At 47.9% G+C, this 57,671-nt stretch carries 47 protein-coding genes and 1 pseudogene; 18 read left to right on the top strand and 30 right to left on the bottom strand.

The features are described 5' to 3' along the window. Window positions 1-161 precede the first annotated feature (161 nt). Together thrS and ACR6Z4_RS08275 are read right to left on the bottom strand one after the other, a co-directional pair. Window positions 162-1,994, bottom strand: coding sequence for a threonine--tRNA ligase (gene thrS / locus ACR6Z4_RS08270; RefSeq protein ID WP_479716776.1), 1,833 nt, complete (start codon window positions 1,992-1,994; stop codon window positions 162-164). A gap of 79 nt (window positions 1,995-2,073) precedes the next feature. Beyond that, window positions 2,074-2,223 carry a hypothetical protein gene (locus ACR6Z4_RS08275; RefSeq protein ID WP_479716777.1) on the bottom strand — a complete coding sequence of 50 codons (150 nt, stop codon included), beginning with the start codon at window positions 2,221-2,223 and terminating at the stop codon, window positions 2,074-2,076. A 133-nt stretch (window positions 2,224-2,356) separates the two neighbouring features. Between ACR6Z4_RS08275 and ACR6Z4_RS08280 the strand changes: the two genes are divergently transcribed. Next, a complete protein-coding gene (locus tag ACR6Z4_RS08280) occupies window positions 2,357-2,677 on the top strand; it encodes a DUF2605 domain-containing protein (protein ID WP_479716778.1) in 321 nt (106 codons plus the stop codon). A gap of 574 nt (window positions 2,678-3,251) precedes the next feature. Next, on the top strand, window positions 3,252-3,572 hold the full coding sequence (locus tag ACR6Z4_RS08285) for a DUF2973 domain-containing protein (protein ID WP_479716779.1): 321 nt from the start codon (window positions 3,252-3,254) through the stop codon (window positions 3,570-3,572). Window positions 3,573-3,985: 413 nt separating this feature from the next. Here the strand turns inward: ACR6Z4_RS08285 and ACR6Z4_RS08290 are convergent, their stop codons facing one another. Beyond that, entirely contained in the window at window positions 3,986-4,327 is a 342-nt protein-coding gene (locus tag ACR6Z4_RS08290) for a hypothetical protein (RefSeq protein WP_479716780.1), read from the bottom strand. Between the two features lie 601 nt (window positions 4,328-4,928). Further along, window positions 4,929-5,771, bottom strand: a complete 843-nt coding sequence (locus ACR6Z4_RS08295) for a prephenate/arogenate dehydrogenase (protein ID WP_479716781.1) — start codon at window positions 5,769-5,771, stop codon at window positions 4,929-4,931. A 362-nt stretch (window positions 5,772-6,133) separates the two neighbouring features. Between ACR6Z4_RS08295 and ACR6Z4_RS08300 the strand changes: the two genes are divergently transcribed. The 4 genes from ACR6Z4_RS08300 (at window position 6,134) to ACR6Z4_RS08315 (ending at window position 9,950) form a co-directional block, all read left to right on the top strand. Next, complete coding sequence (locus tag ACR6Z4_RS08300) at window positions 6,134-7,723, top strand: ATP-dependent DNA helicase (RefSeq protein ID WP_479716782.1); 1,590 nt, start codon at window positions 6,134-6,136, stop codon at window positions 7,721-7,723. A gap of 94 nt (window positions 7,724-7,817) precedes the next feature. Further along, window positions 7,818-8,033, top strand: a complete 216-nt coding sequence (locus ACR6Z4_RS08305; RefSeq protein ID WP_479716783.1) for a hypothetical protein — start codon at window positions 7,818-7,820, stop codon at window positions 8,031-8,033. Between the two features lie 107 nt (window positions 8,034-8,140). Then, on the top strand, window positions 8,141-8,941 hold the full coding sequence (locus ACR6Z4_RS08310) for an RMD1 family protein (RefSeq protein WP_479716784.1): 801 nt from the start codon (window positions 8,141-8,143) through the stop codon (window positions 8,939-8,941). Window positions 8,942-9,041: 100 nt separating this feature from the next. Continuing rightward, window positions 9,042-9,950, top strand: coding sequence for an alpha/beta hydrolase (locus tag ACR6Z4_RS08315; RefSeq protein ID WP_479716785.1), 909 nt, complete (start codon window positions 9,042-9,044; stop codon window positions 9,948-9,950). A gap of 110 nt (window positions 9,951-10,060) precedes the next feature. Here ACR6Z4_RS08315 and ACR6Z4_RS08320 read toward each other — a convergent pair whose 3' ends face one another. Then, window positions 10,061-10,819, bottom strand: coding sequence for a phosphoadenylyl-sulfate reductase (locus ACR6Z4_RS08320; RefSeq protein WP_479716786.1), 759 nt, complete (start codon window positions 10,817-10,819; stop codon window positions 10,061-10,063). Window positions 10,820-11,022: 203 nt separating this feature from the next. On the opposite strand from ACR6Z4_RS08320, the gene ACR6Z4_RS08325 reads away from it, so the two are divergent. After that, window positions 11,023-11,199 (top strand): DUF2256 domain-containing protein, encoded by a 177-nt coding sequence (locus ACR6Z4_RS08325; protein WP_479716787.1) that lies wholly within the window; start codon window positions 11,023-11,025, stop codon window positions 11,197-11,199. A gap of 89 nt (window positions 11,200-11,288) precedes the next feature. On the opposite strand, the gene ACR6Z4_RS08330 is transcribed toward ACR6Z4_RS08325, so the two are convergent. From ACR6Z4_RS08330 to ACR6Z4_RS08350, 5 genes are all read right to left on the bottom strand, one after another. Next, window positions 11,289-12,356, bottom strand: coding sequence for an anthranilate phosphoribosyltransferase family protein (locus ACR6Z4_RS08330; protein WP_479716788.1), 1,068 nt, complete (start codon window positions 12,354-12,356; stop codon window positions 11,289-11,291). A gap of 75 nt (window positions 12,357-12,431) precedes the next feature. Then, on the bottom strand, window positions 12,432-13,400 hold the full coding sequence (locus ACR6Z4_RS08335; RefSeq protein ID WP_479716789.1) for a LysR family transcriptional regulator: 969 nt from the start codon (window positions 13,398-13,400) through the stop codon (window positions 12,432-12,434). A gap of 382 nt (window positions 13,401-13,782) precedes the next feature. Beyond that, complete coding sequence (locus ACR6Z4_RS08340) at window positions 13,783-15,180, bottom strand: HEAT repeat domain-containing protein (protein WP_479716790.1); 1,398 nt, start codon at window positions 15,178-15,180, stop codon at window positions 13,783-13,785. A gap of 370 nt (window positions 15,181-15,550) precedes the next feature. Next, entirely contained in the window at window positions 15,551-15,958 is a 408-nt protein-coding gene (locus ACR6Z4_RS08345; RefSeq protein WP_479716791.1) for a hypothetical protein, read from the bottom strand. 119 nt (window positions 15,959-16,077) lie between these two features. After that, on the bottom strand, window positions 16,078-16,980 hold the full coding sequence (locus ACR6Z4_RS08350; RefSeq protein WP_479716792.1) for an ABC transporter permease: 903 nt from the start codon (window positions 16,978-16,980) through the stop codon (window positions 16,078-16,080). A gap of 246 nt (window positions 16,981-17,226) precedes the next feature. On the opposite strand from ACR6Z4_RS08350, the gene ACR6Z4_RS08355 reads away from it, so the two are divergent. Beyond that, a complete protein-coding gene (locus ACR6Z4_RS08355) occupies window positions 17,227-17,547 on the top strand; it encodes a hypothetical protein (protein WP_479716793.1) in 321 nt (106 codons plus the stop codon). Between the two features lie 25 nt (window positions 17,548-17,572). Here the strand turns inward: ACR6Z4_RS08355 and ACR6Z4_RS08360 are convergent, their stop codons facing one another. Next, window positions 17,573-18,013 carry a hypothetical protein gene (locus tag ACR6Z4_RS08360; protein ID WP_479716794.1) on the bottom strand — a complete coding sequence of 147 codons (441 nt, stop codon included), beginning with the start codon at window positions 18,011-18,013 and terminating at the stop codon, window positions 17,573-17,575. A 23-nt stretch (window positions 18,014-18,036) separates the two neighbouring features. Continuing rightward, complete coding sequence (locus ACR6Z4_RS08365; RefSeq protein ID WP_479716795.1) at window positions 18,037-18,642, bottom strand: hypothetical protein; 606 nt, start codon at window positions 18,640-18,642, stop codon at window positions 18,037-18,039. A 234-nt stretch (window positions 18,643-18,876) separates the two neighbouring features. Between ACR6Z4_RS08365 and ACR6Z4_RS08370 the strand changes: the two genes are divergently transcribed. Then, entirely contained in the window at window positions 18,877-19,158 is a 282-nt protein-coding gene (locus ACR6Z4_RS08370; protein ID WP_479716796.1) for a hypothetical protein, read from the top strand. A gap of 27 nt (window positions 19,159-19,185) precedes the next feature. Here the strand turns inward: ACR6Z4_RS08370 and ACR6Z4_RS08375 are convergent, their stop codons facing one another. Then, complete coding sequence (locus ACR6Z4_RS08375; protein ID WP_479716797.1) at window positions 19,186-19,527, bottom strand: hypothetical protein; 342 nt, start codon at window positions 19,525-19,527, stop codon at window positions 19,186-19,188. Between the two features lie 418 nt (window positions 19,528-19,945). Between ACR6Z4_RS08375 and ACR6Z4_RS08380 the strand changes: the two genes are divergently transcribed. Both ACR6Z4_RS08380 and ACR6Z4_RS08385 read left to right on the top strand, forming a co-directional pair. Continuing rightward, complete coding sequence (locus tag ACR6Z4_RS08380) at window positions 19,946-21,301, top strand: FAD-binding oxidoreductase (RefSeq protein ID WP_479716798.1); 1,356 nt, start codon at window positions 19,946-19,948, stop codon at window positions 21,299-21,301. Window positions 21,302-21,341: 40 nt separating this feature from the next. After that, window positions 21,342-21,866, top strand: a complete 525-nt coding sequence (locus ACR6Z4_RS08385; protein ID WP_479716799.1) for a pyroglutamyl-peptidase I family protein — start codon at window positions 21,342-21,344, stop codon at window positions 21,864-21,866. A 113-nt stretch (window positions 21,867-21,979) separates the two neighbouring features. On the opposite strand, the gene ACR6Z4_RS08390 is transcribed toward ACR6Z4_RS08385, so the two are convergent. The 6 genes from ACR6Z4_RS08390 to ACR6Z4_RS08415 form a co-directional block, all read right to left on the bottom strand. Beyond that, on the bottom strand, window positions 21,980-23,245 hold the full coding sequence (locus ACR6Z4_RS08390) for a glutamate-5-semialdehyde dehydrogenase (protein ID WP_479716800.1): 1,266 nt from the start codon (window positions 23,243-23,245) through the stop codon (window positions 21,980-21,982). Between the two features lie 3 nt (window positions 23,246-23,248). After that, complete coding sequence (locus ACR6Z4_RS08395) at window positions 23,249-23,638, bottom strand: hypothetical protein (RefSeq protein ID WP_479716801.1); 390 nt, start codon at window positions 23,636-23,638, stop codon at window positions 23,249-23,251. Between the two features lie 869 nt (window positions 23,639-24,507). Beyond that, window positions 24,508-24,897, bottom strand: coding sequence for a Mo-dependent nitrogenase C-terminal domain-containing protein (locus ACR6Z4_RS08400; RefSeq protein WP_479716916.1), 390 nt, complete (start codon window positions 24,895-24,897; stop codon window positions 24,508-24,510). 518 nt (window positions 24,898-25,415) lie between these two features. Further along, entirely contained in the window at window positions 25,416-27,176 is a 1,761-nt protein-coding gene (locus ACR6Z4_RS08405; protein WP_479716802.1) for a ribonuclease J, read from the bottom strand. Window positions 27,177-27,414: 238 nt separating this feature from the next. Next, window positions 27,415-28,311 carry a 4-hydroxy-tetrahydrodipicolinate synthase gene (gene dapA / locus ACR6Z4_RS08410; protein WP_479716803.1) on the bottom strand — a complete coding sequence of 299 codons (897 nt, stop codon included), beginning with the start codon at window positions 28,309-28,311 and terminating at the stop codon, window positions 27,415-27,417. Between the two features lie 115 nt (window positions 28,312-28,426). Further along, a complete protein-coding gene (locus tag ACR6Z4_RS08415) occupies window positions 28,427-29,473 on the bottom strand; it encodes an aspartate-semialdehyde dehydrogenase (protein WP_479716804.1) in 1,047 nt (348 codons plus the stop codon). A gap of 441 nt (window positions 29,474-29,914) precedes the next feature. On the opposite strand from ACR6Z4_RS08415, the gene ACR6Z4_RS08420 reads away from it, so the two are divergent. The 5 genes and pseudogenes from ACR6Z4_RS08420 (at window position 29,915) to ACR6Z4_RS08440 (ending at window position 35,884) form a co-directional block, all read left to right on the top strand. Continuing rightward, entirely contained in the window at window positions 29,915-30,037 is a 123-nt protein-coding gene (locus ACR6Z4_RS08420; RefSeq protein ID WP_479716805.1) for a hypothetical protein, read from the top strand. Between the two features lie 557 nt (window positions 30,038-30,594). Next, window positions 30,595-31,992, top strand: a pseudogene (tig, locus tag ACR6Z4_RS08425) (trigger factor); the annotation flags it as partial. A gap of 382 nt (window positions 31,993-32,374) precedes the next feature. Continuing rightward, on the top strand, window positions 32,375-33,076 hold the full coding sequence (gene clpP / locus ACR6Z4_RS08430; RefSeq protein ID WP_479716806.1) for an ATP-dependent Clp endopeptidase proteolytic subunit ClpP: 702 nt from the start codon (window positions 32,375-32,377) through the stop codon (window positions 33,074-33,076). Window positions 33,077-33,086: 10 nt separating this feature from the next. Beyond that, window positions 33,087-34,445, top strand: coding sequence for an ATP-dependent protease ATP-binding subunit ClpX (gene clpX, locus ACR6Z4_RS08435; RefSeq protein WP_479716807.1), 1,359 nt, complete (start codon window positions 33,087-33,089; stop codon window positions 34,443-34,445). Window positions 34,446-35,029: 584 nt separating this feature from the next. After that, entirely contained in the window at window positions 35,030-35,884 is an 855-nt protein-coding gene (locus ACR6Z4_RS08440) for an alpha/beta fold hydrolase (protein WP_479716808.1), read from the top strand. A gap of 151 nt (window positions 35,885-36,035) precedes the next feature. On the opposite strand, the gene bioD is transcribed toward ACR6Z4_RS08440, so the two are convergent. Further along, window positions 36,036-36,743 (bottom strand): dethiobiotin synthase, encoded by a 708-nt coding sequence (bioD, locus tag ACR6Z4_RS08445; RefSeq protein ID WP_479716809.1) that lies wholly within the window; start codon window positions 36,741-36,743, stop codon window positions 36,036-36,038. 28 nt (window positions 36,744-36,771) lie between these two features. Continuing rightward, on the bottom strand, window positions 36,772-38,697 hold the full coding sequence (locus ACR6Z4_RS08450) for a protein kinase domain-containing protein (RefSeq protein WP_479716810.1): 1,926 nt from the start codon (window positions 38,695-38,697) through the stop codon (window positions 36,772-36,774). A 750-nt stretch (window positions 38,698-39,447) separates the two neighbouring features. Here ACR6Z4_RS08450 and ACR6Z4_RS08455 point away from each other — a divergent pair. Next, window positions 39,448-39,798: a hypothetical protein gene (locus tag ACR6Z4_RS08455; protein WP_479716811.1), complete on the top strand. Its 351-nt coding sequence runs from the start codon at window positions 39,448-39,450 to the stop codon at window positions 39,796-39,798. A gap of 146 nt (window positions 39,799-39,944) precedes the next feature. On the opposite strand, the gene ACR6Z4_RS08460 is transcribed toward ACR6Z4_RS08455, so the two are convergent. The 6 genes from ACR6Z4_RS08460 to ACR6Z4_RS08485 form a co-directional block, all read right to left on the bottom strand. Then, window positions 39,945-42,332, bottom strand: a complete 2,388-nt coding sequence (locus ACR6Z4_RS08460) for a Calx-beta domain-containing protein (protein ID WP_479716812.1) — start codon at window positions 42,330-42,332, stop codon at window positions 39,945-39,947. A 591-nt stretch (window positions 42,333-42,923) separates the two neighbouring features. Next, entirely contained in the window at window positions 42,924-43,991 is a 1,068-nt protein-coding gene (locus ACR6Z4_RS08465) for a TIGR03032 family protein (protein WP_479716813.1), read from the bottom strand. Between the two features lie 43 nt (window positions 43,992-44,034). Then, complete coding sequence (locus tag ACR6Z4_RS08470; protein ID WP_479716917.1) at window positions 44,035-45,129, bottom strand: TIGR03032 family protein; 1,095 nt, start codon at window positions 45,127-45,129, stop codon at window positions 44,035-44,037. A gap of 13 nt (window positions 45,130-45,142) precedes the next feature. Next, the gene (locus tag ACR6Z4_RS08475) at window positions 45,143-46,525 is read right to left on the bottom strand and encodes a S8 family peptidase (RefSeq protein WP_479716814.1); all 1,383 of its coding nucleotides are present in this window, start codon (window positions 46,523-46,525) and stop codon (window positions 45,143-45,145) included. A gap of 492 nt (window positions 46,526-47,017) precedes the next feature. Then, on the bottom strand, window positions 47,018-48,736 hold the full coding sequence (locus ACR6Z4_RS08480) for a cadherin-like domain-containing protein (RefSeq protein ID WP_479716815.1): 1,719 nt from the start codon (window positions 48,734-48,736) through the stop codon (window positions 47,018-47,020). A gap of 486 nt (window positions 48,737-49,222) precedes the next feature. Further along, window positions 49,223-50,413 carry a YbjN domain-containing protein gene (locus ACR6Z4_RS08485; protein WP_479716816.1) on the bottom strand — a complete coding sequence of 397 codons (1,191 nt, stop codon included), beginning with the start codon at window positions 50,411-50,413 and terminating at the stop codon, window positions 49,223-49,225. 442 nt (window positions 50,414-50,855) lie between these two features. Here ACR6Z4_RS08485 and recR point away from each other — a divergent pair, with 442 nt between their 5' ends. Beyond that, window positions 50,856-51,470 (top strand): recombination mediator RecR, encoded by a 615-nt coding sequence (gene recR / locus ACR6Z4_RS08490; protein WP_479716918.1) that lies wholly within the window; start codon window positions 50,856-50,858, stop codon window positions 51,468-51,470. A gap of 215 nt (window positions 51,471-51,685) precedes the next feature. On the opposite strand, the gene ACR6Z4_RS08495 is transcribed toward recR, so the two are convergent. The 3 genes from ACR6Z4_RS08495 to ACR6Z4_RS08505 all read right to left on the bottom strand — a co-directional run bounded on the left by ACR6Z4_RS08495 (window position 51,686) and on the right by ACR6Z4_RS08505 (window position 56,697). Continuing rightward, window positions 51,686-52,432 carry a Tat pathway signal protein gene (locus tag ACR6Z4_RS08495; protein WP_479716817.1) on the bottom strand — a complete coding sequence of 249 codons (747 nt, stop codon included), beginning with the start codon at window positions 52,430-52,432 and terminating at the stop codon, window positions 51,686-51,688. Between the two features lie 568 nt (window positions 52,433-53,000). Beyond that, on the bottom strand, window positions 53,001-55,499 hold the full coding sequence (locus tag ACR6Z4_RS08500) for a tetratricopeptide repeat protein (RefSeq protein WP_479716818.1): 2,499 nt from the start codon (window positions 55,497-55,499) through the stop codon (window positions 53,001-53,003). 646 nt (window positions 55,500-56,145) lie between these two features. Then, complete coding sequence (locus ACR6Z4_RS08505; protein ID WP_479716819.1) at window positions 56,146-56,697, bottom strand: response regulator; 552 nt, start codon at window positions 56,695-56,697, stop codon at window positions 56,146-56,148. Window positions 56,698-57,671 lie beyond the last annotated feature (974 nt).

Consider the following 57,671-nt stretch of genomic DNA (forward strand, 5'->3'; position numbering starts at 1 on the left):
ATATAGGAAGGGGTGTAGCAATTTCATCGCTACACCCCTGTTTTGTTCTTTACGGGGATACTCAGAATCATAAAGATATTACAGTCCAGTTCTTTTGGGGAGAGCGACGGCTCCGCCGTCGCTCTCCCCAAAAGGATGACAGGCTAATGAATTCGTACTTCTTAGAAGTCTGAGTAATTGGCGATCGCCTGTTTTAGACGATCGATTACGTCGGTCACAGAAATTGCACCCAATTCTCCCGCCGCTCGTGTACGCACACTTAAGGCGATCGCGTCTACCTCTTTAGCGCCGACCACTGCCATCAGAGGAATCTTCTCTTTCTCTGCATTGCGGATCATCTTGCCCAGGCGATCGCCATTGGTATCGACCTCCACCCGAATACCCACGGCTCGCATCTGCTCGGCAACTTGCTTGGCAAACGGCAACTGCTCTTCGGTAACAGGCAACAGACGAATTTGCACAGGAGCCAGCCAAATCGGAAAATCACCCACATATTCTTCGATCAAGATGCCGACCAACCGTTCTAAAGAGCCAAAAGGCGCACGGTGAATCATCACCGGACGTTTGCGGGTGCCGTCTTCAGCAACATATTCCAAAGCAAATCGTTCGGGCAAATTGTAGTCTACCTGGACGGTGCCCAACTGCCACTCTCGCTCCAACGCATCCTGGAAGATAAAGTCCAGCTTAGGACCGTAAAAGGCAGCTTCTCCAATGCCCTCAAAATGATCCATTCCTAACGTCTCGACGGCTCGCCGAATGGCACCTTCTGCCATATTCCAGGCATCATCCGACCCAATATATTTGTCAGAATCGGGATCCCGAAAACTCAAGCGGGCTTTGAAATTCTTCAGTTGCAAACTCTTAAATACGGTGAGGATCAAATCCACCACACTTAAGAATTCTGCATCCAACTGCTCTGGCGTAACAAACAGGTGAGAGTCATCTACAGTGAAGCCTCGAACCCGAGTCAACCCCCCCAATTCTCCCGACTGCTCGTATCGGTAAACGGTGCCAAATTCCGCCAGTCGCATCGGCAATTCGCGATACGATCGCAACTCACTCTTATAGATCTGGATGTGGAAGGGGCAGTTCATGGGCTTCAGCACAAAGCCTTGCTCCGCCAGGCGAGAGTCGTCATCCTCCGCCATCATGGGGAACATATCTTCTTTATATTTCTGCCAATGCCCAGACATTTTGAATAGGTCAATTCGCCCAATATGGGGCGTGACCACAGGCAGATAGCCGCGTTTTATTTGCTCTTGCTTGAGAAAATCTTCTAAAAGCGATCGCAAAATCGTGCCTTTGGGCGTCCACAACGGCAATCCAGGACCGACTGGATCGGCAAAAATAAACAAGCCTAACTCTTTACCCAGTTTGCGATGATCTCGCTTGAGTGCTTCTTCCTTGCGGCGTTTGTACTCTGCTAACTGCTCCGCCGTTTCCCAGGCAGTGCCATAAATTCGTTGAAGCTGGGCTTTCGTTTCATCCCCCCGCCAGTAAGCCCCCGCAACACTTTCTAACTCAATCGCATCGGCTTTGAGTTGCCCTGTACTGTCTACATGAGGGCCCGCGCACAAATCCCACCATTCTTCACCCAAATGGTAAATCGTGATAGGTTCTTGCAAATCAGCCAAAATTTCGAGCTTATAGGGTTCGTTAATTTGCTTAATCCGTTGCTCCGCTTCTGCACGAGTGACTTGTTCGCGGATGACAGGCAAATTTTTCTTGATGATCTTAGTCATCTCTTTTTTGATGGCTTTGAGATCCTTTTCTGTAAAAGGTTCTGGGCTATCAAAATCGTAATAAAACCCATTTTCGATCCAGGGTCCAATCGTGACCTGCGCCTTTGGAAACAGCTTTTGCACCGCCATTGCCATCACATGGGAAGTCGTATGGCGAATTTTTTTGAGCGTGTCTGACTCGCTCGTGCGGGGGAGATAAATTTTTTGGGGCTGATCTGAAACCGAGGAAGATGAAGCGTCTGAATGAGACATTGGCTAACAAAACAAATAAACAGTTGACAATGGGTATCGAGTCAAAATTTAGGGTCTAGGGCGAACGCCAACCCAGCAACTATACCAACGGACACCCACCCAATGACTCGGTATTGACCGGGCGATCGCCACACAAAAACAGAGCCAAGGTTAAGTAAACAGCATTCCATAGCTGAAGAATGAATTTGAGTCTGGGAAGAACACCCCATGCTCCAATTCGTCTATCCAATCAACTGTGCAAAAACTGACCGTCTACTAGCTTCTATCTTACCGATGGATTAGAAGTGAAGACCAACCTTTCAATTGTTACGAAACGTAAATCGCGTTAAGATTAAAGCTATTACTAAGAAACTTTAAGATCTATGTTTGATCAAAATTCATCGGATCCTGAACTGCTGAAAGCCTTACTTGAACCCCTTCTGGAAGATTTTCAATATTGGCTTGAGCGATCGCGTTCTCTACTAGAAGAAAACAATGTTGACTTCTTGGGAGATGAGCAACAAGCCAATTTATTAGCCCGAGTTCGACAAGCTCAGCAAGAAGTCGCAACCACTCAAATGATGTTTCAGGCAACGTCTGGGCAAGTTGGGGTGGAAACCAGCGTATTAGTCCCCTGGCACAACCTGATTACCGAGTGTTGGCAAGTCTCTATTCGGTTTCGGCTTGAGCACTCTCGTGAATAGCCCACCGTATAGCAATACTCAATGGCATCAAGTCCAAGGTATTGTGTGAGAGCCGCGCTCTGCGCGGCTCTCACACAATACCCGTAACCTATCAGTCGTGCAGCGCCGCAGATGAGTACTTCGGATCACAAATTCAATAAAATTTGGAAGTTTACGTTTGGAAGCGCGGCTCCACTTCGCTTCCAAACGTAAATCTTCGGTTTTATGAAATTCACGATCCTTAGATAATTACTTAGATGGGTGCGCTGATGTCAGGAGTCGCACTACATTCTTCTAGAAACCTATAGCCTGCCATTCTAAAATCTGAGAGACTGTATCTAATGGTTTGTAAATGTTGACTTAGGATCACAAATTAATTAGAACCCGGAAGTTTATGTTTGGAAGCGCGGCGAAGCCGCGCTTCCAAACATAAATCTTCGGTTTTATTAAATCCACAATCCTTAGATAGACAGTTGACTCAGATAGACACAGATAGTTTGACATGGAGATTTCTTAGAAGTCTGCTCCATATTTCATTCAGCTATTCAAAAATTTCTTAAAAGCCAGCTTATTTCTGGTTCGGGGAAAACCAATCATGTTACATCTAATTTACCTTGTTGCTTTTACGATCCTGGCATGTTTCGCAGTTACTAATTTAATTCGCAATTTGGTAACTCTAGGCATAGACTCTCAGAAAGGTTACGGCTCCCCACGACGATCGTCCCATCCTTCTGCGGCAAGTGGTTATACCCCTCAGTCTGTCCCTCATCCTGAACTGCTTGATGACGCGGGTAACGTGGTCAACGAGCCTTACCTAGTTATGCGCTCGATCAGCGTAGAGGATGCCCGCGAGCAACTGGATGCACTTTACAAGGCATCCCCCGGATCAAGCGACGAAGCACACGATGAAGCTTAATTTAAGACCTTGAGATGCAACTCAGGACAGATGGTTGGTTGAGCAGGCGTGCTCTGTGTGGCGGTTCAACCAACCATCTGTCCTGAGCTGGTTGAAGAGGGCGTTGTCCCTCTTTCTGAAAGATTTCGCCCCATACTCTCTCAAAAAGTTGCAGCTTTCCCGGATTATTAAGAGGCGCACCCTTGGGGGTGCGCCTCTTCTAATTTATTTAGAATTGCTATAGTTCTACGCAATCTAGTTAGGACATCAGGGGGGTGCCCCCACGCAGGGGTTTCACCCCTGCACCCCGTCCTAACCCTAATGCGTACCGCTATATCAGGTATGGGAAAAAAAGAGAATTCCATGCAAAAAAGCTGGTGTGAGAGATGTAATTCCGTAACAGGTCTCATATCAACTTTCTTGTGGCAGCTTGCTTAGACGGCGTTAAATCGGGGATGCGCTCTCAGGCTACTGGGTTCAAAATCTTGAGACCAGTGAATAAAGGAATCTGTGATGATAGTTCCCTGGCGAATCAGCAATGCTGTGTACCGAGATTTTTGCCGGACAACGATCGCTCTATATTCTGAACCATGCACAATGGCATGACGAAACCCTTCCAGCCGCAGGGAGGAAATAAGTAAGGATTGCAACCCCAATGCCTGGAAAATAGTTTGAACCCAACTGACATCGTTGCTTTCAATCGTTGTGAAATATTCTTTGGGCAAGCCACTTAAATCAAAAATGGCTGCGCCAATTACTGAATCGGAATAAGACACAGATGAATCCTTAGTCACTGCTGAGAGAGTCTCTAATCGAGAGTCTACATTGGAATGCATTGCAGGTTAGCTCAATATTTTTGGATGGTTGAGTGGCACAGATCCATTGATTAAGTAACTCAAAGAGAGGACTCAATCAGAGTTGTCAGGTCGTAAAAATTATTCTGTGCTGGGAAATATTGATGAAACTCTCTTGCTACAGATTTCCGTTCCGAAATTGCCAGCGAATTAGCAGGTTAAGGCGTCAACTTACAGCGTTTTCTGTTGGAACATAACCCTAATTTAAAGTATTGATTCAAACTTGAAATTTTTAGTATCAAAGTTTTAGTCAAACTTTAAATTAATAGATGATCAATGTAGCTAAGTCTAATTTTCGTTACGAATAGATGCATCTTTCATTCAATCTTAGTGTAGGCAATAACTGAGTGGACTCACGACCGTAAAATTGCTTGTTCATAGGTAGGAAATCGGCGCTATAGGGTAAATAATTTCAATTGATCAAGTAAATTTTGCTAGGGTTGTGTAAGAGGGCAGCGCCTTATTTTATTTAGAAAATATTTAATCAATAAATCTGTCTTACTTCATTCTATTGAGTGAATAGTTAATCAATAAAGCGGGATCTGGCTTTCTGATTGGTCATCAGTTGCTCTTCTATAGATGGCCAGTCTGCTTGTTCTATCTGACCAATCAATCGATCCAGTTGATGACGGTAGGCGTGAAGCGATCGCAGTAACTCTACTTGATTATACTGAGCCATCATCACTCCTAACTCAGGGTTTCCACCCCCCACACGACTGGTATCCCGAAACCCCGAACTTGCCAGGTTTTGTGCCAGTTCTAAAACATTGGGATCAGATTCTCCAAGACAGGCAGCAATCAAGCTGGCGCTGACCATCACGGGCAAATGAGAGATCCAGGCAACGGCTTGATCATGCTTTCTAGGAGCACAGTGATAAATCCGGGAACGCAGCGATCGCACGATTTCTTCGACCTGGGCTACAGCATCAGGTGGGGTCGATTCGGTTGGCGTTAACACATACGGTTTATCGACAAATAAGCCTGACAGGGCAGCATCAAGCCCACTATCGGTCGTACCTGCCATGGGGTGCCCACCTACAAAGTTTTGCCACTGAGGGGCGATCGCCTCCACAATCGGTAACTTAACCGATCCGACATCGGTGACAACGGTATCAGGTGCCAGATACGGCAGCAGTTGGCTAAAGGTTGATGTAATCGCTCCCAACGGAGTGCAGAGAAAAATCACATCTGCCTGGGTCATCAGGTGCAAATCAACGCTGGCTTCATCGACTACACCCCGCTCAACAGCTTTTTTGCACGTAATGTCTTGCCGACTAACCCCCAGAACCGTGTAATCTCCCGACTGGCGTAAATCAATTCCCATTGATGCACCAATTAACCCCAGCCCAACAATCCCAATCTTCATAACCCGTCCAACATATGGCAATTCACTTAGGGACTGATTTGGACAGTGGATGTGGCGTGCCCTGCGGGCACGCCACATCCACTGTCCAAATCAATTCCTAAAAGATGACAAATCTAATCGTAGATCGCTTCAAACACCAGAAGTCGAGTCACTGATACAGACTTCATCGTATCTGGCAAAAAGACAGCAGCATGATCTCAAACCCTGAGACGAGTTCTAAGCCTTAATATGGTGAGAGGAGTCATGCTCAAATCTGGCTTCACCACAGGTTAGCAGCCAGCTTGTGGGGCTGAGGCGGTCGAAGCTAACTCTGGGTTTGTGTAACAATGAAATTCATTCGGTAACGCGAAGAGTAAACGCTTGTGATTGAGGTAGAAGTCCACCAGCAACTCCGTGCTTTCTTGCGGGAGCAAGGCGAACCTTATTGGCCGCATCATTTGACGATGGCGCGCCTGGTCGCTCGTGCCCTGCGGTTAGGTCGGAGTGCATTGATTCAAGCGGGTGCTCCCTCTGGTGACCATGGGCGCTATCGTTTGGGCTATTTGATGCCGGCATTGATCTGGCAAGATTCTGTTGTTTTAGTCGTTTCGGAAGCATTACAACAGCGTCTGATGATGGTCGAAATTCCGCGTCTGCGGCAATGGATTCCGACCCATAAAGCAATCTGTCGAGGCGATCGCTGGCCCAGTCCTGATTTTCAAGGGCTGATGCTCACCTCACCGCAATCGTGGTTAAGCGATCGCTTGATGCAGCAAGGACGCTTTCCCGACACAATTCCAACGATTGTAGATGGCGTTGATGATCTAGAAACATGGGTGAGAGAGCAACTCACGGTGCGAATAGACGCCCGTGATTGGGACGATCTGATGCTTGCCTGCACTGACCATGCCGACGCGATTCGAGATGTCAGAGTCCAGCTGACTCGGTCTGTGTTTCAGCATCCGGCTAACCCCTATAACTGCTACTTACTCGACCCAGCAGAACAGCAACTGTTGAGCGATTTGCAAGATCTGCTACACCCTGCACCCTCGAGCGATGGCAGCCATCCATCCGACACAGAAGCTCAACACCGCTATGTCCCAGAAAGTTGGACGCGGTTTTGGCAAACCCTACACCAAGACAATCAACTGGTTTGGGTTGAGGTATCTCGACAGCAAGGGCAATTTTCACTCCACTCTAGCCCGATTGAAGTTGCCTCCAGTTTGAAACAGGTGTGGGCGCAGCAGCCAACCGTCTTAATTGGTGGCGCACTCGATTTAGAACCCGCAGCGCCGTTTTATCGAGAACGATTGGGGCTAGACGACACAACCTGCCTCAAATTTTCTCCCGATCGCCAGAATGAATTAATCCAGCTATATGTGCCGGATCGGTTTCCCCTGCCTAACACGCCTGAATTTCAAACCGCTTTGCTGCGGGAATTGCGAAGTTTGTTGAGTGCCAGTTCGGAAGGTCAGGGACTGACTGTTTTGCTGATTGGGGATGTGCCGCTAAAAGCTCAAATTGGCTCAGTCTTAGCTTCTGAATTTGGGTCTCGTGTGCAAGTTGAAAAAACCTGTCTGGATGATCAAGGCATTTTGATCACAGGCTGGGAATTTTGGCGACAACACCAAGCCGTTTTGCCATCTCCTCAGTTATTGATCATTGCAACACTGCCGATCCCATCGTTGGAAGATCCGCTGGTCGCTGGTCGGGTTGCCTATTACAAACATTTGCGGCAAGATTGGTTTCGGCTTTATCTCTTGCCGGAAACGTTAAGTCACCTGCAACGAGCTGTTGCCCCTGTGCGCGAAACTCAAGGGGTTGTGGCGTTGCTAGATAATCGTGTGAACTACCGTAGCTATGGGAAACAAGTTTTAACAGCACTGAGTCCAATGGCTCGAATTAATTATATCGACGCGAGTTTGTTTAAACAGTTGGATTACTCGGTTCTAGATGAGTTTGGGCGAATGTAGGAGGAGTATGAGAACCGGATTTGCCTTTTATATAGAGCACAAAGTAGTGAGAAATTTTTGAAAAACTGTGATTGATCCGGGAAGGTTTATTTGTATGAATCCTGTTGAAATTAACTGTGCAGAAGCGTGTATCAAGGGTTGTGTATTAGGAGAAAAATGTCCTAATCTTGAGTACAAAACACAGGCATCAAAATTTATTGAAGAGACTTCTTTAGATGATATGTTGGCGATCGCCGAAGCAGCGGTGAGAAAGAAAATGTTAGAGCGGGCTAACACACCCCCTCAGTGGATTATCCCTGACGATCTATGATCTCCAGCAATTCTCAGATCATGAGCTACTCCAGTTGATGTGTGCAGGAAGGGAGTAAGGGTAATAACCTGAACTTTTTCTATCAGGAGGAAGTAGCATAATTAGCTATGCAGAAAATATTTTTCGATGGTCAAAATACAGTTAATTCTCGCGCTCTATTTTTAGGCGAACAGTTAGATTTAGTAGCTCTACAAAACACCGAATGCCTTGCAAAATTTCCCTTAGTCGTCGCGGCGGGTGAAAACGGGTGCGCCGTTTTATTTAAATATGGTGTCGTTGTCCTTTTTGGCTTAAAGCCAGTCGAAGAAGCCTCTTTTCTTACCTATTTGAAACCATTGGTAATTCAACCATTCGCGCGTCTTGAAACCGAAGAAGCGAGTATCAATATCGAACCCAACGGGGCAGGTCGAGTCGAGAATGGCATGATTTGGCTGCGAGAATTTAGCATCGAATGCTTTCAAATCGTGGCTGATATTTTGGCGAAGAGCGTCGTTTTAGCACATTATGAAGCTGGAACTGCGAGCATTTTCGACCAGATTGAACCGTTTGCCGAAGGTCTTCAACGAACTACCAAAAATGAACGCTGGGGAAAAGAGTTGTTACGACAGCTCGGCAGTACTCTATCGATTCAACACAAGATTGTAGGGCGGGTAGAAATTATTGATAAACCCGAATTACTCTGGGATGCCCCAAATTTAGAAAGACTGTATCTGCGACTTGAAGATGAATATGAAATTAGAGAGCGTCACTTAACCCTAGAACGCAAACTTGACTTAATTTCTCGGACGGCTGAAACTGTTTTAGATTTACTGCAACACAACAGTACATTGAGAGTGGAGTGGTATGTTGTTGTTTTAATTGTGGTTGAAATTATGTTGTCGCTGTACGACTTATTTTTGCAAGTTTAAACATGAAGTCCAAGGTGTCGTGAGAGAGCCGTAAATCTAACCAGTTGCGACGCGCAATAGGGTTAAGGGTAAAAAACAGTAGGGTGAAAAGAGCACCGAGATGGCTGAAGCATTTCATAAAGGTGGGCAGACTGGGTGGTACTATGACCCCGGATTTTGGGGTGGCTTTTTCCATACCTACGATCGCTTTCACATCGGTCAGCCCTCTGATCCGCCTCGCACCCTGCATGTATTCCTACCGCGAGATTACGAAATCAGCAACACCTCCTATCCGGTGCTGTATCTCAACGATGGCGATACGGTGTTTTTTCCGGGGGGAGCTTATCAGAAAACCTGGAATCTTGCCCAGATTTTATCCAGACTCTATCTGCGGCAACAAATTCGCAAAATTATTGTGGTGGCGATCTGCCCAGTCAACCGAGACTTTGAATATACTCATGCGCCGGTATGGGGGCATGAATGGGGTGGCTTAGACGATTATGCTGCCTACATTGCTGATGCCGTCAAAGGTTTTATAGATAGCCACTATCGCACGCTGGCGGAGGCAAACCATACCGTTATCGGGGGCGCTTCTCATGGGGGGCTAGCCGCATTTTATACAGCTGCCAAGCATCCAGAACGCTTTGGTGGAGCGATCGCCATGTCGCCTTCGTTTTGGGTCGGGTTAGACTCTGGGGTCGAATTTTCAATGCCCAACTATTCAGGTCCCTTTTTTGGTGATCTCAAGACCTCGGCATTATTATTTGCAACCGAACAAGCATTACGCCAAAATCGCTTAAAGCTTTATCTCGATTGGGGTCTAGTGCGGCATGGTGGCGACCACAATGCCCTGATCGAAGCACGGGCAACCGTACGCGGTCAGGAAATGCGAGACTTGCTCATCCACGAGTTTGGGTATCGCGAACATGTGAATTTGCAAGTCGTTGAAGACCCCAACGGTCAACATACTGAGGAATCCTGGATGGGGCGAATGGAAGACTATGCCCTCAACTTCTTCTTTGGCATTTGAAAGATATAGCTCTATGTCATTGAGTTCGGACGGGGTGCAGGGGTGGAACCCCTGCACCCCGTCCGAACTCAAATGCGTCCTGCGCTTCACATATAAGGGGTAGCCGCAGCCTAGAGAGAACTGGAGTCGAGACTCTCTGATTCTGCCAGGGTTTGAGGTAGGTGGATGCCGCACTCTTGCTTGAGTCCTTTAAACCGGGTATCGCGCTCATCTTCATCGGATGCAGTTAACGGTCTGCTAGAGTGCCAGTCGCCCACAGTCACATAGCCTTCATCAAACAGTGGGTGATACGGCAGGTTATAGGTCACAAGGTAGTCGTAGACCTGCTTAGAACTCCAGGTCAAGATCGGCAGAATTTTGTAAATCGAGCCTTGGAGATTCACGAAATTAAGGGTCTTACGATGATCGGTTTGCTGACTGCGCAATCCTGCAATCCATGCAGTTGCCTGAAGATCTTTCAGCGCCCGTTGCATTGGCTCAACTTTGCGGATCTGGTCGTAGAGGTTCAGAGACTCGACATCGTTTTGTGCCCAGAGCCGACCATGGACTGCCTCCATCCGAGCAGGACTCAGGGGAGATTGGTAGGGTTTGAGATTGAGCTTTAACCGTTCAGTCAGTTCTTCAGCAAATAAATAGGTTTTAGCAGGTAGATAGCCCGTATCAATCCAAATAATCGGAATATCAGGGACAACGCTAGTGACCATGTGCAACATGACCGCAGAGTGAATGCCAAAGCTGGTCGTCATCACCAAACCTTCAGCAAATGTCTCAACTGCCCACTGGACAACTTGAGGTGCGCTGAAACCGGCTAACTGCTGGTTAATGTCATCAACGTGAATTTGGGTATGCGTTAGGCTTAAACTGGTCATTGCAATTTTCGATATGCTGCGCACTGCGTAGGTGAAGAGACTGCTCCCTTGATACTAGCAATCTTCCCATGAATGTTACTTTTGAGAAACATGACCTGATCATGACCCGATCCAGGAAACTGGGAGACGCATGGCGATCGCCATGCGTGATCAATGCTAGATGAACGATTGATATCAACCCTTTACGGATATGTCTGTTACGCATGAGACGGGCGCGTTCAAAATCTAATTTACCCAATAAAATATGTCCCGTTTGCCAGCGTCCGTTTGAGTGGCGCAAGAAATGGGAAGATTGCTGGGACGACGTGAAATATTGTTCAGAACGCTGTCGGCGGCGACGGTCTACAGCAAAATCAGATGATCAAACAGAATCAGCTTAATGGAGTTGAGTGTGAACCCACAGGGTTCACGCTCAACTCCATCCCCGAAATCAGAAATACTGTACGAATTAACCCGCGCAGCGCTTAGATTACCGCTGATGAGCGAGTTGCAGTTGATTCACAGCGTCCTGTACCTGAGTCAGTTTTTTCAGAGCCAGACCTTGAGTCAGTAAGGTTTCAGCCGTGGCGATCGCAGTTTCGATACTGTCGCAGGCACCACAACGCCAGAGATAAAAGCCACCATTCCAAATAGCAGACTGCAACATTTCGCACGGTTCACCCTTGAGGGCAGATTGCAAAGTGGCGATCGCCTGGTCATCCGATTCAAAGGGCACATTTTTGGCAGCAAAGCCATAATCACGGGGAACCAGATGCAACCGTTCAAACCCAGTTGCATCCGATCGTTGCAGACCGATGATGGCAGTACGCTCGCGGGGCAAGTCAAAACTGCCTTCTAAGCCTTTGACGGTGGAAAAGTTCGAGATACCGCGCAGGGCAAAGTTAGTTTTTGCCAGTTCTTCCGTCGGTGGATGAACAAATCCTGTGACCACATGTGCCTCTCCGGCATAGGGTTTCCACATCAGCTCGATCGTCGCAAACGGGGGACGCTTGCCAATTTGATCGCGATAGGGCACCAGTTGAGCCGCTTCAGGGAAATGCGAAGCCAGATAGACAAAGCCGATCCCTGTTTTTTCTAACACCTGTTGGACTGCCTCCAGAGAGAGGCGTCGCCAGTCCACACCCAGACCTTTCCAAACTTCGACCAGCGGCATCCCTTCTTTTGTGGGCATGCGATCGCCCCCATGCAAAATCACAGGACAATCGCAGGCTGCCAACATCAACGCCGTTAGTGGATTAATCGGAGCCGTGCGATCGCGACCATCGTAGGGCGAACACAGCACCGTCACAGGATGGGGAGCATCAAAGGGTTGTAGCTGGGGTCCCAACTCTTCATAGGCATCTAACATCCCCGCCAATTCTGCACCCGTGGGGCGTTTAATTCGGTGGGCAATCATAAATGCCCCAATTTGGGCTGGGGTTGCCTCCTGGAGCAACATCATCCGAGTGGCAACGGCGGCTTCTGCACGACTCAAATCTTCTCCGGTATGGGGTCCGCTACCAATTTTCCGGAGAAGTTCCCTGAAGGCATGACTCATAGACGTGTTGCAGTTGAACGGTTGAACTGAAAATGAAAAACAGGAGTAGAGGGTAGGATAAAGGGCTGAGGTGCCTCAGGCAACCGGAGCGGATAGCAATTGTTGGGGTGTATTGCGCTGCATCATATGTTCTGAAACCAGTTTACAAAAACGCTGAATCGGTGGAATTTGAAGGCGATCGCGGGTTGTGACTAACACCACTTGTCGAGTTAACGGCGGATCGCAAAGAACCGTAGCTTCTCCGGTCAAACTTGTGCAGGCAATCGGGCGAACAGCCAGGGTGAGATCGGCATAGGCTTCTACCAGAGCTGATTCTGGCAAAAGGGCAACCAATTCGCCCTGGCGCACCACACCTCGAAATGCATCAGGCGTGTTTAACTCTAAAGCCGCTTGCAGCTTGGAACCGCGACGCTCGAAATGCTCTTGCACAATCCGTTGCATGCCATAGCCATCTTTAAATACGACCTGGGGATAGCGCGCCAGTTCCGCCCAGGGAACAGCATCATAGATCGCGAGCGGATGTTTGCTTGCCATCAACACTTTGATAGGTTCGTCATATAGCACTTCCACTACCATTTCTGAATTGGTCGTCAAAAAGCGATTATTCATCACGATCGCCAGATCAACCAACCCATCTTTCAGCACCTTTAAAGAGCGATCGCTCCCCAATGCCGTTACCCGCAACTGCACTTCTGGATAATCTTTACAAAACTGGCGTAGGATCGGCGGCAAATAATAAGCACAGATCGAATGAATGGCAGCAACACAGAGTTCTGGCTGTTTTCCTGCTTTCAGATCGGTCAACTCTTGCAGAGCAGTGTTCCATTCCTGACAAATTTTCCGCGCCCGCAACAAAAAGCGATCGCCTGCCAAGGTTAGCTTTGCCTGAGCACTGCGATGAAACAACGGCAAACCCAGCTCCGATTCTAAACCTTGGATCTGCCGACTGATGGTAGATTGTGTGACGTTGCATCGCTGGGCAGCCTGTTGAAAGCTTCCCGTCTCAGCGATCGCCAAAAAAGCCTGAAGTTGCTCTAAGCGCATAGAACCTGCACACGATAATTTGATCCCCTTACTGCCTGAGGTGAACTTAACGGATTTACGAGGGACAAATCGTAGGATTTGATACCGACAGCGTGTTCACTTTACGTTTTGACAAGTTCATCGGGCTATCCGGACATCCAAAATGTTGAAAAATCAAGATTTATAGCAATTGCAACGGTTAATCAGGACGGGGTGCAGGGGTGAAACCCCTGTCCGGGGGCACAGCCCCCGCGCTCTTGTCCTCACCAGCCCTACGGTTACTATATTTAGAAGTTTGAGATGGGTAGATGCAGAGGTACACTCTCTAAATTCTCTGTCTATATTCTAATGGAGACGACTGACTAAATCTTGTTGATCAATGGCATCGCGTACCTTGTAACCCTTACCACTCTTGCAATGCCAACGTGATGCCTTGACACAGGTCCGTAGGCAGATCAACCTGCTGTACCAGGGTTTGCAGTCGATGATAGGCTTGCGCTGAGTCCAGTTGCTTGAGCGCTGAGACAACATGTAACCGAGTTCCCAGATCGGGATCTGCCAGCAGTTGGATCAACGGCTCTATCGCCACAGAAACATTCAGCTGCCCCAAAGCCAGGGCGATCGCCTGTTTAAATCGAGCCTGTTGTAGCGCAGGATGAGCTGATTGCAACACATCCATCAAATAGGTTGCAACCCGACTACGGTTAGACGCGTGCTCGACCCGCGACAAAATGCTGACGATTTCCTGGTAAACGACTAGCTCAAACTCCGGTTGCATCAACGCCTGATAGAGATAGTCGAGAGCTTTGGGTGTTTCCATCCAACCCAACGCCCGAATCAGATCTATCTTCAGCAGCATCGGCGTATGAGGCGATCGCAGCGTTTCAAACAATGCCGCCGCCGCGTCATCGGTTCTCAATCGCCCCAGAGCGATCGCACTTTGGCAACACACGTCCAGGTTCAAATCGTAAAGCAAAGGCTGCATCAACGGGACTAAATCGTGTTCTGGGATCAGCCCAGGATGTAATCCCAATCCCGTTACAGCTGCCCGACGCACCTTGGCAGAGGGATCGGTCAGCGCACGGGGCAAAATAGCGGCAATGCGACTATCATCAAACCCTGTTAACGCCTCGATCGCCATTTCCCGCACACTAGCATCCGGATCAGCGACCACAGCTAACAAGGATGGCACCGTTTCAGCCTGTCGAATTTGGCACAACGCTCTCACCGCAAGCAAGCGGACGGATTCGTTCCCCACTAGTTCAGTCAACGGTGCGATCGCTGCCCTACCAAAATTGGCGATCGCCGCTGCGGATAGATGGCACAGTTCTGCATCCGAAGCCGTAATCAACACCTCAATCAGCGCATCCAGCACCTGGGGATCAGGCAAATCGCCTAAAGTACGGGCAATAAACCAGCGCACTTCTAAGTCAATCTCGTCATTTTGCAATCGTTCCAGCAACGGTGCGATCGCTCGTTTGCCAAACATCGGGATCAACTTCGCCACGTCCCATCGATCTCGAAAATCCCCTGCCTCCAACACATCCAGCAGACACAGAAAAATTTGATGAAGTTGATCCTCTATATCTACAGTCTCTATATCTAAGGCAGACTGGGCAATATCATCAGCACGTCTCACTATCAACTCAGGCGATCGCTCAGCACCAATCGACTTAGTCATCGGCTGATGTTCCAGGCGCTCAAATAACTCTTGCACAACCTGAGAAAACTGCGACCAATCACCGTTTTGAGCAGCTTCCTGAGCGTGTTGCAGCGGATTAGAAGTAATCAAGGTTTGCACGTTGCGTCACAATGTGTCTTTTCTATGTTCTAGCGTACTGCCTTTGCAGAGTGAAGGTATACTTCGACCGCTATAGCAGTTGAGTAGATGGTTAAGACAGCGGAGGTGTGGGGGCTGCGCCCCCAGCCAGGGGTGAAACCCCTGCACCCCGTACAACCAGCCTCTCGGCTGCTATACCCCTCCAATGACTGGGCTACGGTGCGATCGCAAAAAACCCGTTTAGTTGAGACGTATCTTAACTAAACGGGTTTTATTAAATCCACGATCCTTAGGAATGGGAATTAAATAACTCCAATGATTTGTTGTACGGGCGAACGGCCGTTCGCCCCTCCAAACGATTCAATATTCGATCTTATTTAATCCACGATCCTTAGTTTGACTCGGCAGGTGTTTCAGTCGAACTGGAGGGTTCTGGATTGACTGCGCCCGGTTCAGCTTGTTGCTGAATGCGCTGAAGTTGAAGTGCCCGGAAATTTTCGGCTTCCGAAGAGATCGTCTGTCTCTGATTTTGCTGGAATTCGGAAACCCCCTGGAAAGACCCCAGCTGGGCACGGTGAATCAAATCAAACATAGTGTTGACCTGCCCACTCCCAGTCCCTGAGAAAGGGTCTGAACTGGTATCACCCGACTGAGGATTGTTATTCAGGTCATCTGCTGGGCTGAGTTGCGCTTTGACAGGTTGGGCAGTCCAGGTCAATGCAAGGGAAACGCCAACCGCACCCATGAGTGCCAGTGTCAAGCCCTTTAGCGGAAACGAACGTTTAATTGCTGTCTTCATAGACCTGTCCTAAAAACCAATTCAAAAGTTATGTAGTCAACCAATGCCTGACTCTTTATCCCTGTGACGTGCAGCTCACCAGCTTTGCTCCCATCATCTACCCACAGTTTACTGTAAGTTTAAGCCAGGCTGCGACGCAGCAAAGGCCGGATCAACAGCAGGGCGATCGCTGCAAAACTGGCTAAAACAGCCAATGCCCCACCCAGCGTAATCGTGGCAAACGGAGCCTGCATCACCACACTGGTTAGTGACCAATCTGGATGGAGATACAGATAACGAATTGGCTCAATTGCATAGCTGAGGGGATTGAGGCTGGCAACGACTCGCAGCCACTGGGGCATAAAACTGAGGGGAGCCAAAGCCGTGCTGGCGAATAACAACGGCAAATTAGTCACAAAAATGACGGCAATTAACTCAATATGACCCGACAGAGAAAATGCCAACCCCAGACTTAACGCGGTGACTGCCAGAACTAAGGTCAACACGATCGCGATGACCAATGCTAAACCCAATAGATCGGGCAAACCTGCGCCTAAAAAGGCACTCATGGCAATGATCACCGAGGTCTGCACCAGACTCATGGCAGCAATAAAAATGGCAGATGCCAGAACAATGGAAAATCGTGATGCCAGGGGTGCGACCAGCAATCGATTGAGAAAGCCAAATTCGCGATCAAACATCACCGGCAATCCGGCATTCAGCGCGCCACCAAAGGCAGTAAAGACAATCACACCAGCCGCTAAAAACTGACCATAGTTGTGACTTTCACCAAATAACCCTTGGGGCACATTCTGGAACAATGCACCAAACAGCACCAGCCACATTACAGGCTGAATGATTCCGGCAATCAGGGTTGAAGGACGGCGTTGCAACTGAATGAATAACCGCCGCGTCAGGGCTGACGTTTCCTGGATGAAATCGCCCAGATTAAAAGAAGCAGTCGCGATCGCCACGGGGTCTGCGGTTGGCGGCAGAGGCGATTCGCTGGGTTTGGTTGAGGGGGGTGTAACCGTCTGACTCATCTGCAACGTTCCTGACTCATCAAGACACTAAGATTTATGTTTAGCCTAGCGTACATATTGCGCCCTTTACATGAGTAAGCTGTGACATGCCAGCAATCCCAGCTATAAGTTTGACGATGAGACGGTACACTCGAATAGATCGAATTTCCGTCAGCTCAAATTTTCGTCTACTCACCTGTCTCCTAGCCCATCCCTAACCCAGCATTTATGCCGCAAGAGCGATCGCCACGACGAAAAAAACGTAGATTGTCTGTTAGTTCCTTCGTCTCGGTTTACCTGCTGCTCTTATCCAGTCTGACGATTGCGGCTTTGGCATGGACGTACCTGCAAACCGGGAAAATTGCGGCGTTAGCCTATCTGCTCTATGTGGTGTTTGACTGGGTGGCAATTCCCAGACTGACAAAAAAATCAATGATCGAGGCGATCGCCAAAAATGAAGCGGCAACCTGGTTTGGTAAATCAGCCAGCGATCGCACCAATAATTTTAATCTTTTGATCCGGGCATTGCGCGGCACCGAAGCGGTTTTCTTTGTGTGGTTGCTCTTATCGCTGGTCGCCTGGCGATAATGCCGACCCTAACGATCGATCGATATCAATGTTTTTGGGATGGGTTCTGAAGAACAATTTCAATCGTCATCCCATGCAGCCCTGGATGTGGATGTGCCGTCGTGTAGGCAGCGATCAATCCTCGAAAAGTCTCTATATAGCTAAAGGCAGCAATCAGTTGCTCCCAGCTGGGGGTTTTACTAAAGCGAATGCCCTGTGCTTTTGCAGCTCTGCGACATCCCAGGTGCGAACCATACTGCTGCACCAGATCTGCTTTGTCTAATACAGCGACGGTGTCTGCCACAGGCAGCGCAACGGGTAACGTTGGCAGGGGCGCGATCGCATTTTCCGTCTCTGAATCCAGCTGATTTTGCAACTCATTCACTGCCACCTGAGCCACCGTGTAGATGGCAGCAGAATTGTTCAGCCCTGCTTGCTGATTTTCTTTCAGTTGCTCAAGCAGTTGTGTTACCCGTTTTTTACCCATCTGAAAAATTTAGCTCAGCACAATTATTTATCTAAAAGCGATCGCCCAATAGAGGCAGAATCTTGATACATCTGCGGGTTAGCTCTGCGATCGTCTGTTTCATCTAGCGTAGAGGGTTTTTGCGTTCCATCACCCGGCAATGCCTTGATCGCAGCATCGTCTGGTTGCTCCTCTTTCCACCACACCACAATCGTCCGAACGGCTTTGATGAAATTCAGAAAGCGGCTGGGGACTGACAAAAATCCCCAATGCAACTGAGTAGAGGTTTCAATATCGGCGACGGCATCAAACGCACTGGTTAGTTGATCTAGGTGCCCCGACATTAACCCCATTTCTTGCTCTAATGCCGAAATAATCTGCCGATCTGCCTCTGCCAACGATTGCTTTTCTAACGTTAATTGCCCAATCATCGCTTGCAATTTGGCAACATCCGCTTTGAGTTGAATTGCCGATTGCTTATGTTCTTCATTCCGCCGAATTAACTGCGATCGGCTGCGATTGGTAAAGATCAGACAATCGCGCATTTCTCGATACAGAGCATTGGCTTCCGCTTGATCTAAGTGGTCAACTGCTTTCGGAAATTCCGTTGCCGATCGAAAACGCTCAGAAGACTTGCCTGACGCTGCCATAAGTGACTCCGGGGATCATTCTTTAATCATCTTGGCACAACAAACTTATGGTGGAATGCGCACCTTTATGGAAATCTTGAGAAATAACTGTCTGCGGGTAATGGATCGTGTCTGGATATTTAGGATTTGTTGTTTTATAGAATCCCAGTTTTGTGGAGGCGTGCCAGAGGCACGCCTCCACAAAACTGGGATTTTATTTGATTGCGAGTTCCTTGTGAGGGTTGAGGAAGTGCGATGGCTCGATTTAATATGCTGGGTCTTGTCTTTGTCTTAATTGCCGCTATCGTGGGCAACGTCATTGGGCGTTTGGCAGCAGCAGGCAATGTCACGGTGATTGGCACGATCGCGGGTATTGTCCTGATTCTCCTGGATGGGGTTTACCGATGGCGCACACCTGATTTATCGCACCGCGAACGATGGTTGAGTCCCCGTGCGGGTGGACATTTCATTTTTCTACCGATGTGGATCGTCGGCATCATTATGATTGTGATTTCGTTCATCGAACAGAAATCCTAAAAAGGGCGATCGCCCTCCTCCACAAATCTACTTTAAGCCCGTTTGCGTTTTTGTTAATACCTGATCATTTTGAAAGGTGACCGTCACCCCACCATTCAACCCAATCCAGGTATAAATCGTCGTGACCGGCATCCCAGGCGTTTCTGTGCGGCTTAACTCGCTGCCTTTGCCCAAAATCGCTTCGACTTGTGCCAACGTCATTCCCGTCTGCACCTGGTTATATTTCTCTAGCGAAACCACGCTTTGCGCCCCAGGGACCCCTGGTGTGGGGCTAACCGTAACGGCTGCCGGAAATAGGGAAGCAAGACATCCATTTAACAGGAAGGCGATCGCACTGATTAACGTGAACGCCCTAATTTTTGTCCACATACGCTGCACCACCAAAACGTTAGCCTTACCTTTCCCCTCAAGCTCACCCCAGCGTTCATCGGTTCATGATTTATAGCAATTCTCAATGGCGTGACGTGCAAGGGGTGGTGAGAGAGCCGCGCTCCGCGCGGTTCTCTCACCACCCGTAATCTATAGCAATTTTCAATCGAGTGGAGTCCAGATTATTTTTTGCCAGCCATGCTCCGCATGGCTGGCAAAAAATAATCTGGTTCTAACCCAGCACGAAGCGCTATGTCGTAATTCTCAGCCTCCAATGCCAGGGACAATACGCCAACGGTCTTAAAAGATCCTCATGACATCGCCATATCGACCGATTAGATGCTGTACGCTACAGAACAGAATCGTTAGAAGGTGCGTTTTACCTTGCTAAGGATACGGATTTACGGAGGCTTACAGAATGACGGCAACCACCATTAGCCCCATTGATTGGGATGCGTTTGAAGCTGCACTGGCGGGTATCGAGATCATTCGGGAGCCAGCACAAGTCGCTAAATTATCGAAAGACTACTACACCTACAGCCCAATTTTGCAAGCTCAACTCAAAGATAAAGTGGGCGATGTCGTGGTACGCCCTGCCAATGAGTCAGAGGTACGGGCGATCGCCAAAGTCTGTGTCCAACACCGGCTGCCGCTGACGGTTCGGGGGGCAGGAACGGGTAACTATGGGCAGTGTGTGCCGCTCCAGGGGGGCGTCATTTTAGACCTGACGAAAATGCAGGCGGTGAAGTGGATCAAGCCTGGTCTTGCCTGTGTTGAACCGGGGGTCAAGTTGATAGCGTTAGATAAGCAAACCCGCGACATCGGCTGGGAGATTCGCATGGCTCCTTCGACCTACCGCACCGCAACGATTGGCGGCTTCATCGGGGGTGGTAGCGGTGGCATTGGGTCGATCACCTATGGTCAGTTGCGCGATCGCGGTAATCTCCACGCCGTCCGAGTCGTAACCATGGAAGATGAACCCCAGGTAATCGAACTGCGAGGCGATGATGTGCAAAAGGTCAACCACGCCTATGGCACCAACGGCATTATTGTCGAATTAGAGATTCCGCTGGGTCCTGCCTATGCCTGGAGCGAGCTAATTGTGTCGTTTGCCGACTTTATGACGGCTGCCCGGTTTGGGCAAGCTCTGGCAGACTCCGACGGCATTATTAAAAAGTTGATTTCTATTTGTGCCGATCCCATTCCGGCATACTTTGCGGCTCTGCGGAATACCATTCCCGAAAAGAGCCATTGTGCCTTATTGATGATTGCCGAATCCTGTCTGGAACCGTTTGGTGAACTCGTCAAAGAGTTTGGTGGCACCATTTGCTATCAAAAGTCGGCTCAAGAAGCCAGCAAGGGAGTGGCGATCGCCGAATTTACCTGGAATCACACGACGCTTCACGCCCGTAGCGTTGACCCCAGCCTCACCTATCTACAAACCCTCTTTCCTGCCGATCGCCAGCTCAAACTGATCGAGCATATGTATCATCATTTTGGCGATGAAGTGATGATGCATTTAGAATTCATCCGCGTCCAGGGAACTGCAATTCCGGCAGCCTTACAAATCGTCCGCTACTCTACTGCCGAGCGGCTCTATGAGATTATCAAATATCACGAAGACATGGGGGCGTTTATTGCCAATCCCCATACCTACATTTTGGAAGATGGCGGTCGCAAAACCATTGATCCGATTCAGCTTCAGTTTAAAGAAAGAGTCGATCCTTACGGGTTGTTGAATCCCGGTAAGATGAAAGCCTGGGATCATCGCTGAGTTAGGGTGTCTCGCCTGAAACGCAATGCATCTACGCGCCATGCACAAGACCATTTTGCTGACGTCTTTTACAACCTGGAAGCCAGAGCAACCGTCTAACTCATCCGATGATGTGCTGTTGGAATTGGCTGACGGTCATTCCCATGGATCTGGGTTGCATTTTCTCAGACAACTGCCGGTCGATTTCCAACTGGCTCCCGAACAGGCGATCGCCCTAATTGAGCAACTTCATCCCGATATCATCCTGCTCTGCGGCATGGCAGAAAAGCGGGTCAAGCTCAGTCTAGAGTCGCAAGCCGTAGTTGAAGATGATCGCCTATCGACTCAGCTCAATCTTGTAGCACTCCTGGCACACCTGACCTACGCCGAAATCAGCCACGATGCCGGTCAATTTGTATGTAATTTTTTGTACTATTCCGTCTTGAAACATTGCCAGACTCAAGATTCTGTCAAGGACTGTCTCTTCGTCCATGTACCTGTTTTGACTCCCGAAAATCGACCTGCAATTTTGACGGATTTTAACAGGATCGTGCACTGGTTAAGATCTATAGATGCAGTAATCTGACATTCTTGGCAGCCTTGAAAATGTAATGATTTGTTGTGGCGCGGGCGACGCCCGCGCCACAACAAATCATTACATGGATACCACTACCCCATCCTTGTATGTGAGGCATCGCCTTAAGGTAAACCATTGCCCTGGACAATATGTTTCAGCGTCGTCAATGTCTCCATCGTAATCAGCCCCCGACGATACCCTTTCTGGTTCGACATGCCCAACGAAATCGGGCTACCCCGGTTGGGGTTCCGGTAAAACCGAGGCGAAGTATTAATGTAGGTCGTGGCGCTATGAACACCCATGGCAAACTGACGACTTTCTTGATACGACTCGGTTGCCAAACAGTCAGCATGACCACTGCTGTGTTCATTGATCCAGGCGATCGCCATTTCCAGGCTATCAACCATACGAAAGGCGATCGTGCGGTTGAGATACGCATGGTTCCATTCGGAAGTCTCTGCTGAACCCAGATCCGGAAATTTGGCAACCAGTTCTTCATCTCCTTTGAGTTCATAGCCTTTTTCTCGCAGGCTACCCCATAAGAGATTCAGCGATGTCGAATATTGATCGCGATGAACAAGAACCTTTTCGATCGCATTTACCGGATCGGGGTCACTCTGATGACTATCTAAAATCATCCACCGCACCACATCTAAATTGCCTGACGGTGCCCAATACAAACAACAGTTGCCCATGGCAGTTCGCAGCACAGGCACGGTTGCCTGACGAATCACCTGCTGTACCAGGCTGGAACGACCATAGGGAATGACGAGATTAAGATACTGGTCTTGGGTTACCAGTTCTCGCAACCAATCCCCTTGTTCCGAAGGCAGCAATTGTAGACTATCGGCAGGCAAACCTTCATCATCCATCGCGGTTTTGATAATTTCTACGATCGCCGCATTCGAATGGCTGGCTTCACTGCCCCCTTTGAGAATCAAGCTATTGCCCGTGCGGCAACACAGCCCCGCTGCGATCGCCCCCAATTCTGGAAAGGCTTCGTAGATCAGCGCAATCACGCCCAGGGGCATCAACTGGCTATAGGTCTGACATTGTTCCACCTGGTAGGGCGTATTCAACACCTGCTGAATCGGGTCTGACAATTCTGACAAGCGCTGTAAAAGACGATTCACCGCTTGCAACCGTTCTGGGGTTAATTTCAGCCAATCTAAAATTAGCTCTGGAAATGCCATTTCGCGGCTCGCTTCCAGATCCAACGTATTCGCTTCCAGAATATAGTCCTGGTTGCGTCGGAGCGCCTCAGCCATTTTTTGTAGCGCCCGACTGCGATGGGTTCCTTTGAGAACAGCCAACTCCAACGACGAGCGATGTGCATTTCGCACTGCACTGCCCAAATCAAACGATAAATCCAAAGAGTCTGTTGACATCAACTAACGTCTACAAGCCAGCCAGAAAACAAAACCGAGTAGTAATAATGCAAGCAGAGCGATCGCCCAAAAAGCAGGACTCGTCGCTTGGGTTGCAATTAAAAGGACAATAACAATTCCTAACCCAATCATGGTCAGAGGCAAATATCCTCTGCTCAAACTAGGACTAACAATGCTCCACTGATGGCCAGTCCAACGCCACGTGCGCTTATAAGAATAGGTCGTGGGCAATTCTTCAATAAAATACCCATTCTCTTGAACAACAAAGAGACGTTGACAGCGATTGCAGCCAAACGCTTCCGTTAATGCGATCGGTTTCAGACGCCCGCGCCGATGGCACGGGCAAGGATAATCAATCGTCAGATCAATTTTGTGGGCTTTCTGTGATTGCACAAGCAGCGGCAGGGCAAATTTCTGTTAGGTGGACTGAATGCATTTTGGAGTGATAGGTTAGGGGCTCAAGCTCTATTGAGAAGCTTTGTCCCTACTCTATTTAAATGGCAAAACTGACTGGACAAAGTACTAGTAGATCCAATTAAAAGGTTGACCACGGGGTGCATGGGTTCTACCCCTGTGAGGGGCGCAGTCCCCACACCCCATGTTGCAGAATTTAGTGTTCGCCACACTAGTACAGCAAAACGAAAGTTTTGTCAGGGGTGAAGGGGTGGAACCCCTTCTTGGGGGCTTCGCCCCCAACCCCCCATGTTGCAAAATTTGGTGTTTGCAACACTAGTATCTAAACGCTAAATTTTACGCACAGAGTCCAGGAGCATTGCCCCCACCAGAGGTTTTCACTGTTCAGCTGAGCGCTCACACTGAACCCCCTGCAACCCGCTGCAAAACTTTTTCTTGGTACTAGCCCTAATGTTTCAACCAAAGCCCAGACATAGGGGTGATGGTCTGCTCCAGAACTTCCGATAAAAGAGCGTGTTTAGTTCATATTTATACACTGACAAGGTATTTCAGAGAGATCTCCATTTTTTGCTTCGATTTTAGCATTCTTGCAGGAAGCGCCAACCCTCCACAGTTACATACTTTATTGACACTTCAATATAGCGCTTCACGCCTGCATCGATTGCGGCTATTGTGTGAGGGTCACGCTCCGCACGGCTCTCTCACAATAGCTTGTGCGTCACGCCACTGAGAATTGCTATAGCAAAACGCTAAATCACAAGCACAAATTAACCTATGATGCGTTTGAGGGAGCGACGGCTTCGCCGTCGCTCCCTCAAACGAAGCGGATTTTATTAAATTTACGAGCTTTAGCAATATTGCGTGACATCTTCGCCACATTCATCCGCAAGATAGCAAAGGGCGCGGAAACGTAAGCCAACAACCTCTTCATAAACTGGATTGAGCTTACACAGGGGTGGGATATGCAGAACAGTCCGACCAAAGACTTTGATATCTCGTTCAAACGGGCACTGCGCTGGAATTAATTGACAAACTTTGTGAGCAAATGCTCGTTCTTTGACGTCAAGCTGATCCAACCATTGTCGAAGGGGTTGTAAAATGTCAAGCCCGCGCTTGTGGGAAATAGAGCTTAAGGAGGGGACAGAACCATTCCTCTCATCCACAGGCGGCTTCGCAGGATTGATCCAAGCCCAGCTTGTAAGCGCCAAATTTTCTATGGTGTAGCTAGATACATTCATGCTCTCTTCCTCTCTTCCGGTGAAGGTCGAGTACGACATAGGGTTCACCTGTAGATATCTACATGGGCAGACTGAAACTTCTCGGATTGGAACCATCGCCTGATCGGGTGATCTTTCACTAAGTCACAGACGGTCTTTGTACGGCGTATCAGAGGCGCACTTGGCTTGAGTTCCTAGCCAGGCGAGGGATGTTTATATCCCTCTTACCCAGCACACTGCTATCTTGCCCGAGTTCTCAGGATTTACATTGCGTAATATCACGATAGTTTGACCCGTATTGGCGATCGCATCTCAGGATCCCTACGGGGAGGCTCAGACTCACAAGCACTCCCAAAAGCTGCCACGCCAAAAGATTGAGGGATGGGGGCAAAGCCCCCATCCCTCAATCTTTTGAAAACGTTTGGGTTGATAAATCTAACTGAGGATCGTGAACTTTATAAACCTGATTCTTTTCGGGAGAGCGATGGCGCAGCCATCACTCTCCCGAAAAGAATGACAGGTCATTATAATTCATGATCCTAAGAAGCAACTTTCGCGGTCGATCGCTGCCGTCTAGCCGATTGAATTGCAGGTCGGTCTTGACCTTGCATCAACAGCACGAGTAACGGATTGCTTTGCAGCTCCTGGCGTAACAACCGACGTAGCTCAACTTCAATCTGAGTTTGCAGTCTAACCCAATCGATCTCCACTTGATCGGTGCCCAGAGTTCGACTAAATTCACTCCAGCGATCGCTCAATACAGCATTGATGACCTTGGTAATCGATTGCTGCAACCGAACCTTATCGGTAGATGTAACCACTCCTTTCAAGTGAATTTCAGGTTTAACCAGCAATTCACCTTCCCAGCTAATCGCTGCTGCAACAGTTACAACCCCGTCTTCAGCTAGACGTTGGCGATCTTTCAACACTTGCTCATTTACCACTCCAGAACGGGAGGCATCCACCAGCTCAATGCCTGACGGAACCTTGCCCCCAATTTTAATGCTCTCCTGGGTCAGCTCCACCACATCACCATTGTTGATGATCACCATATTTTCCGCTGGAATACCCATACTTTGAGCCGTTTCGGAATGCTTCACCAGCATTCGATGCTCACCATGAACCGGCAAGAAAAATTTGGGTTGTGTCAGCCCGATCATGAGCTTTTGATCTTCTTGGGAACCGTGACCCGACACATGGATGCCTTTATCCCGACCATAGACAACTTTGGCACCCAACATCATCAGCTTATCGATCGTGTTGACCACGGCGATCGTGTTGCCAGGAATCGGATTTGCCGAAAAGACAACTGTATCACCTTGACGAATTTTGATTTGTCGGTGTTCTTGGTTGGCAAGCCGAGTCATCGCCGCCATGGGCTCACCCTGAGAACCTGTCGTCAAAATTAAGACGTTGTTGTCAGGAATCTTGTTGAGCATATTCAGCGGCACAAAGAGATTATCTTCGCACTTGATATACCCCAGAGTCCGAGCGTGGGCAATCAGGTTCAGCATCGACCGTCCCACAACAGAGACCACCCGACCGTGCTTTTGTGCCAGTTCCAGCACCATATTGATGCGGTGAACTGACGAAGCAAACGTGGTGACGAACAACCGCCCACTCGCCTGACTAAAGACCCGATCAAGATTAGGGAAAACTGACCGCTCAGACGGTGTATATCCCGGCACTTCTGAATTCGTTGAATCACTAATCAGACACAGCACACCTTTTTCGCCATGTTCTGCGAGCCGCTGAAAATCAAACTTTTCCCCATCCACAGGGGTATGGTCAATCTTAAAGTCTCCTGTGTGAATCACAACGCCCACAGGAGTATGGATCGCGACGGTAAAACTATCAGCAATAGAGTGAGTATTGCGAATGTATTCCACTAGAAATGAGGTGCCAATCCGAACCATTTCACGAGGGCGAACTTTCCGCAGTTCAGTCCGATCTGCGACTCCAGCTTCCTCTAACTTGTCTTGCAAGAGTGCCATCGCTAAGCGAGGACCATAGATCACAGGGATATCAAATTGCTTTAAGTGAAACGCAATCCCGCCGATGTGGTCTTCGTGCCCGTGGGTGACGATCATGCCCTTAATCTTGTGGCGATTGTCTCGCAAGTACGTCATGTCTGGTAGCACAATATTGACGCCGTGCATACCATCTGTCGGGAAGGCTAAACCTGCGTCTAACAGAATAATTTCATCATTGATTTCAAACACACAGGTGTTCTTACCAATTTCGTGCAGCCCTCCAAGAGGAATAATTTTAAGGGTCGGTGTCAGTTCGTTTTGACTCATGTATTTCCTTTACGATACGGTTTGCAGAAAATTTAGCGCTAACCCTTATGACGCTTCTGGCGAATAGATATCCAATCGATATAAACGCCGAAAAAGTGATGGGGGTAAGTTTGGCTAAGCGGGGTGAAGATGCAAGAAAGCTCCGCGATGAGATATTCAGTTGTAGAGAAACTTTGATTACGACCCTGCAACTAACCGATGAACTGAGGTATGTCTGGTGGCTCAGTTGATACAGGCTTTAGGCATTGGGGAGGAGATTGAGATCTGACATTACTGCTTTGAGAGATTGAAGAACATCTGGAGAAATGTCACTCAACGGTAAACGGCAAGACCCTACTTGCCAACCCTGAAGTCTCAATGCAGCCTTGATGGGGATAGGGTTGGTGCTCAAAAACAGGGCTTTGAACAATGGGAAAAGCTGGAGGTGAATCTGAACAGAGGTTTGGGGTTGACCGTTATGAAACGATTGGATCATCTGTTGCAGTTGGTCGCCGACGAGATGACTAGCCACACTTACAACCCCTTCTCCTCCGACGGAGAGTATGGGCAGTGTCAGGGAGTCGTCACCCGAATAGATTTTAAACTCTGGGGCAGTCGCTCGTCGAATTTGGCTGACCTGGTCTAAGTTACCACTCGCTTCTTTGACCGCAATAATGTTAGGAATTTCTGCTAAGCGAATAATCGTCTCAGGAAGAAGATTCTGCCCAGTTCGTCCAGGGATGTTGTAAAGCATCATCGGCAAGTCTGGACTGGCTTCTGCGATCGCCCGAAAATGCTGATATAACCCCTCTTGCGGTGGCTTATTGTAATACGGAACAACTTGCAACGTCCCGTCTACTAAACCTAGACTATCAACTTTTTGCGTCGCAGCGATCGCCTCTTGGGTTGAGTTCGATCCTGTCCCTGCAATAATCTTAGCCTTTCCATCTACTGCCTGTCGAATTACCCGGAAAAGGTCAAATTCTTCACTCCAACTGAGTGTTGGAGACTCACCCGTCGTTCCACAGACGACAATTGCATCTGTGCCATGGTCAGCCAAATGAGCCGCTAGCTCTTCGGCGACAGCATAATTTACACTGCCGTCTTCATTGAACGGCGTAATCATCGCCGTCAACAATTGTCCAAAACTACTCACACCTGACACGCTCTATTAAATAAAGTTCCGACGAACTCAGTCATCAATTCAATCATCAATGTATAGAACTCTAGCACTAGTTCAGGTGAACAACCTGCTACCTATGAGCCTATTTCTAGTTGACTGCTACAGTTTCTCGAGTGGGTTTCAATAAATCTTGAGCCACCAGCAACTCAGCAATTTGTACAGCATTTAGAGCGGCTCCTTTGCGAATTTGATCGCCACTGAGCCAAAGCTCTAATCCACACGGATGCGAGAGGTCTTGACGAATCCGCCCCACTAACACTGCATCTTGCCCTGTTGCTTCCAGCGGCATAGGGAAGTAGTTGGCATTCCAGTCTTCCACTAGCTTGACGCCAGGTGCCTGACTCAGCGCTTGCCGTGCCAATTCAACGCTGAAGGGAGCAGCGAATTCGAGATTAATGGCTTCTGAGTGGGCTCTCAGCACGGGAACCCGAATACATGTTGCTGTGATGCGGATATTAGCATCCCCAAAGATCTTACGGGTCTCATTGACCATCTTCAGCTCTTCTTCGCAGTATCCGTTCTCTTTGAGAGGAGAATTATGGGGAAACAGATTAAACGCTAATGGATACGGAAAGATGCCATGGGTCGGCTCTTGTCCTTGCAAGATCTCCAGAGCTTGCTTTTTGACTTCTTCCATTGCCATTGCCCCAGCACCACTTGCAGATTGATAGGTTGCTGCTACAATCCGCTGGACAGGCTGAATCTGGTGTAAGGGATAAACGGCAACATTCATCAAAATCGTTGTGCAGTTTGGGTTCGCAATAATGCCTCGATGGGCAGCCGCAGCTTGCGGGTTAACCTCTGGCACGATTAGGGGCACATCAGCATCCATGCGGAAGGCGCTGGAGTTGTCGATCACCACTGCACCTGCGGCGACTGCTTTGGGTGCCCACGCTTTAGAAACGGATCCACCGGCGGATGCCAGCACCAAATCTACGCCATCAAACGAGCGATCGCCAACTGGCTCAACCGTCAGTTCTACCCCTTTAAATTTCAGCTTCTGACCTGCCGAACGCGGCGATGCCAGAAGCTTCAAATCTTCTAAGGGAAAATGCCTTTCTTCTAGAAGCTGCAATAGCTCAGTGCCAACCGCTCCCGTTGCACCCAAGACAGCGACCCGATAAGACTTGGACAAACTCATTTCCTCCAACCAAAAACACTGAAACGCATGAAAATAACGATTATTTCTGATGAAACTTTGACAAAAATGATGACTGATTAAACCAACTAATCTTTAAATTAAATTACCCAAAACCTAATATTGCAGTCTCTTTATTTCGTCAAACCTATGCTGGGCAACCCTTTATTTCAACCAACCGATAATCTCTATCGTGTTCGGAGAGTAAACTCTAACCCCTTCAGGATTTATAGACAGAACGCCTGGTGACTAACCTGAACTGACGCGATCGGTAAGTCTTCAACTTTAATTTTGACACATAGTTGTGTAACTACTAGATCATAACTGACTTCTATTCGCTTCAACTAGCCAGAGAAATCTATACACCAACTTAAAAGTTTTAGAGGGGGGGGTGGAGAGGGTTTTACCCCCTCTTGGGGGCGCAGCCCCCAAACCCCTATGTTGCAAAATTTCGTGTTTGCAACATGGGGGCAACTTGATGTAGACGTCAAGCATGGCTCATCCAATGATTTGTCTAGCAATCCCCAAAGCGATTTAGAAGCGGCACTCTCAAAATCTTGACAATGCCCAGGTTCGTAGAAAATTAATTACCCCGCCGAGAAAATACGGCTCGTGCTGATTGAAATTTTCAAGCCCAGATATAAATGTAAATTTTTACAACAAATTTGCGTTTATATTTCTTCATGTTACCCAGCCCATATCCCAAAAAACCAGGCTCCAAAGGCAGTTTTTCTTCCTTAAAAATCGATAGAGCGAGGGCTCTGCCGTCGTTCTCTCAAACAGAATGCCAGGTTATTTGCTCTGCGATCCTTAAGCTCATGGATTTAATAAAACCGAAGATTTATTTTTGGCAGCGCGGCTCCGCCGCGCTGCCAAAAATAAACGTCCGGGTTTTAATTAATTTGCGATCCTTACGTACCCAGGTGGGATCCAAACGCCAGTTTGTCTGGATTGACGAGATCGACCCTTTTAATCAGGATTTAAGCACTGGGTATTTCTCTCAAATCATGAGATTTCGTTTGAATTACCTTGGGTTTAGTCAGGATCGGTTACTATAGCTAATTGCGGCAATGCTGAAATTTGTCAGCAGCTACAGCGACTGTGCTAAGAGAAAGCCAATGAAAGTTACCCAGGAAAAGCTTCCCGCTAGCCAAGTTGGGCTAGAGATTGAGATCACTCCAGAAATGTCGAAAGAGGCATACGAAAAAACTCTTAGGGAGTTCACTCGCAATGCCAACATCCCTGGATTTCGCAGAGGTAAGGTACCTCGTCAAATTCTGATTCAACGCTTTGGCTCCAGTCGAATTAAAGCAACGGTCGTTGAAGAACTCGTTGAAAGCAGCTTGAAACAAGCGATTGAGCAAGAAAAAATTGATGCGATCGGCAATTTTCAGCTTAAATCTTCTTTCGATGAGCTGGTCAATCAGTTTGAACCTGGTTCAGCCCTAACATTTACTGCGGTTGTAGATGTGCCTCCTGATGTGGCTCTGAGCCAATACACAGGCTTAGAAGTACAGGCAGAAGAGGTGCCATACGATCCTAAGCAAGTCGAAGAGGTTTTAGAAAACTATCGCAATCGCTCGGCGACACTCGTTCCGGTGGAAGGACGAGCAGCCCAAACGAAAGATGTAGCCGTCGTTGATTTTTCGGGGACGTTTTTCCCCGACGACGCAGAAGATAGTGAAGCTCAAGAGATTCCGGGGGGCGATGCTCAGGATTTTGAGATCGAGTTGATCGAAGGTCGCTTTATCCCAGGATTTGTCGATGGCATCATTGGCATGACTCCTGGAGAGACAAAGGAATTATCTATTACGTTTCCCGAAAGCTATGCCCAAGAGGACTTGGCTGGGAAACGGGCTATCTTTACGATTACGCTCAAAGACCTAAAAGAGAAAGAGTTACCCGCACTGGATGACGACTTCGCCCAAGATGTCAGCGAATTCGAAACCATGGCGGAGTTAAACGAATCGTTAGAGTCTCAATTTAAAAAACAGGCTGAAGATAAAACCCGCGCCAACAAGGAAGCTGCCTTGTTAAACGAACTGGTTAACTATCTTCAGGTTGACTTACCCGAAACGCTGATCAAGCGAGAAGTCGATTTTATTGTTAGCCAGACGGCGATGCAATTTAGCCGTCAAGGGATGGACGTCAAACGGTTATTTACCGATGAGATCGTGGCGCAGTTGAAAGAGCGATCGCGACCTGACGCGTTAGAGCGGTTGAAACGAACTCTGGCACTGGGCAAAATTGCTGAACTAGAGTCAATCACAACAGATTCTGAAGAGGTTGACGCTAGAGTCAGTGAGTTTTTGCAGGACTATCCTAAACAAGATTTTGATTTGGATAAGCTGCGCGGAGTCATTGAAGAAGATCTCTTAAAAGAGAAAATCTTTGATTGGCTTTTAGAGCGGTGTACGGTCGAGCTGGTGCCGGAAGGAACCTTGACCAAAGCTGAGGAACCTGAAGAAGACGCTTCAGCCGCCGATGATGAATCGGCACCCGAGACGCCTGAGGCGATCGCAGACACAGCTGACAGTCCCCCTGATACGATCGAGGTATCAGCGGTCGCAGTTGAATCTGGGGACGATACGGCAGCACAAGACGAAGCTGAATCAGCACTTAAAACACCCAAGACCACAAAGAAAAAACCAAAAACTGCAAAATCAACAGACTCTGAAGAGGGTTAAACATCAAAGCATTCTGCTTTGACCCATGTTAGATTCGCACCAGTTACGGGGGAGTTAAGGCATAATGACGGATAGAGTCTAAGTCCCCCTGTAAACTGTTTCACCAGAGATTCTAAATTTCTGAAGTCTGGTTTAGGGTTTAAGGGATTTACTCGATAAAGTCGCGATCGCTTGACTTTGCTACTGTTTTCAGTCACATGTTTGCCAAACTATGCTTGTATCAAAATCTCCTGACTATTTGATGAACAGCATCGCCTTCTCAGATACTTATAATTCACTACCATCGGGCATCAAGAATGTCATCCCAATGGTAGTAGAGCAGTCAGGTCGAGGAGAGCGAGCATTTGATATATACTCTCGCCTCTTACGAGAACGGATTGTGTTTCTTGGAACGCCCGTAGATGACTCAGTTGCCGATTCTATCGTGGCTCAGCTGTTATTTCTGGATGCCGAAGATCCAGAAAAAGATATTCAACTTTACATCAATTCACCTGGTGGCTCCGTCACCGCAGGTATGGCGATTTACGATACGATGCAGCAAGTTCGCCCTGATGTTATGACCATTTGCTTTGGTCTAGCAGCAAGCATGGGTGCTTTCTTGTTGGCAGGTGGTGCAGCCGGCAAACGCATGTCTTTGCCAAGTTCTCGAATCATGATCCACCAACCCCTCGGTGGTGCCCAGGGGCAAGCGGTGGACATTGAGATCCAAGCCAAAGAAATTTTGTACCACAAACGGCAACTTAACGAATTGTTGGCTTATCATACGGGTCAACCCATCGACAAAATTGAGGCGGATACCGAGCGCGACTTTTTCATGTCGGCAGAAGAAGCTAAAACCTACGGTCTCATTGACAAAGTCATCACCCGACAGGATCTACCTGCGGCTAGAGAGACAGTCACCGCACTGAAATAAGAGGGCGAATATGTCTAAGTACGACTCTCATCTAAAATGTTCGTTTTGTGGTAAATCGCAGGAACAGGTGCGCAAGCTAATTGCCGGACCTGGAGTTTATATTTGTGATGAATGTGTTGACCTTTGTAACGAAATTTTGGATGAGGAGTTGTTTGACTCCAGCGCTGCTGTTCCTCAATCTTCACCGAGACGAGAACAGCAGCAGCCGGAAAAACGTCCATCGCGTAGCCCTCGTCCAGCGCTAAGCCAGATCCCTAAGCCCAGGGAGATCAAAAAGCATCTAGACGAGCATGTCATTGGTCAAGACGAAGCCAAGAAAGTGCTTTCGGTTGCGGTCTATAACCACTACAAGCGCCTTAGCTTTACTCAAGGTAAGGGGAATGGCGGTACTGGCAGCAACAGTAAACTGGATGATTCGGTGGAATTGCAGAAGTCTAATATTTTGCTGATTGGACCGACGGGGTGTGGTAAAACCCTGTTGGCGCAGACATTAGCGGAAATGTTAGATGTTCCCTTTGCGGTCGCGGACGCAACTACCCTGACCGAAGCGGGGTATGTTGGCGAAGATGTCGAGAATATCTTGTTGCGTCTGCTCCAGGTGGCAGATCTGGATGTAGAAGAAGCGCAACGAGGAATTATTTACATCGACGAGATCGATAAGATTGCTCGGAAAAGTGAAAACCCCTCGATTACCCGCGATGTCTCGGGTGAAGGGGTACAGCAAGCCTTACTAAAAATGCTGGAAGGAACGGTCGCCAATGTGCCGCCGCAAGGCGGGCGCAAGCATCCTTACCAAGATTGTATCCAGATTGATACCAGCAACATTCTATTTATCTGCGGGGGCGCTTTTGTTGGGCTGGACAAAGCGGTTGAGCAACGGATCGGCAAAAAATCGATCGGGTTTATTCAGCCTGGAGAAAATCAGCCTAAAGAAAAGCGAGCCGCTGATGTGCTGAAGCATCTAGAGCCGGATGATCTGGTTAAGTTTGGTATGATCCCAGAGTTTATTGGTCGAGTGCCAGTGATGGCCGTGGTCGATCCACTGGATGAAGATGCCTTGACCGAAATTTTGACGGAGCCGCGCAATGCGTTGGTGAAGCAATACCAGAAGTTGCTACGAATGGACAATGTTCAGCTAGAATTTCGTCCGGATGCGGTGAGGGCGATCGCCAAAGAAGCCTATCGACGGAAGACAGGAGCCAGAGCCTTGCGGAGCATCGTAGAAGAACTCATGCTGGATATTATGTATGAGCTACCGTCTCGTAAGGATGTCACTCGCTGTTCTATTACCCGTGAGATGGTTGAAAAACGCTCTACAGCCGAGCTGTTGATGCATCCATCATCATTACCGAAGCCAGAATCAGCTTGATATAGTTCTACGCAATCTAGTTAGGACATCAGGGGGGTGGGGGCGGTGCCCCCACGCAGGGGTTTCACCCCTGCACCTCGTCCTAACCGTAATGCGTACCGCTATATAAGAATTGATGATTAGTTAGCTCTGCGAGCCTGGGTTCGCAGAGCTAATTTATTTTGACAACCGCTTAAATATAGCGCTGCGTGGCTGAACGGATTACAGGTGTTGCATGGGAGCCGCACGGAGCGCGGCTCCCATGCAACAGTATAGACTTCGCGTACTTGAGAATAGCTAGTATTACAAACACTAAATTTTGCAACATGGGGGTTTGGGGGCTGCGCCCCCAAGAGGGGGTTTTACCCCCTCCACCCCCTCTAAAGCTTTTAAGTTGGTGTACTAGATTTAGCGATCGCGATCGCCGTTTCAGAGCACACTCCATTCACCCAGCCTTCTTTTTGAGGGCGCGACGGCTCCGCCGTTGCGCCCTCAAATCCTCAGCAATCCCAAACTAACCTTAAAAGTGGTTGATTCTAAGCAAAACTGCTGTACCTTAAAACTCAAAACAAAACACTCAAAACAAAACATTCAACCGTTTAACAATGCCTTACATTAACGTTCGTAGCGTCAACCATTACTACGAGTGGATTAGCACATCCGATCGTCCCGGTTTAGAGAAACCCGTTTTAGTCTTTATTCATGGTTGGGCTGGATCGTGCCGCTATTGGGAATCGACTGCCCATGCTCTGACGGATCATTTCGACTGCTTGCTCTATGACCTGCGAGGTTTTGGGCGATCGCGATTACCAGTTCCGATCTCAGATACAGCCCAAGCTTTGGGGTATGAACTAGAAAGTTATGCAGAGGATTTAGCAGAGCTATTGACGCTGTTAGGACTGGAACGGGTTTATATTAACGCCCATTCGGCTGGTGCCTCGATCGCGACCTTCTTTCTCAACCTCTACCCTGAGCGGGTCGAACGGGCAATTTTGACCTGCAATGGCATTTTTGAGTATGACGAAAAAGCCTTTAATGCTTTCTATAAATTTGGGCGCTATGTCGTCAGCTTTCGTCCGCAGTGGTTGGCAAAAATTCCCTTTGCCAATCGGCTGTTTATGGCTCGATTTCTGCATCGCGGTTTACCCAACCAGATTAGCCAATCCTTTTTAGAAGACTTTTTAATCGCAGACTATGACGCAGCCCTGGGCACCATTTTTACCTGCGTTAGCAAAAAAGCAGTAGATGTGATGCCTCAAGAATTTGCTCGTCTGACCGTGCCCACATTGATGGTCTCCGGCGAATACGACATTATCATTCCCGCAGAAATGGGACGCAAAGCTGCCGCACTGAGCGACAAGATTAACTATATTGAAATTCCAAAGACAGCGCATTTTCCCATGCTGGAGGATGCAGAAACCTACCTACAGCATGTCAAACTGTTTTTGCAGTATTGCTAATGTTGAGACGGATGTGTTGCAACTATAGCGTTTTGCACTTGGCTAGAACCGGATTATTTTTTGAAAGCCATGCTCCACATGGCTTTCAAAAAATTGTCCTTTGCGCGATGGAGCCGACCGTTGACTCTGCGTCGAGGGTCTACAGGCAAAATCAAGCCATACCTACCTGCAATAGATGAATATGCGGAATCAAATATTCCAGTTCCAGGTTCGATGCGGCCTGGGTTAATTGGCTCAGGTCAGTCGCATTAGACAAATGGGGAATGCAGCCGAACACCGGCTTTTGAGTCAACGATTGCAGCAAATCAGCAGGCACCCAGTCTGCGATTTCTGCCTCTGAACAGGGTTCAACACAATTCAGCACAAAGCCTTTAAGATGGGCACGAGATTGATTGGCTAAGGCAGCACAGGCAACCGCGTGGGCGATCGCATTGGGACGCACGGGCACCACCAACACGATGGGAATCCGCCAATCCCATGCCAGATCTGCCACGGTAGTGTGCCGGGTGATGGCAGATCCCAAGCCATCGATGCCCTCTAACAACACATAGTCACGGTGTTGAGTCAAGTGTTCCAAGCTTTGCCAAACCTTTTCTAGCGGCATTTTATAGCCTTCACGGGCAGCTGCGATCGCTGGTGCTAATGTTGTTTCCAGATGAATTGGCGCAATTTGGTCGAGGGTTTGATCCAGGGCAAACAGCCGCGGGTAGAGATCGCGATCGCTACCCCCACACTGAACCGGCTTCATGATGCCCAACGAGCGATCGCGACAATAGGTTTGCCAATACGCTGCCAGGGCTGAAACTAAAAGCGTTTTCCCAACCCCTTGCTCGGTTCCTGCTACAAATAACGCGTTCAAAGCAACTCCTCAGGCGGTTCGATTTCAATTAATAGGGTTCCCCAGTCACACTAATTCGAAGCGTGAAGTCTACAGCATCGGTGCCCGCGACATCAATCTGATAGTCTCCGGTTTCGGGCAACTGCGCCTCCCAGAAAGATGAGCCACTCGCATCTTCCACCGGGTCACCGTTAGGAAAGAGAACATTAAATGTGATATTTCCTGACTCAACTTGCAACGTTAACACTTGCCCTGCCTGCGCTCTCACCAGATACCGGCGAATTAGATTCGGGGCAACCCGTTCAGCCACCAAAATGCTATCTGCACCTTCAGGAAAACGAACCCGTTGGGTATTAATTTCGGGAGAGACTGAGGGACTGGGAGTGGGTGACGGCGACGGCGACGGCGACGGACTGTCGGAAGGCGATGGCGACGGTTCTACAGACGGTTCTAACCCAATGGTCACTTTGTAGTCGCTTTCCGAGATATTGCGCACCGGGCTGATCTGAATGTAATAGTCTCCCGCTGTCTCCGCCGTGCCTGTCCAGCTGCGAACACGATCGGCGTTACCATCTACAGGTTTTTGGTCAGGACCCAACACTGTTAGCAAGACGCCTTCATCGGCAAGGTTAGCACTCAGCGATTCGCCTGCGGCAACTGCCACAACATAGGTGACGGTTTCATTCGCCTTTAAATTGCCTTCGGCTGTAGTTGTGTCACCCGCTTTGAGATTAAGGGTTTGGGTATATTCAATCGGTTCGGTAGGAGAAGGGGAAGCGCTGGGGCTAACGGTGCTAGCCGTTTCAGTTACAGTCGGACTGACGCTGGCAGAAGGAGTTTCAGACGTATTGAGAATAGCGCTGACCACTGCCCACGATCCAATACCTGTAACGACAGCCAGCCCTAAGCAAATGCCAATCACCGCCAGAGGATTGTCCCACACCGTACTGCCTGTGGGTCGGGGCACCATGGGGTCGGGCGAGCGAACGTTCCGCGCTCCAATCGGGGCAGGATCGGGGGGGCGACGCCCGACTGCCAGAGTTTGCATCTGGGAAACGTTAGCAGCGGGAACATTTGGGGCACCGGGGGTACCGGGAGCTGTCGCAACCGTGGCAGACATGGGGCTAGCAGCCGGATTGATCAGGGTTTGTAAGGCTTGGGCAACCTCGCTGACCGATTGATAGCGATCGCCCGGACGATAGTTCAGCATCCGGTTCAGGATCTGAGCAAAACCGGGGCGAACATTGGTATATTTTTGCCAATGCCAGGTCAGGTTAACGTCATCATATAACTCTTGAGGTTCTCGACCCGTCAGCAACACAACCACCGTGACTGCCAGGGAGTATAGATCACTACTGGGATAGGCACGTCCGGTTTGCATTTGCTCACTCGGCGCATACCCCAACTTTCCGACGGTCGTATTTTGTGCCGTCATGCCAGGCAAATTAAACCGGGTAACGACTTCTTTAACCACACCAAAGTCGATCAACACCGGCAAGTTATCTTGTTGGCGCAAAATAATATTGTCGGGTGCAATGTCTCGATGGATGATGCCTTTGCTGTGAATATGCGCCAGAACCGGAAGCAACTGCCGCATGAGCTGAATCACATCGGCTTCAGAAAATGTTTTGCCCTGCATCTTGCGTTCATTCTGCAAGTCGCGGTAAGTCTTGCCTTCAACAAAATCTTGGACTAAAAACAGCCGCTCATTTTCCTCAAATGTGGCACGAAACTGAGGAATTTGAGGATGCTGAATTTGATATAACGTCGAGGCTTCTCGTTGAAACAGTTCCTTTGACTTTTCCAACGCATACACGCCCGCCTGCATCGGAATAAATTCTTTGAGGGCGCATGGCTCGTTAAAACGCCCCTGGTCTTCTGCCAGGTAAGTCCGACCAAACCCGCCTTGCCCCAGTACTTTGAGCAGGCGGTAACGATTTTGGAGAACAGTCCCGGCAGAAATGGGTGGTTGCATTATTCCTCTAGTCTATAAAATCTACGTACTATACATTTGATTTACGCTTGACCGACGCGTTTGGTCAAGCAAGCAATCTATCATACCAAGGAATTTTCTGAAGCATATCGAGCGGGAGGGTAGTTCATCAAGCGATCGCTACCCACTCTCGATCTTAGATTTCGGACACCAGAATCGACAAACGTTTAGCGTTATGGCACTTCGCGGCTGGCTAGAGGATGGGTATCGCTCAAGTTTTGCCCATAACCCCAATCTATTTTGAAACCTGTACGTTGTGCCTAAAAATCTCCACTTTTCAAACTGGACGAGAGATGAAAAGGTTTCAATCAATGTAGTCCCATGACCGCCCTGACAAATCTACCCGGAAACTAAATTGCGCCCTATACCATCTGTATGTCTATAGCGATCCTGAGTCCGTTGTCAAAGCGCCCGCCCTTCGGGCGGGCGCTTTGACAACCGATCATTTTCACAAATCAAATAGGATTGCTATGTAACCTGGTTGAACAGAATTGAGTGCTATTTAGCACTATTGTCTTCCCCTTGTACAGGGTGATCAGCTGGCACAGCGGTGTTGATATGCTACCGAATACGAGACTAGAATTTAACTTTCCAGGCGTGAAGATGATGGGTCAAAAGCCCTAAAAATTTAGGTGTATCTTCCATCCTATAAACTTGCCCGCAAGGGCTTTGATCTGCTATTCAAACCGTATTTCAAGACCTTAATTGACCTGATTGGAAGGATGTGAAGCCATGTCTCATACTTTGATTCGCAACATCGTTGTTGCCTCAATAATGGCTTTGCCGATCGCCTCTATTGCCACAGAGGGCGCACTCGCTAGCAAAGAAAACTTTACCGTTCAAAACAACCGCCGTACAGCCATCGTCGAACTGTATGTCTCAGCATCAAACCGAACAACCTGGGATGCCAATATTCTCTCCAATGGTCAGACGGTGAGACCGGGAGAATCGACTCGGGTGCCATTTCGCGATACATCTGCGCAAAACTGTTTATATGACGTGATGGCAGTTTTTTCAGACGAAAGTACGGTTGAAGATTATCAAGTGAATGTCTGTACGACCGATAGCTACGTCTTTGATTAATAACCACCGGACGATCGCCTGTGTAAACTCTATGCGGGGCTAAGGATCACAAATTAATTAACCTGTCATTCTTTTGAAGGGAGCGACGGCGATGCCGTCGCTCCCTTCAACAAGAGCACGGTTACATTCAATCCTCACGTCTACGGCTAAACCAGGAAATTGTTGGCACTCAAGGCACTCGCAGTCACGTTTTGCAGCGTGGCTAAGATCACCAAACCACCTGCGGCGTTGCCATTACCATCGACTCGAACAATGGTATTTGCCCCAGACTGGGTGAGCTTAACGTAGCGCTCAAAAGGCTGAGAATCGCTATAGGCTGCTCCTTTAACAATATCCCTCAGGTCAATCGTATCTTGCTGGATGTTAAAGCCCAGAATGCGATCGCCTTTTTCCGCCACACTCCGGTAGACCAGTCGATCTCGCCCCGCTCCTCCGGTTAAGGCATCTTGCCCCAAATCACCAACCAGCACATCATCACCTGCTCCGCCATTGAGCACGTCATCTCCGTCACCACCGCCCAGACGATCATTTCCCGTCTGTCCGAAGAGTTGGTCATTGCTGCCATTGCCAATCAATAGATCATTGCCAGCATCACCCCTGAGGCGATCGCTACCCGCATCACCACCCAGAATGTCATTATCCCGTCCACCATTGAGAACGTCATTGCCCCGATAGCCAAACATTCGGTCTTGTCCACTGCCGCCATCAAGCACATCATTGCCACGTCCGCCGCCCATGACATCGTCGCCTGATCCGCCGTTTAAGGTGTCATCGCCACCTTGTCCAAAGACCCGATCACTCCCTTGTTCGCCTGATAGAGTATCGTCATCTATATTTCCAGACAGTTGATCATTTCCAGACCCACCCTGAAGGCGATCGCGACCTGTCCCGCCGTCTAACTTATCGTTGCCATCATCACCACTCAGCACATCCTCCTCATCCCCCCCAAAGAGGCGATCGTCCCCACTACCACCCGACAACGTATCCTCACAACCTAACCCCAGCAATACATCGTCACCTCCTAGACCCTGGATCGTGTCAGAGTCAGAACCTCCTTGAAGACGATTGTTGTTGGCGTTGCCCTTTAGATTGACTCCCGGTTGACAGCCAACCACAACCTCTTCTTCATCGTCATTGAGGATAGTCAGTGTTGCTGTCGTTTGAGTACCCAGCACTGCCTGGGTACCTGGATTGACCAACGTCAAACTTAACGTTTCATCTGATTCGACCAGGCTATCGTTTTGAATCGGAACAACCACCGTTGCCGTGGTTTGATTGGCAGCAAAATTGATGGTCAGCAGGCTGTTATCAAAATCCTCTGTGCCTGCTAGGGGCGGTGCTCCACCCGTGGCAGTGCCATTCGCAAGTTGTACCTGCACAGAGGTAGCAATACTGGTTAAGCCCGTGCGGGTCAGGGTGATTGCTACTCCGGCTACGATGCCATCTTCATTCACCTGGTAGGTCGCTTGCGAAAACTCAACCGTGGACGTCAGCAGGAAATTCTTGACCTGGCTAATTTCGGCAGCCGTCATGCCTTGCAGCATGTTGCTGGTGACCCCTGCCAGTTCTGTTGATTTGGTCGCTGCGGCTGTTCTGGATGCTTGCCCCGTTGCCAGGTTCATGATGATTCCAGTTTCGCCTGGAGCCAGCGTAAAGGTGTACTCCCAGAATGGGTTATCGTCTCCATTCGTAAAGGAGATATTAGACAGCCCGACAGAGGCACCGACTCCCTGCAAAATATGTCCCAGACGTGGATCAGACGAAGTGGTTCCAGAAAAATTCTGGAAAGTCGTCACCCAAGTGTCGGTGAGTTCTCCGGTAGCATCTCCATCGGAACTACTGACAATGGTGGTGTTGCTATCTGAACCCAAGTTGTTGTCAATTCTCAAGGTAACTGTTTGGGTCGTGCTGCTGGTATTGGTCACAATGTTGAGCCAGCGAGCAAAGGCATCGTTATCAGGCACAAAGACTTTGCGTGTCACCTGAAGGCTGCCAATGGTTTGGGCATTGTACACGACTTGCCGATCGATGCCAGAAACTGCTCCCGTAAACTCTGTCGTTGGAGTGCCGTTGTCGTTATAGGTGACCCCATTCACGGATACTGTGTTGTAGCCGTCGAAGGCATCATTCAACGTCGTAGCAACGGTTCCACCCCCCAGCGTGGTGGCAGCAACTGCTACTGTAAAGGACGCTTCGCTCGCTGCCCCACTGGCAGAGGACGTTGTGGCAAAGGTGATATCTGTGTTGATGAACCACTCAAAACCGCTGCTATCCACCAACTGGATGCTACCTGTTGCCAAAGTACCCACCTGCCCACGCAGAGCAGCAGAGCTAACGCCATCACCAACGATGTCGGATGCCGCTAACGAGTAAGCGTCTGAAAAATCGAGACCGCCAGTGCTCTGGTTGGCTACCGCTGCAATCAATTCATTGGAGGTAGAAACTTCACCGGACGTCGAGATGACACTACCAAACCCATCTCCCAAAACATCGTTGCTACTGAGGGAGTAACCATCTGAAAAATCGAATGCCATGAATCATACACCTCACGTGAAAAAGTTAGATTGCAAGCAAGGAGCGATCGCTTTTCTGGAGAGCGATGCCTGTTTCTGCGGGACAAATCTCTGCTCAGTAACGTTAAAAAATCTGCTTAAAGCGTATGGCGACAGCTTGACCCCAAAAGAAAGGGGAGGTGTTCCTCTGTTTCCTCATTCGAATTCATGAGAATAAAGCTATGAAGCGATAATTTGTTGCGAGAGAAAATTTATTAAAAATCAAGTATATTTGGACACATGCGATCGCGCGTAAAACTTTTGTAACAGTCAAGCGCTAGAGTTATTTATTTTCAAGAAAGATTGTGACAAGAATGTGGCAATAGCCACTTAGAACAGATATTGTTATGAATCAGGGATAATACTCTACATTTTTTTAAGGAATTCAACAACTCACGTCACCTGACAATTCACCAAAATCGTCAACAATTCCAGGATTTTATCTGTATTTTGTTTTAAAGTTTTTGTATAAAAAATGACCAGCTAATTCAGTACAGAAATGGTGTGGTGAGGCGCGGAGCGCCCCACCACACCATTTCTGTACTGAACGAACTTGCACACCGCTACCTATGGTTAGAGCTGACCCAGGGGTGCCATTGTGACTGTTCGTTGGATGTCATCAATCGTATTTAGAACCGTTGGTCGGCGAACTTTGGGTAAAACGACTACGTCGTAAATCTCTCCCTGGACGCCTTCGATGCCCAGAGAATGGACAATTGTTTGCGATCGCAAGTCCACCACATGCAATCCCCGATGGGGCATTATTCCCAATGTTTCTAGACGCTTGCCCAACTCCAGCCCTGCAAAAAAATCATCGTGACGTGGCTTAGAAGAGCCAACCACAGCAAAATCACCAACAAAAGCTAAGCCGCGCAAAAAGCCCGCGCCAAAGACCATTGGCTCAAATTTGCCTTGCTTCAAATCAACCCGTCCAAACTGCCCGGTTCCCGATTCGGCAACCCATAAATCACCACGATAGAAGCGGGGAGAATGAGGCATCGACAAGCCTGTGACAACCACTTGTCGGTTGGGAATGTCTGTAATCGTGCCTCCAGATTGGCGGCAGTTGCGCCAGCCTTCAGGTGCGTCGGTTTGGCTGAAGCTGGTGGCGTAGGCAAGTTCCCCATCCCGCAGAGCAAACCCGTTGAGGTGACAATGATCTGGTGGGATGGTTCGGGCGATGAAAGGCGGTCGCCAGAGGGGAATAAAGTTTTTGGTCGGGCTGACGGCGGCAATGCAGTTAAATCGGGTGGCGACGAAGACTACCTGTTGACGGGCAGTAACGGCAATGTCGTGGATGTTGAGTACGCCCGTGATGTAAGACAGTTGGGGAATATAGAGGCGATCGCAGCCCTCATCCGTCAGCTCACCGGGAGGCAGGGCATTTTCTAAGCGCCAGATCTGAAACCGAGTCACCATATACAGGGTGTTGCTATTCTGGGCAACTAAACCCATGCAGCGATCAAATCCATAGTCCTGAACGGAGAGCTGCCCATTGGGTTTCAAGCCAATCAAAAACAGGTGATGTCCCAACGTATTGGTCAACGCCAAACTGACCTGCTGTTCTGCCAACCACTCTGTGAAATGCGGGGTGACGGTAATCCGATGGTTGGTTAACTCGATCAGTTGAAACGTTGCCATTGTAATGGTGCTCTGTAGGACGCAGGACTAGGGTTTTGCTCCATCATGCGATGGACATTGAGCCTGGATCAAACCAGATTGTGTTTTGAATTTCCTCGGTCACTAAGCCCAGCGCCATTGGATACCGCACACCGGGCAGCGCGACCACATCATATAACTCTCGCAGCGTGCTTTCGACGAATAACCAGTGAACAATGTTACCTGTGGGCAGGTGGATGATGAAAATGCCCAGACGGGGTTCCTGACCTGTTTCTCGCAAGGTATCATCTAATGCCAATCCAGAGTATAAATCACCCCGACGGGGCTTAGAAGATCCAACAACGGCATAGTCACCCACGAAACATAATCCTCGCAAAAAGCCTGGAGCAAAGGCGATCGCTTCAAACTTCCCTTGCTCCGGATCGACCCGAATTAATTCGCCTGTGCCAGAGTTAGTCAGCCAGAGTTGGTCACGATACCAGCGGGGCGAGTGGGGCATCGACAAACCCGTCAACACCACTTCATTACGGGCAATGTCGGTAATCGTTCCGCCATCTCTGCGGCGATCGCGCCATCCATCAAATTCATCCGTCTGGCTGACGCTGGTGACATAGGCAGGCATACCATCCCGCATGGCTAAACCGTTGAGGTGACAGCGATCGCCCTGGACAATCTCTTGCAAAAAAGGCGGTTTCCACAGGGGAATAAAACTATATTGCTCGCTGATCGTTGCCAAACAGCCAAAGCGAGTATTCACAAAAATTACCCGATCGGTGCGATCGATCGCTACATCGTGAATCCCCAGAAACCCGGTCGTGTAGCTCATCCGAGGAATGTATTGGCGATCGTATCCCTCGGCGGTCAACTGTCCGGGGGGCAGTGCGTTTTCCAACCGCCAGACTTCATAACGACTGCTCAAATAGAGCGTATCTTTCGCCGCTGCCAACCCCAAACAGCGATTAAAGGTACGTTCAAACACCGACAGTTGCCCATCCGGTTTTAACCCAATTAAAAACAATTTGGCAGGTGGAGTGGTGAATGCCAGACTGACGCGTTGTTCGGCAAGCCAGGTCGTCAGATGGCGCGATACTTTGATTTCAAAACTAGGGGAATCGATCGAGTCAGAATCGGAGGGGGGTTGAGTTTGTCCGGCAACCATGTTCATCCTGTCATTAGACTGCAATGCCTGTTGAATTTGCCGTATTGACCAATAGATCTTCGATTTCTAAGGGGGTGAGGTCAGGATTAGCACTCCGAATTAGCGCTACCACTCCCGCCACCTGGGGCGCAGCGATCGACGTCCCTTTGACAAATTTATAATCATTTTTCAGCGTGGTGGTGTAGACTCCCGCCCCCGGTGCAACCACATAGTTGAGCGTGACGGTTCCTGCCCTGGCTGAGAAAGCTGGCATCTGGTTATTTTGATCGATCGCTCCCACGGCAATTCCCCAGGACTGAGCCAGTTGAGCCGGGAAGACGGGCTGACTTTCGCCACTATTCCCTGCCGCCATTACCACGACTACTCCAGCCTCTACGGCATCCTGAACAGCGGTTTCAATGGCATGATCCACATCCGTATATAGGCTCAGGTTAATGACGCCTGCTCCCTGTGCTGTGGCATAGCGAATGCCGGCTGCTACATCGGCAGTTGTTCCTCCTAATTGGGCATCCAGGACACGGATGGGCATGATTTTGGCATCATAGGCGACTCCAGTGCTACCTACCCCATCATTCGCAGCCGCAACTACGCCTGCAACCTGAGTACCATGACCATTTTCATCCAAAGGTGCATTGTCTTGGGCAAAAAAGTCCCACCCAGACATGTCATCAATATAGCCATTGCCATCATCGTCCACGCCATTCCCAGAGATCTCGTTTGGATTGATCCAGAGGCTATTTTGCAGGTCGCTGTGAGTATAGTCTAGACCTGTATCAATCACGGCTACAACCACCCCGCCTCCCGTAATACCCCGGTTCCAGACCTCTGGCGCTTTAATGTTGTCCAGGTTCCAACTAGAACCCCCTAAATCGGTCATATCGGCAAAGAGAGACGCTCCCATTGCTTCAGCTACAGCAGCAGCGGCGTCTACTAAACCATAGCCATAGTTAGAATTAAAGCCTGATGCGATCGGGGGCGGTGTCACAGGGGGAGGAGGCTGTGGGGTGACGACCGGAGGAACAACGACGGGGTCTGTAATGGGGTCTGTAATCTGGTTAGCCGCTAATCTCAGGCGATAGGATATGGGTTGTTTGCCCTGCCGTCGCACAACCTGGATGTAATAAACACCGGGTTCCAGAATCGTGTTCATGCGTTCGGGCTGCGTGCCGAAATGGTGCGATCGCTCTAAAACCTTTCCTCGACGGTTCCGCAATATTAAATTGGCATCCCCATTCAATCGACCCAGGTGCAGATTAAAACTACTCTTTTGACCCAACTGAACCCGGTAGAAATCCGCCGTCTCATCCGCATCTAACCATCCACGAACACGACGCGGTTTAGTCCCCAAGACAATCGACCGAGCATGGCGAAGAGCAGTTTGCAACCGATTTACCATGAGATGCCTATCATTCTGTGATCAACCGCTCACCCAGACTTGTGTAAAACCAGGATGGAATGCGTAAAAAAAGCTACATTTGTACTCTACACTCTGTACGGATCATGGGTAGCATTTTCAACATTACTTATGGTCTTCTATAGCAATCCTATTTGATTTGTGAAAATGATCGGTTGTGAAAGCGCCCGCCCTTCGGGCGGGCGCTTTCACAACTGACTCAGGATCGCTATAGCAACCGTTGAGACGGTTAAATCAGGAGGTTGTGTGAGAACCCGCGCTCTGCGCAGGTTCTCACACAACCTTTGTCCTAACCAACCGCTGAACTGCTATAGCGCTGTGCGGGTTGATTCAGTACGGTGTTGTGGGGCGCGGAGCGTCCCACAACACCATTTCTGCACTAAATGAATTTACATAGCGCTATATAGCTGAAACGCTGCGACGAAGTGCAGCGTAACCCATTACTAAAATTTTATTCAGCGGCAGATTCTAAGTTTAGCTGATCGTAATTTTGAAGGTTCCTTTTCTCCTGCCTTTCACGCCATCATTGACCGTAAACTTAAACAGATCCGAGGTAACGCTAGCATCCACTTTTGCCAAAACGACTTCCGCATCGTCACTCTCAAACCGATTCCAGATCACGTTAGACCCGGAAATACCCACAGAAAAATCCTCAATCGCATCATTGGTCAGTTGAGTCGTGATCCCACTGCTGCCGTTATACAGCAACACATCGAGCGGCTGATTATTGGCATCTGAGTTACTCCAGATGAGATTGGCACCCGATATGGCACTGGTCACATCATCGGTGCTGTTATCGGTTAATTGCCGCGATGTATTGGTGCTGGCATTGTAGAAAAACGTTTCGAAATCCGTGCCGTCAAAGCGATTGAGGGCTAAGTTTGTTCCCGAAAGCCCGGTCGCTGCGACCACCAAATCATCCTGACTGTTGTTGGTGACATTGGTCGTCTTAGCAGTCGTGACATCATAGGAAAAGACTTCATAGTCATTGCCATCAGAGCCGTTCCAGTACACTTTGGAACCCGATAGCCCGATCGCGGAGTTGGTATTACTGCCGTTAGAAATTTGAATGGCTGTGTCGGTGGCAATGTTGTAGAGGAATACTTCAATGGGTTGGGTCTGGTCACTGGGGTCGAGGCGGTTGTAGACCACATAGGAGTCGTTAAACGCCACCACCGCTTCATCAAAGGAATTGTTGGAGATTCGGGATGTTGTCTTGGTTGTGTCGTCGTAAAGAAAGAGATCGAGCTTAGAGCTGTTCAACCCCGTCCAAATGGCTTTAGAACCTGAAATGACAGGAGCCACACCCAGATCAGACCCCAATAACCCAGGTGAGACTAAAAGAGTTGTTGTGCCTGTCGTGCCATTGTAAAAATAAGATTTACCCGCTTGGTTTTGGTCATAGCTTGTCCAGACGACATTTAATCCGGAGATGCTATTGGCAAAATCCTCGGTGCTGTTATTGGTGAGTTGCTTTGTCACCCCCGTGGTGCCGTTGTACAAAAACACCTCATAGTCATTGCCATCAAATCCGTTCCAAACTACGTTAGAGCCTGAAATCCCCACTGCAAAGTCATCTTTGGTGTTGTTCGTCAGTTGGATGATCTGCCCCGTGTGAGTATAGGTAACTCGACCCTTATTAATATCAGTTTGGGTAAACGTATCACCTTTTTCTAAGAGCGTGCCATTTAATTCTAATCGTCCTACCGTCGGCAGTTGGTTAAGGGTATAGGTTAGCTCTCCGGCAGATTGCTGAGCATCGATCGCCTTGAGCAACTTACTGGTCAGTGTTTCCGTCTCACCTACCCCAATGGCAGTGCCTTTATTGACAGTCAATTTAGGAGGTGTGTTGCGGGTAGAAACAGTGAGTCGATAGGAAGTGTTATCTCGACCTGTACGGGTAGAAACTTTAATGTAATAGGTGCCCTTCTTCAGGGTCGTAAGAATATCTTCTGACTTACGTCCGGCTTTGCGAGACTTGTCTAAGATTTTGCCTTTGGCACTTAGCAAAAAGACATCGGCATTAGCCTGCAAGCCTTTAAGCGACAGATTAAAACTACTCTTTTTAGACAGACTAAAGGCATAAAAATCTGAGCGATCGCTCTCCCCGACAAACCCTTTAAATGTTCGAGATGCTTTTTTTACCTTAATTTTGGCAGCATCTTTGATACTCTCTCCAGGATCATTTGCCATCCTGCCCTCCTAAAAAACTGATTTAAAAACGAACTCAAGAGTTTCTCGGCATCCTATTTTTCCACTAAACGTAGGATTTCGGATTTTATCAACCCTATTTGTTTGAGAGAGCAACGGTTTTGCTATCGCTTTCAAACAGAATGACAGGTTCATCCATCTGCAATCTAGACTCGGATAGATTACGGGTGTTGTGAGAGAGCCGCGCTCCGCGCGGCTCTCTCACAACACCTTGTGTTTCGCACAAAATCCACGATCCTCAGGGGAAAGCCAACGTTTTTCCAATGACATCTCAGTAAATTTTCGCAAGCGGATGGCGGTCGCGGACAAATATGACAGCGGATTTACTATCTCTTTACGAATCTGCGATACATTCTCTCAACAATCTTTATTAGCCGCCTGAGCTGACGGGTGGAGAGAGGCATGGTTCCGCCATCACTCTCTCAATCCCTGAGATGGATGCCATTTAAAACCGCGCGATCGCACAAGTCAGGTATCCAGTCCGGCAATCTGGGCGATCGCCACTTCAGGAGAGACATCTTGCAATAACGCCTGAATGCCGGGTAGATATTGATCCATCGCCAGCACATTGGCATAGACGACAGGTTTGAGCAGGCGATCGCTTAAGGGCACTCCCTCCAGGCTGATACTGGTACGATAGCGAACCTGACCACTGTCAAAGCTCATCTCAAAATTACCGATCGTTAAGTCGTAATTGGCGCGGGTAATAAATTCGGCAGCGTCTGCCCGTTTTGCCGTTGGCACCGTAATCGGACAAATCGAGTAAAACAAAACTTGTTCAATGGCATCCTGCACTTCCACGACACACAGCCACGCGCCATTTTGTCCCTGGTAGCTCGTAACTAAGTTAGACGCGTCTTGAATTTCGTCAATCGTCCAATCTTCAGCCTGAAAAAACGTGAGTACGCTCCTCAACAATGGCGTAGCATCCAGTGCACCAGCCGTCTCTGTATGCTGCTGGAGTGCCTGGGCAACAAGCTGATCAAACGCTGCATCGGTAATCTCTAGCGCCTGAGCTAACGCCACCAGACAATCGTTCTCTTCATCCATCAAGAGGTTATCTGCCAGCACCACATGGGTCGCCAGGGTAAACGCCGTCTCAATTTCAGAGGGCGACAGAGCAGATTTAGCCGCATTAAACAATGCCCCCGGTCCCTCTTGATGAAAAATCCGCTGGATTTTCTGACGTACAGCCTGGTTTGCCTGATCTACCAGATCAATTTGCTGCAAATAGCCTTCTAAAACTTGCATCTCTTCTGGAGCCCGTTCGCCATCAATCACCATTGCCAAAAAGCCGATTGCTAAAATCGCTTCGACCGGACTGAGCGGTTCAGATGCAACCACATTGATCTGAAAAATATGGGCGTAGTCGTTGGGTCGGGCATATTCAATCGTCTGGTCGTTGCCATCGGCGGCGTACCACGTGAGGCGCAACTTTCCGCCCAGCTCAAACACTTCGAGTTCGCCCTGCGTCCAGTCTTCACTGGGTGCAACCAAGGCAACGACATCGGCAGCATCAAAGCTAAAACCAGCGGCTGTTCCCAGCTCAATCAGGTGACTGAGGCGATCGCTATGTCGATCGGCATGAACCAGCCGAAACCGCAACTGTTCGTCATCAAGCACCGCAGTCAGGAATGCACTCAGGCTCTCAACCGACATGTCCCGCCCTCTCCCTGGATCTCAAGCGGTTGCAGAATATAGCTTGCAACACTGGTGTAACAATCTCGTATCATAGGGTGTCTTGGCAGCAAATGACGCACCCTACCCTCAATAAAATAAAGGCATATAAGGGATTTACTAGTGTTGCGAACACTAAACTTTGCACATGGAGTTTGGGGCTGCGCCCCCACGCAGGGGTTCCACCCCGGCACCCCGTTGTAAAACTTTGAATTTTGTCTACCAGTTCCTAAAATCCCAGTTTGGTGGCGCGGCTTCGCCGCGCCACCAAACTGGGATTTTATTTTAATTTTTAATCCCTCACAACCGCAAACTCTCTAATTTCCGGATGGGATCTTAAAGAAATGTCATCATAGGAATAGATCATAGGAATAGAAATGTGTCGGCATGGCATTGCTGCAAGACTTAAACCGGCTCTGATGACCTGCGGCAAAGGAGGTTTCCAGTTTATACTCGTCCGCTAGCTCGGCTGATCGAGCAATTCCAAAAACTGCCGGGTGTGGGTCCTAAAACCGCACAACGGTTAGCGTTGCATATCTTAAAACGCCCTGAGACAGAAGTCCAAGCGCTGGCACAAGCGCTATTAGACGCCAAACAAAAAGTTGGGCTATGCCAGGAATGTTTTCATCTCTCCGCCGAACCTGTCTGTGAAATTTGTCGGTCAAACAGTCGCGATCGCAGTGTCATTTGTGTGGTTGCCGATCCAAAAGACGTTATCGCTTTAGAAAAAACCCGCGAATATCAAGGGCTTTACCATGTTCTGGGTGGGCTGATCTCACCGATGAATGGCATTGGTCCTGACCAACTCCATATCAATGCTCTGGTGCATCGGGTCAGCCGCAACAGCATTCAAGAATTAATTTTGGCAATTAGCCCCAGCATCGAAGGAGATACCACAACCCTTTACGTTGGGCATCTGCTTAAACCCTTCACTCGCGTCACTCGCATTGCGTTTGGGTTGCCCATGGGGGGTGATCTGGAATATGCCGATGAAATTACCCTGGCACGAGCGCTAGAAGGCAGACGAGAACTCGATTAGTGGGTCACTTCTCATGAGTATCGGGATTAGCTCTCATCCCCCACCCCCCTCCAACAGACTCAGGACATTGCTAACAAAGAGCGACTGCCAGATAAACCGCTGAAAGAATTTGATTGAGCACTTTTCGGTGCTGAATCTCAGGATATGACTTTGCTATGTTGCTCCTAATTTTTTGCCAACAGTTTTATTTGTGACATCTTTAATGACTCTTACCTTTATGAGAAAACTACAGTTACTAAAATATCCCGTCGTGGCTGATCTTCCGCCTCTAGGGTAATCAAGACTTCACCAAAACCTCCTCGACCTGGCTCGATAAGGTCGTAGCGAGAGGTCAGGGTACCCGCACTAGTACGAAATTGGGTAAAACTAGTTCCTGAACCCTCTTCGCCGGTCCAACTACCTAAGTCGTCAAACGTAGAACGAACAGGTAAAAGAGAAGCCGCAACTTCATTAGGCGCAAGCCTCGCATCTGCCAAAATCAATTGAGCGTTATGAATACCTGCTATCGTTGGACCAGAAATTTTGGCATCACTAAACTGATCTTCATACTCTTGTACAAAGCCAAAACCAACATTAGGACCGAGATTTTCCTGGCGCTGTCTTCCCCATAAAAGATTAGGAGCTGCACTAGTACCAGCTCGTGCAAGTTCAGTTCTTGATTGGGAAAACTGCTGGTTTACAAGAACTCTATCAGAGCTACGAATTACGGGAGCTGCCTCACGAGGAACTTCGTCTGAACTTGGTGACTCACCTCTCAAGATAGGCGTTAAAACACCAGGCAGTGCCCTAGCATTTGCTAAACGTTGAAGACGATTAAAAACACTAGAGCTGGAAAAATCTGCCAACGAAAATTCTACGGTATAAGCTTCAGCTGGTTTTGGGAAAAAGATACCTGAAGAAGTTGTAACAGATGCTCCTCCCATAACCACCAAACGATTAAACCGGCGACGGCTTAAAGACATAAATTCAGGGTCTCCTGCCAGGAGAAACCGGTCCAGTCTCTAGCTGAGCATTCCAGAAATGAATTCTATTGCAACCGCTGGCTCTTAAACAACTGGTTTCCAAGGAAATACTCCTAGCGCCGGTAACATCAAGCAAAACAGTTCTAGCTTGACTACGAGAAACAAGCACAGATTGCGCTGCATTACCGTCTACATAAATATCGAGCCGTGTAGGAGGATAGTCCGAGTCATCATCGCGTATACCAAACTCAAGCCTTAAACTTTGAGAATCAGATGACGGTAATCTACACGTAAAACCGGAGTTTCCCGTCATGTACATAACTGTAGTGTAAAGTTGCCGACCTACAGAAATATCTCTCCGGCTCTGGTACCACCCACCGCTAATATTTGCACAACCTAAATCCAATAAAAAAGTAGGACGTTGAGCTTGTGATTCCCTTATAGAAAAAGCTCCAAATCCTAGGCAAACCGTAGTAGCCAACAATACGTGAAGTCCTAATTTGACAAGTCTCATATCTCACTCCTAAGTTTAATAAGATGAAAAGTTACAGTAATCCATAAGAACTATTTAAATATTCCCCGCTAGCAATCCCTTAAAGCTTATTTCATCTTTAATATTATTAAAGTCAGAATCGTTTTGAATCATAGCCAAATATTTTTTAGGGTTTATACTGATAGCTTGCTTCAAACATTCTATAGCTAAGTCAATGTTGTGAGAACGTGCATAAAGACATGCACAATTGTAGTATGGCTGAGGATAATCAGGTTTAATCTCAATTGCCCTCTTCCAACTTTTAATTGCATCTTCTTCCCTTCCTAAATTACACAGAGCAATTCCTCGATTATAATAAGCCTGATAATCATCAGGCTTAATTTCAAGTACTTTGTTATAACTTCTCAATGCTTCCTCATACTGCTTTAAACAACTGAGTGCGATACCGCGAGCATCCCACGAATAATATTTTTCCGGTTCAATTTCTAAAGCCTTATCGTAACTTTCAATAGCTTCTTCATAACGTTTTAAATTAAAAAGAGCAATTCCTTTGTTGTTCCATGCTTCATGAGAGTCAGATCTAAAGCTGAGCGCTTTTTCATAACTAACAATTGCTAATTCATACTGACCAATATCATGCCAAATTTTCCCTATTCCATGTAGAAATAATCTCAAGTTAAAAAGAGAGTCATTGTATACAAGCAATTTACTAGCTTGTTCTTCAGCCTGTTCTATATAAGTCTTTTTCTGGAAGCGAGGAGCTTGTATAGCTAAACTCAATAGAGCATAGAATTTAGACAGCCCATCAAGTTTTTCTAAGTTAGAAAAACACATTTGAATAGCCTTCGAAATCTCTTGTTTTGAAAATCTAAAGCATTCTTGGGTAGACACATCACTAGTTAGTTCTTTTTCAAGAATTTCACCATGGATAACTAACGGATATATGTCGGATAGAAAAGTTCTTTTTGGATGCGAGAGAAGCGGATGTTTACTTAATTCAGATTCTGTACAGAGCAATTCTAAAGTTTTTTGAACAACCCCATCTTTTTGTCTAAAGTAACATCCTTCTAAAAAATGTGTTTGAAATTGAAATTGAAACTCATCAAAATCATGGCTGAATAATAGATAGTATAGATATTCCGATCTTAAAAATCTCCAGTCCTGGTTCTCATACTTAAGCACATAAGAACTATTAGGCTTTACCTCAGCATCAGACTTGGATTGAAAGTAGTCTGCTATGGTGCGACAAACTCGGTAAAATGAGTCTTGATCATCCTGATAAAAAGAGTTTCTTAATACATCTCGGAATACGTCATCCAAGAAATAACCTAAAGGATCTCGATCCACGAAGGTCTGTTCCACAAGCCAATTAAAATGATCATAGACCTCAGCAGCATCCTTGTCAGAAGTTAGTTCCAAAGCCAACAATATATGTTGAACTAGCTTACGATCAAAATATCGACAACAAGATAGATATCGTACAATTAGCTTCTGATTTTTATTGAAGCCTTGAAGCAGCATATTGCTAATTGCTTCGTTACCCTTTAGAAAATTGAGCAAATCGTTGATTTCGTGACCTTTACCGTACTCGTTCTTTACCCAGTTTAGATAATAAGGTAAACCTTTAGTTAGTCTAAATATTTGTTCTGCATAACAGTTTTCATCAATACCTACTGTTTTAAGGTAAATTCGTGTCTGTTCCTCGTTAAATCTAGAAACTGCATGTTCCTCAATACAATGTTCTTGATTTAACTTCTGCCAAACTTCTTTTGTTAAGAGGCGATATCGACCCGCTAAGACTATACGAATTTGATGATTTTTTAAGGTACTATCAGCCAATAATACTCTTGAGAGCCATAAATCGACTTCAGAAGAAGCATACTCATAATGATCCAGAAGTATTAGAATAGAATCTTCCTTCGATGCTTGCTTTAAACCTTCTGTAAAAGCCTGAGTCAGATGTTGAATTGGATCTTGCATCAGCATCTGGCGTAATTTATTTCGTTTTGTTGCTCTGTGTTGTTGTAGAAATTGCCAAGCACTATCAGCAAAGGAAAGAGCTGCACGTCCGGCATTTATTCCTTCTCCAAGCACATCCTTGGTTTTCTGCTGAACATCTTCTGTAGCTCGAAAATAACTGCCCGTGAGCGTAACTCCAAAATTAACTAAATCTTTAACCAATTGTAGTTGCTCTTCGGTAACTATACCTCGTCCTGATATAGGCTCATTCTTCAATTGGGATATTGTACTGTAATATTCCTCATAAAGTTGCCAAAATGATGGATCAGACCAAGCATTTCTTGGAACAATTTGTTCGTATATTTTCTCCATAAGTGATATGGGATTAAGGGAATCGCTAATTCCTCGATCCCTATAAAAGCAAATTCTAGAAAGTCTTTTATCCTGTTGAAAAGCTTCTTCAATTTTACGGATCAATGTGGATTTTCCAACACCACCAATGCCCCATAGATGATAAACAGTTGGGAAATGGTCTGGCTGTATATATGCAGTTCTTATACTATTAATTAAGCTTTCATCTTGAGACCGCGAGACATAAGATACGAAAAAAGACATACAGTTTAGAAGTTAAAGCTTGCAAGCAAGCAATATCTATTTGATACAAATTTTCATGCATTGAAGGACGTAGAGACTCGATTCCCACAAGCAGGCAAGATCCCTTGACATCCTTCTATTCTGTGCGACTTCAAAGAGATCTAACATCAGTATCTTAATAAATTTAAGGTTGCAGGCTGTACCATAAAGGTTCAGTAAATCTACTGGCAAAAAGTCATTTACAGAGCAAATTGCTAAAAAGCATCGTTATTGCTGATAGATCCACTAGATCCGCGATAGATTTACTGCTGACTACAGAGTACTAGTAGCGCAAACACTAAACTTTGCACCATAGGCTATTGGGGGCTGTGCCCCCAATAGGAGTAGGAAGAATTTTCTAACAAAAGGGAATTTTTAGAAGTCCCAATTTCTGGTTTAACCTTTTTTGATAGTAAGCCAGAAAATGAGGGCTTCAAGATTATTTTTTTATAAGAAAATCAATTCTACCCAAGTGGAGGTAGGATCCTTTTGACCCCCCGCGAAACTTTTAGGCATCGCTTAATCCAGCTATGAAATGTGATGTGAGTGCCGCACTCCGCGCAGCACTCACATCACATTTCATAGCCCAAACCAGCAACGTCAACGCGTAATTGAGTGATTAGCCGTTTTACTTCATTCGTTGCTTGATGAACGACAGAATTTGTGCCATCTGCTTTTTCATCATTTCCATTTCGGTCTGCATCTTGTCAATTTTTTGCTTCAGTAGTTCTACTTCAGCAGCATTACTCGCAGATTCCGCTGCGATCGCGGCGCTACTGGCAGATACATTGACAGGTTGAGGCCATTTTTTGAACTTCGCCATGGCAGACTTAATCGCGTCTACTAGCTCTTTCTGTTCAAATGGCTTTTCGATGAACTCAAAATATTCAAACGGTTCAGGAATTTTTTCAGTGACTTCCTCTTTCCGCCCAGACATGAGTACCAGGGGTGCCCGTAAATCTGGCTGAGCCTGAATTTGTTGGAACACTTCCCAGCCACTCAAACGAGGAAGCAAAAAATCCAACATGATTAAGTTTGGACGTTCTTGGTTAATAGTGTTGAGTCCTTCAACACCGTCCTTCGCCTCAAGAACCTGAAAGTTACCTTTCGGTAACATATCCCTGACCATATTGCGGATGACCCTACTGTCATCGATGACTAAAATTTTGTGGGTTGCCACGACAAACTCCTCGAAGGGTGAGTGAAGGAAACAAGTTTTGGATGACTAACAACAAGTTAAAGCTTCAGGTTGAGCATAATCTTCAATATTGACCCATCTCTTGACCTTATAACTGATTCTCAGCAAATCAAACTTAGAATCTATCGTTGCCTAAATTAATTTAATAAGATTCTTAGAGTTGCGAGTTCGATAACTTTCGGCGAAACCGTTGGCAGCTCTACATCGCAGGCGATTGAATAGTGAGAATAGAGAATCAGTAATCTGAGTCAATCTACTTAAATGGTCACATTTTGCTTATAGCAATCATCTGGAGATCCTAATCTAAGGTTGAGCTGGCGTTATAGAGCTAACACCTAACCCAATTTTGATGCAAAAATCAAAAATTAACCTGGCGATCGCGAGTGTTGATATGACGAATGCACGCAGCACAGCCGTCAACATCGGAGTGAGTTTGATTCAATAACGTCTTGCCAGGTAGATTAGGCTTCCTATAATGTATGGGTTGCTCTGAAGAAAACAATTGCTCTGCGAGCAATTTGTCAGCATGAACTAGTGTAGCTTCTGTAAAATCAGATCGCTCTAATTTCACACTTCGAGATGCACGAATCTGATGGTCCCTTACTTAGATATCCCAAATATCGCGGTAGCGCTTCACGTTTAAGAGATTGTTTTTTCGGCATTGCAGGTTTTGGCTATAGCGGTCGAGCTATTGATTAGGACAATGGTTGTGTGAGACTCGCGCCGAGCACGAGTTCTCCACAACCTCCTGATTTAACCGGCTCGACGATTGCTCCATAGGCGGATTGAGCAATACCAGATTTTTCAGCATTACGGCATGATGGATAAGACTTGAATGTGAAACTTCCTAATTTTTTGGGGTGTGCCGTGCGGCGCACGGCACACCCCAAAAAATCTAAACAGATCTAAGCACGGATCGAAGCACGAAGCGCTGTAAAACGTTTGAATTGGGTTTA

Source organism: Calyptranema fuscum S582 (genome assembly GCF_055793305.1).

What these genes read in the sequence shown, in the direction of transcription:
- thrS (WP_479716776.1), bottom strand. Translation starts at nt 1,994, where the DNA reads ATGTCTCATTCAGACGCTTCATCTTCCTCGGTTTCAGATCAGCCCCAA.
- ACR6Z4_RS08280 (WP_479716778.1), top strand. Translation starts at nt 2,357, where the DNA reads ATGTTTGATCAAAATTCATCGGATCCTGAACTGCTGAAAGCCTTACTT.
- ACR6Z4_RS08285 (WP_479716779.1), top strand. Translation starts at nt 3,252, where the DNA reads ATGTTACATCTAATTTACCTTGTTGCTTTTACGATCCTGGCATGTTTC.
- ACR6Z4_RS08295 (WP_479716781.1), bottom strand. Translation starts at nt 5,771, where the DNA reads ATGAAGATTGGGATTGTTGGGCTGGGGTTAATTGGTGCATCAATGGGA.
- ACR6Z4_RS08305 (WP_479716783.1), top strand. Translation starts at nt 7,818, where the DNA reads ATGAATCCTGTTGAAATTAACTGTGCAGAAGCGTGTATCAAGGGTTGT.
- ACR6Z4_RS08310 (WP_479716784.1), top strand. Translation starts at nt 8,141, where the DNA reads ATGCAGAAAATATTTTTCGATGGTCAAAATACAGTTAATTCTCGCGCT.
- ACR6Z4_RS08315 (WP_479716785.1), top strand. Translation starts at nt 9,042, where the DNA reads ATGGCTGAAGCATTTCATAAAGGTGGGCAGACTGGGTGGTACTATGAC.
- ACR6Z4_RS08320 (WP_479716786.1), bottom strand. Translation starts at nt 10,819, where the DNA reads ATGACCAGTTTAAGCCTAACGCATACCCAAATTCACGTTGATGACATT.
- ACR6Z4_RS08325 (WP_479716787.1), top strand. Translation starts at nt 11,023, where the DNA reads ATGAGACGGGCGCGTTCAAAATCTAATTTACCCAATAAAATATGTCCC.
- ACR6Z4_RS08330 (WP_479716788.1), bottom strand. Translation starts at nt 12,356, where the DNA reads ATGAGTCATGCCTTCAGGGAACTTCTCCGGAAAATTGGTAGCGGACCC.
- ACR6Z4_RS08335 (WP_479716789.1), bottom strand. Translation starts at nt 13,400, where the DNA reads ATGCGCTTAGAGCAACTTCAGGCTTTTTTGGCGATCGCTGAGACGGGA.
- ACR6Z4_RS08345 (WP_479716791.1), bottom strand. Translation starts at nt 15,958, where the DNA reads ATGAAGACAGCAATTAAACGTTCGTTTCCGCTAAAGGGCTTGACACTG.
- ACR6Z4_RS08350 (WP_479716792.1), bottom strand. Translation starts at nt 16,980, where the DNA reads ATGAGTCAGACGGTTACACCCCCCTCAACCAAACCCAGCGAATCGCCT.
- ACR6Z4_RS08360 (WP_479716794.1), bottom strand. Translation starts at nt 18,013, where the DNA reads ATGGGTAAAAAACGGGTAACACAACTGCTTGAGCAACTGAAAGAAAAT.
- ACR6Z4_RS08365 (WP_479716795.1), bottom strand. Translation starts at nt 18,642, where the DNA reads ATGGCAGCGTCAGGCAAGTCTTCTGAGCGTTTTCGATCGGCAACGGAA.
- ACR6Z4_RS08370 (WP_479716796.1), top strand. Translation starts at nt 18,877, where the DNA reads ATGGCTCGATTTAATATGCTGGGTCTTGTCTTTGTCTTAATTGCCGCT.
- ACR6Z4_RS08375 (WP_479716797.1), bottom strand. Translation starts at nt 19,527, where the DNA reads ATGTGGACAAAAATTAGGGCGTTCACGTTAATCAGTGCGATCGCCTTC.
- ACR6Z4_RS08380 (WP_479716798.1), top strand. Translation starts at nt 19,946, where the DNA reads ATGACGGCAACCACCATTAGCCCCATTGATTGGGATGCGTTTGAAGCT.
- ACR6Z4_RS08385 (WP_479716799.1), top strand. Translation starts at nt 21,342, where the DNA reads ATGCACAAGACCATTTTGCTGACGTCTTTTACAACCTGGAAGCCAGAG.
- ACR6Z4_RS08390 (WP_479716800.1), bottom strand. Translation starts at nt 23,245, where the DNA reads ATGTCAACAGACTCTTTGGATTTATCGTTTGATTTGGGCAGTGCAGTG.
- ACR6Z4_RS08400 (WP_479716916.1), bottom strand. Translation starts at nt 24,897, where the DNA reads ATGAATGTATCTAGCTACACCATAGAAAATTTGGCGCTTACAAGCTGG.
- ACR6Z4_RS08405 (WP_479716802.1), bottom strand. Translation starts at nt 27,176, where the DNA reads ATGAGTCAAAACGAACTGACACCGACCCTTAAAATTATTCCTCTTGGA.
- ACR6Z4_RS08420 (WP_479716805.1), top strand. Translation starts at nt 29,915, where the DNA reads ATGTTGCAAAATTTCGTGTTTGCAACATGGGGGCAACTTGATGTAGAC.
- clpP (WP_479716806.1), top strand. Translation starts at nt 32,375, where the DNA reads ATGCTTGTATCAAAATCTCCTGACTATTTGATGAACAGCATCGCCTTC.
- clpX (WP_479716807.1), top strand. Translation starts at nt 33,087, where the DNA reads ATGTCTAAGTACGACTCTCATCTAAAATGTTCGTTTTGTGGTAAATCG.
- ACR6Z4_RS08440 (WP_479716808.1), top strand. Translation starts at nt 35,030, where the DNA reads ATGCCTTACATTAACGTTCGTAGCGTCAACCATTACTACGAGTGGATT.
- ACR6Z4_RS08450 (WP_479716810.1), bottom strand. Translation starts at nt 38,697, where the DNA reads ATGCAACCACCCATTTCTGCCGGGACTGTTCTCCAAAATCGTTACCGC.
- ACR6Z4_RS08455 (WP_479716811.1), top strand. Translation starts at nt 39,448, where the DNA reads ATGTCTCATACTTTGATTCGCAACATCGTTGTTGCCTCAATAATGGCT.
- ACR6Z4_RS08460 (WP_479716812.1), bottom strand. Translation starts at nt 42,332, where the DNA reads ATGGCATTCGATTTTTCAGATGGTTACTCCCTCAGTAGCAACGATGTT.
- ACR6Z4_RS08465 (WP_479716813.1), bottom strand. Translation starts at nt 43,991, where the DNA reads ATGGCAACGTTTCAACTGATCGAGTTAACCAACCATCGGATTACCGTC.
- ACR6Z4_RS08470 (WP_479716917.1), bottom strand. Translation starts at nt 45,129, where the DNA reads ATGGTTGCCGGACAAACTCAACCCCCCTCCGATTCTGACTCGATCGAT.
- ACR6Z4_RS08475 (WP_479716814.1), bottom strand. Translation starts at nt 46,525, where the DNA reads ATGGTAAATCGGTTGCAAACTGCTCTTCGCCATGCTCGGTCGATTGTC.
- ACR6Z4_RS08480 (WP_479716815.1), bottom strand. Translation starts at nt 48,736, where the DNA reads ATGGCAAATGATCCTGGAGAGAGTATCAAAGATGCTGCCAAAATTAAG.
- ACR6Z4_RS08485 (WP_479716816.1), bottom strand. Translation starts at nt 50,413, where the DNA reads ATGTCGGTTGAGAGCCTGAGTGCATTCCTGACTGCGGTGCTTGATGAC.
- ACR6Z4_RS08495 (WP_479716817.1), bottom strand. Translation starts at nt 52,432, where the DNA reads ATGTCTTTAAGCCGTCGCCGGTTTAATCGTTTGGTGGTTATGGGAGGA.
- ACR6Z4_RS08500 (WP_479716818.1), bottom strand. Translation starts at nt 55,499, where the DNA reads ATGTCTTTTTTCGTATCTTATGTCTCGCGGTCTCAAGATGAAAGCTTA.